Below are 54,752 nucleotides of genomic sequence, written 5' to 3'. Positions count from 1 at the left end.
CAGCCGCATGTGGAATCTATGGAACCGGGCCTCGGCCGACGAGCGGCGCGCCTTCGTCGCCGAGCTGGACGAGGACGAGCTGGCCGACGCCGTCGCCGCCCGCGGCTACCGTCTGGAGCGCATCTGATGGCGCGGCGCCGGGATGGTCAGACGCTGGACCTGTTCGAATGGGAGCCGCCCAAGCTGGTGGCGCGCTATGACGAGCAGCGCGTCCGCGCCGCCGACCTCAGGATCAGGATCGCGCGGGCCATTTCCGAGACGCTGAACGACTGCGAATTCGACCGCAGCGAGGTGGCCAAGGCCATGTCGGAGTGGCTCGGCGAGGCCGTCAGCAAGTCGACGCTCGACGCCTATGCCAGCCCGGCGAAGGAAGAACACACGATCAGCTTCCTGCGTCTGATGGCGCTGGTCCACGTCACCGGCGACCGGCGGCTGCTGCAGATCGCGGCGGAGCCGTTGGGCTGGTCGGTGATCGAGGACCGCTGGCTGCCCTGGGTCGAAGTGGGCCAGCTGGCCGACGCCAAGGAAGACCTGGACCGCCACTACGACATGGCGCGCCGCCTCGCCCGAAAGGGCATCCGCTGATGAAGGACTGGTGGACAGCGGCCGAGCTGGCGGAGGCAGGGCTGAGTGGTCTGCCGACCACTGTTCGCGCGATCCAGCTGATGGCCAGGCGGGAGTGCTGGGCCGACCGGCGGAGGGTCGCCGGCGACCCTTTGGCCCGGAAGCGCAGGGGCCGCGGCGGGGGCATGGAGTACCACCGCAGCGTTCTGCCCGAGCGGGCGCAGATGGCCATCGCGAAGGCCGCGCTGGCCGCGCCCGTCGACACGGCCGCGCCGACGGCGCCCGGATCGACGGCCGAGCGGGTCGACTGGAGCTGGTTCGAGAGCCTGCCTGACAGCCGGAAGCGCAAGGCGCGGGAACGGCTGAAGGTCCTGGAGGAGATCGAGGCGCTGAAACGCGGCGGCATGTCGAAGAACAACGCCGTCTGCGCCGTCGCCAACGCCCACAAGGTCGGCAAGTCGGCGGTCTATGACTGGTTCCGTCTCGTGGCAGGTCTCGATCGCGCCGACTGGCTGCCGGCGCTGGCGCCGAAGCACACCGGCCGGACGAAGACCGCCGGATGCGATCCGCGCGCCTGGGAGTTTCTGAAGGCCGACTATCTCCGACTGTCGCAGCCGAGTTTCGAGACCTGCTACCAGCGGCTGGAGCTCGCCGCCGGCGAACATGGCTGGACCATCCCGGCGAAGCGGACCCTGCAACGGCGCCTCGAGAACGAAATCCCGCGACCGGTGCAGGTGCTGCTGCGCGAGGGCTATGACGCCCTGCACCGGCTCTACCCGCCGCAGGAGCGCGACCGCTCCTTGTTCCACGCCCTGGAAGCGGTGAACGCGGACGGCCACAAGTGGGACGTCTTCGTGCGGTGGTACGACGGCAGAATCGTGCGGCCGATGATGGTCGCCATCCAGGACCTCTATTCCGGCGCCCTCCTGAGCTGGCGCTTCGATGTCAGCGAGAACGCCGACACGGTGCGGCTCGCCTTCGGCGACGTCTTCCGCAAGTACGGCATTCCCGATCGCGTCTGGCTGGACAATGGCCGGGGCTTCGCCTCGAAGTGGATCACCGGCGGCACGCCCAACCGCTACCGCTTCAAGGTGAAGCCCGAGGAGCCCGCCGGCGTGCTGACGGCGCTCGGCATGGAAATCCACTGGACCCGCCCCTACAGCGGCCAATCGAAGCCGATCGAGCGCGCCTTCAAAGACCTCTGCGATTCCATCGCGAAGCATCCCGCCTTCGAGGGCGCCTATACCGGCAATCGCCCCGACGCGAAGCCCGAGAACTACGGCTCGAAGGCGGTACCGGTGGAGACTTTCATCGAGACCGTCGAGCAGGGCATCCGTCTGCACAACACGCGGCCAGGCCGCAACACGCGGGTCTGCCGCCGGAAGCTCAGCTTCGAGGAGGCGTTCCGACAGAGCTACAGCCAGTCGCTGATACGGAAGGCGACGCCGGAGCAGCTGCGCATGTGCATGCTCGCCGCCGAGAAGGTCCGCGCCGACCGTGAGTCCGGCTCCATCCGGCTGCTGGGCAACCGCTACTGGTCCGAGGCTCTGGTCGAACACGCCGGCGAGGCCCTGACCGTCCGCTTCGACCCCGATCATCTCCACGACGGCATCACCGTCTATCGCCTGGACGGGCAGATGATCGCCGAGGCCGCGTGCCTGGAGGCCGCCGGCTTCGCCGACACGGGCCAGGCGCGCGACCACAACCGCAAACGCAGCGCCTTCAAGCGCGCGACCAGGGAAGCGGCGGAAATCGAGAAGTCGCTCTCGCTGGAGGAGTACGCGCGGCTGCTGCCCGACGTGGACGAGCCGGTAGCGCCCGAGGCCCCGGCAATCCGTCTGGTCGCGAATGGCAGCCAGGCGGCCGCGGCGGCGCCGGCGGAGGAACAGGATTTCGATTTCGACGAGGCGTTCGCCCGGACGATGGCGCAGGAGCGCCGTCACCTCCGGCTGATCGAGGAGTAGGGGCGGGCGGCCGCGCCACGGCCATCCCGCCCCTGAGCAACAACTGCACAAGCGAAAGGCTACAGCATGAACGCTCCCAAGGACCAGACCCTTACAGACGCCGAGATCGAGGCGATCCGCGCCGAGGCGAAGAAGCTGATCGCGGACGAGAACCTTTCTCACGCCTCAGCCGCCCGGGACGCCGGCATTGCTGCGCCGACCATGAGCGCCTGGCTGTCGGGCACCTATACCGGCCGGAACGACAATGTCGCCGGCAAGGTGCAGCTCTGGCTTGCTTCCCGCGAGGAACGCAAACGCGCCCGTTCGTCCCTGCCGCAGGCGCCGATGTTCGTGAAAACCCGGACCGCTTCGAGTGTCACCGACGTCCTGCAATGGGCGCAAATCGGGCCGGACATCGTCGTCGTCGCCGGCGGCGCCGGTATCGGCAAGACCACGGCCTGCGGGCATTACGCCGGGACGAACCCGAATGTCTGGATGGCGACCATGCAGCCGTCGACGGCAAACGTCTATCCGATGCTCCAGGTCATCGCCCAGGCCCTGCAGCTGACCGAGAAGAGCCCGACGAAGCTGCCCGAGGCCATCGGCGCCCGGGTGCGCGACACGGGCGGGCTGCTGATCGTCGACGAAGCCCAGCACCTGGTCTCCAAGGCGCTCGACCAGCTCCGCTCGCTCCACGACCTCTACGGCGTCGGTATCGCGCTGGTGGGCAACGAGAGTGTCTACGGCCGGCTGCAGGGCGAGGGCCGGCGGCCGGAGTTCGCGCAGCTGTTCAGCCGGATCGGCATGCGGTTCACGCGAGGCAAGCCCTGGCCGGAAGACGTCTGCGAACTGATCGGCGCCTGGAAGGTCACCGACCCGGACACGGTCCGGCTGCTGAAGGCGGTCGCCACCAAGCCGGGCGCGCTCCGCGGCATGACCAAGGTGCTGCGCATCGCGAGCGCCTTTGCCAACAGCAAGGGGGAGCCGCTCAACGTCACCCACGTCAGCGCCGCCTGGAAGCGGCTCTCCGAGGATGGAGGCGACAATGCTCAGCACTGACCTGCAACACCATGTCGACCAGCTCCGCGACCTGATGCGGAGCGGCGAGCTCACCGAGGAGCGGCTTCAGTATGCGCTGCTCGGCTTCGAGGAGACGATCGAACGGGTCGCCGAACTGGAGCTGATGCGGGTGGTCGCCGAGCCCGCACAGCACGCCCTTGGCGGCTCGACCGTCCGCGTCTGCCGGCCCGGCGAAGTCCCGCCGCCGGCCGGCTATCGCGAGGCCGCGCCGCAACAGATCGACGGCTTCGGCGAGGTGGCGAGCTTCGAGCCCGACCCGACGCAGCCGGTGGTGCGCCTGGAAGACTTCAGGGGGCGGCGATGAACGCCATTGCCGCCAACCAGTTCGAAAGCCGGATGCTGCAGGTCGCGGAACGGACCGCCGAGGCTTGCGGCGTGACGGTCGAGGCGATGATGAGCGAGGCCCGGAACAGGGAGACCTCGCAGGCCCGGCACATTGCCGCCTATCTCATCTACCGGCGCCTGGGCAAATCCTCATCTCAGATCGGCCGGTTCTTCGGGCGCGATCACACCAGCATCCTGCACGGCATTCGCAAGACCGAGCACGCGCTCAGGACGCAGCCGGACGTCGCCAAGGTCGTCCAGGGGATAAACGCGGATTTCGCTCTCGAGGATTTCGAAGTGTTGCGCGAGGCCGGCCGCGCCGACCGCGAGCGCCTGATCTGGCGGCTGGAGAAGCTGGCCGACGGGATCGAACGCACCCTCCAACAGCTGCGCGAGGAGCTCTGCGATGAGACGCCGTAGCCACCTCCGCCGCTTCATCCGCCAGCAGCTGCGCTGGCTTCACCTCATCTGGGCAAGGAGCTGATCTATGAATGTCGAAATACCCGATGGCTTCATCATGGACGCGAAGGGCCGGCTGGTGCCCGAGGACATGGTCAAGGACCACGAGCGCCTGGAGGACCAGACGGTCCGCAAGATCCTGGGCTATGCCGAAGAGCTGAATGCGCAGATCGCGCGGTTCCGCGGCCACACCTTCGACGATGTCGCGACCTTCATGGACCTGCTGTCCGAGAAGTACGGCGTCACGCGCGGCGGCAAGAAGGGCAACGTCACCCTGATCACCTTCGACGGCTGCATGAAGGTGTCCGTGCAGGTGCAGGACTCGCTCACCTTCGGGCCCGAGCTGCAGGTCGCCAAGGAGCTCTTCGACGCCTGCATCTCGGCATGGTCGGAGGGCGCGGACGCGAAGATCCGCACGCTGGTCGACCACGCCTTCCAGGTCGACAAGGAGGGCCGGATCAACCGCGAGGCGCTGTTCGGCCTCCGCCGGCTGGAGATCGACGACGACGGCTGGCGGCAGGCGATCGCTGCGCTGAACGACTCCATCCGCATCCAGGGCAGCCGCGAGTATGTCCGCTTCTACAAGCGCGACCATCCGCGCGAGCCGTGGACGCCGGTGACCATCGACCTCGCCAGCGCCAGGGCGCCGGCCGAGCTGGCGGGCGCGTCATGATCTCTACCCGCTTCCAGCCCGGCCCGGCCGACAAGCAGGCGTTGCCGCACCCGGTGATCGACACCCATTTCGGCGATGATGTCGTCGCCCGCTTCCGCAGCGAGTGCCTGGCGCGCGAGTTCTGCCGCCGGCTCAATGAGCCGTTCTACCGCCCCACGCCGCCGCATTTCCAGCTTGCGGGCGCGATGGCAGCCGGAGGTCAACCGTGACCGCGGCCGCCCGCCAGCGCCTGCCGGAGCGGCGGCCGTCCGTCTCAGAGACGATCGAGCGGAACGGCCTGTCGGCCGAAGTCAGCTGCGGCTTCGATCCGGCGACCGGCGAATTGCGCGAGATCTTCATCTTCGCCGGCAAGGAGGGCTCGGAGACCCGCCACGCCCTGGAGGACGCGGCCGTGATGGCGTCCGTCGCCCTGCAGCACGGCATTCCGCTGGAGGCGCTGCGCCGCTCGCTGGCCCGCGTCGCCACCGGCCCGATCGATCCGGAGAACCTGGACCGCCGGTCGGAGACCGCGCCGGCCTCCATGATCGGTCTGGCGCTCGACGCCGCCCAGCGGATCGCCGCGGATTTCGGGAGCTGACCATGCCGTCGCGCCCGACCACCACCGTCGAGGAGATGCGCCGCGTGATGATGAACCTTGCGCTGGCGGCCGCACCGGCCGGGCGCTCCTCGCGCAGCGCTGAACGCCGGCAGGTGATCACCCGTGCGGTGACAGAGGCCAACGAGGTGCTGAACGCCGAGCTGATCCTGCCGCAACCGGAAGCCTGCCAGCACTGCCTCCGCCGGCTGGCTGAGGCCGCGGACGCCGAGGCGCGCGAGCGGCCGGGCTTCCGCTGCGACATCGAGGGCTGAGGCGATGGCCGCGGGCATGACCTGGAGCAGGGAGACTCGCAAGCACGTCCGCCGCCTGGCGAAGGCCGGGCTCGAGCCGGCGGAGATCGCCGCGCGGACCATGAAGCCGTACCAGGCGATCCGCGACTTTATTGATCTCGAACTGAAAGACGCGAGGTCGACGCCAGAAGCCAGCATGCTTAACGATTCACATCCAGCGCCGACCCGGCCGAAAGCCATCTCCACCTCTGTGGACAGGTCTTGCAGACCCGAAAACAAGGCTGTGACCCCGGCCTGCAACGAACCTCGGCCTCTGGATAAATGCTGTCAACCCACTCCCGCGACATATCCCGCTACCTCCCTCCACGCGTCTCCGCCGGCGGCGAAGCCTCAGCCGGCGATCAAGCAGGCTTCAAAGCCCGTTGAGAAGGCAATCGAACCCGCCCGCGCGCCGTCCTTTCCGGCGCTGCCGGCGCGGCGGCCGCAGGAGATCGCGCGCACGAGCCTGCGCCGGTCGGCCGAGGAGCAGGCGGCGATCGACGCGTTCCTGGCGAAGGGCAAGGTCACGAAATTGCCGCCCGGCCACGCCGCCGGAATCAGCGCGATCGAGATGGAGCACCACGCCGCGCCGCTCTCGATCGAGCAGCTGAAAGGCGGCGCGGCCCGGCTGAAGCGGCAGCGCGAGGCCGGCCGCAACGGCCGCCGCATCCGCGACGCGAAACGAGGAGTCGGCAAATGAGCCAGAACCGCAGCAGCGCCGTGATGGCGCAGCGGCGCGAGCCGCACGATTCTCTGGACTTCTTCCCAACGCCGCCCTGGGCGACGCGGGCGCTGATCGAGCACGTGCTGGTCGGCCTTGGCAAGTACGGCTATCGCAGCTTTCTCGCGCACTCGGTTGTCTGGGAGCCGGCCTGCGGCGAGGACCACATGGTCAATGCGCTTGCCGAGTATTTCGGCGAGGTCATCGGCACCGACGTCGACGCCAGAATGCACGGGGGGCCACCCCACGACTTCCTGATGCCGTACCTGCCCTACATCGTAGAGCACCGGCCGGGCCCTCACTTTGTCATCACCAACCCGCCCTTCCGGCTGGCGGCCGAATTCGTCGCCCGAGGCCAGGAGGTCGCGGAGATCGCGGTCGCCATGCTGGTCCGCACCGTCTTCCTGGAGGGCGCGGCGCGGTACCGCGAGATCTTCGAGTCGAACCCGCCACTGATCTTCGCGCCGTTCTCGGAGCGCGTGCCGATGCTCAAGGGCCGGCTCGATCGAAAGGCGTCGAGCGCGACGAGCTACGCATGGTTCGTCTGGCCGGGCCGGGATTTCAAACGGACCAGCATAGACCCGAAGCTGATTTGGATCCCGCCCTGCCGCAAGGCGCTGGAGCGGCCCGGCGACTACGAGGAACCGGACCGATGACCGTCCCGGCTAACCGGAAGGCGCTGCTGGCCAAGTCCGCGATCGCGGTGAAGCAGCTGGGGATAGAGGAGGCGGACTTCCGCGACCTGCTGGAAGCCCGCTACGGCGCGCGGTCCCGGACGAAGCTCTCCGACGATCAGCTGGTCGACCTGGTCGAGCACTTCAGGAGCCAGGGCTTCCGGCCGGCGAAGAAGGCGCGCGCCCGCCGGCCCTCCGCCACCCCGGGCGCGCGCGCGTCCAGTGGCATGCTTTCAAAAATCCGCGCGCTGTGGATCTCCGGCTGGCACCTGGGCGTGGTCCGCGACCGCTCCGACGAGGCGCTCAGCGCCTGGGCCCGGAACGTCACCCGTGTCGAGCGCGCCGAGTGGCAGCACGGCGAGGACGCCATGAAGGTGGTCGAGGGACTGAAGGACTTCCTCAGCAGGGAGGCCGGCGTGGCCTGGAACGAATGGGGCTTCGCCGGCCGCCCGCCCGAAGGGCTCAGGCCTGCGATGCGCGATCGCCTGGCGGTGCTGGCCGCCCAGGGCCGCAAGCTGCACGAGCTGGGCCGCTTCGAGACCGGCGACGCCTTCTACGTCGCCGCCGCGATCGGGCGCACCGCGCGGCCGAAGGATCACTACCCGCCGCGCCTGGACGAGCTCTCGGCCGAGGAGCTGGACCGCGTCATCGCCGCCTTCGGCCGGCGCATCCGCCGCGCCGAGGGCATCCCCGAAGACAGGGCCGGCCATGGCTGAGGGCCAGCTCCCCGCCACGCTCAATCTTGTGGCCGACGCCGCCGGCGTCGAGGCGGCGCTGGAACTTGCGCTCTCGCGGGGCGGTACACGGCTGCGCGTGCCCCAGCGGGCCGAGGGCTCCGACCTCGCGGCCATCGTCGGCGTTGACGCCGCCCGGGCGATCGTGGACGCTCTGGCCGACGAGCGCCTCGAGATACCGCTGGCCAAGGCGGTGATCTACCGCTGGCTCCGCGCCAAGAACTGGAGCCAGGAGCGCGCCGGCGCCGCGGTGAAGATCTGCCGCCGCACCGCCCAGCACTGGGACCGCGACCCGAAGCCCGCCGCCCAGATCGACCTCTTCGACTGATCCTGCCGGGGCGTAACCGTTACGCCCTTATTCGCACGGGGCAGAAGCCCGACCATGGCCGCAAATCACCCCGGTCCTGGGAGCGCCCGTTGCGCCATATCGATACCATCATCATCCACGGCGCCCACACGCCGCCCGGCATGGACATCGGGGTCGCGGAAATGCGGCCGTGGCACACCGACCCGCCGCCGGAGGGGCGCGGCTGGGATGACATCGGCTACAACTACGTCATCCGCCGCAGCGGCAAGACGGAGCCAGGCCGCGATCTGGACCGGGACGGCGACGTCGACGAGGAAATCGGCGCCCACGCCTATGGCCACAACGCGCAATCGATCGGCATCTGCCTGGTCGGCGGCAGGGCCGAGGACGCCGACCGGCCCGACTTCAACTACACCGCGGCGCAGATGCTGGCGCTGACCGTGCTGGTCGAGCACCTGCGCCGGCGCTTCCCGACGATCAGGCGCGTGATCGGGCACCGCGACGTCAATCCGGGCAAGGCCTGCCCGTGCTTCGACGTCGGCGCGTTCTTCGCCGGCATGCCCGAGGCCGCGACCTTTCAGGGGGGCGGGGCATGAGCGCGCCGAGGAAGGCCCGCAGCCAGCGCGTGAAGAAGCGCGCCTTCCACCGCTGCCGCCATCACGGCGCGCCGGCCGAGGTGCCGCGGGCGCTCTCAGTCGAGGCCCTGAGCTTCCTGCGCAGCTACCCGTTCGACCATCTCTCGGCGAGGCGGGGCTGATGGTCCCCGCCATCATCGCCGCGGCACTGCCACTGGTCGCCGAGTTCCTGCCGTCGATCGGGCGGCTGATCAACGGCGAGAATGGCGAGCGCGTCGCGACCAGGGTGGTCGACGTGGCCCGGCGCGTCACCGGCGCCGAGACGCCCGAGCAGGCGCTGGAGCGTCTCCGGGCCGACCCCAGGCTGGTGGCCGAGCTGCAGCGCCAGGCGACCGCGATCGAGCTGGCCGAGATCGACTCGGAAGTCGCCCGCCACCGCCAGGTCAACGAGACCATGCGCGCCGAGATCGCCTCCGACGATCCGTATGTCCGGCGCTGGCGGCCGACGCTGGGCTACGCGGTCGCCTTCACCTGGGCGCTGTCCATGCTGGGCCTGATGTTCGTGATCGGCTGGGTCGCGATCAATGAGCCGCGCGAGGCGCCGGCCATCTTCATCGCCCTGGGCGACGCCATCGCGTCGATCGCGCCGATCTGGATGTTCGCGCTCTCGGTCCTGGGCGTCAGCGTCTGGAAGCGTTCTGAGGACAAGAAGACGGCGGCCGGCGTGAACCGCGGGCCGGGTGTGATCGGTTCCATCCTCGGCCGCCTGACCGGCCGCGACGGTTCGTAGGAGGGGCGGCGCAATGGAGGAGATCAACTGGATCCCGATGATCATCGTTCCGGTGATCACGGTCATCATCAACATGGTGGTCGGCTGGGTCGCCTGGTCGATCCGCACGTCGGCAAAGCAGGAGATGGCCAACGTCTCCGCGAACATGACCGAGCAGCTGGCGAGCGTCTCGTCGTCCATCCGCACAGAACTCGCCGAGGTCTCCTCGGAGATCAAGAAGTCGCTCGACGAACATGACAAGCGGCTGCAGGAGCTGGAACTTCGCCACCAGTACGCGCCCGGCCACGAAGACCTGCAGCGGCTGCACGACCGGGTCTCGAACGTGAAGGACGCGGTGACCGCCATGGCCTCCGAAGTGCAGGGCGCGCATGCCGACATCGGCGGGCTGAAGCGCCTGATGGAGATCCTGGTCCGCCATCACATTCCCGAGGCCGGCGCACTGCAGAGGGGTGAGAAACGATGAGCCTTGCCGCATCCATCCGCGCCATGGTCCGGCGCGAGATCCTGCGCCTGCTGGCGGCCGACGCCGGCTACAGCCAGAACCACGCGATCATCCGCCGGGCGCTGGAAGTCTCCACGGCGCAGTCGCTGACGGAATCCGACGTCAAGGCGCACCTGTCGTGGATGGAGGACCGGGATCTGGTCACGACCGAGATCGTCGGCCCCTACGTCCTGGCGAAGCTGACCGACCGGGGCCTGACGGTGGCGCGCGGCGAGGAGCATGTCGACGGCGTGGAGCGTCCCCGGCCCAGCGAGCTCGGCTGAGATGCCCCCGCGCCACCAGATCGATCGCCTGCCGTCCGACGTCCGTCAGACCATCAAGCGCTGGCTGGCGGACGAGAACCGCTCGGTCGACGACTTTACCACCTTCCTGGCCGAGCTGCTGGCGCCGCACGAGATCAGCGTCTCGCGCTCCTCGGCGCACCGCTTCATGGTCAATCACGAGCGCACCGCGTCGCGGCTGCGCCAGGCGCGGGAGATGACCGAGGCGCTGGCGAAGGAGCTGCCGGACGCGGCCATGCAGGGCAAGCAAGGCCGCCTCCTGGTGGAGATGGCCAGGACCTTCGTCTTCGACCTGCTGGCCCAGGTGGACCAGGAAGGCGGCGTCCTGGATCCGAAGTCGATCGCCAATATCGGCAAGGGGCTGGCCGAGCTGGCGCGCGCCGCGCGCCTGGACCAGGACTTCGAGACCAAGGTCGAGGAAGCCCGCCGCAAGGAGCGCGAGGCGAGCGCCGACAAGGCCGAGGCCGCCGCCCGCAATGCGGGCCTCTCGGCCGACACGGTCAAGGGCATCCGCCACGCCATCCTGGGCATCGCCGCATGAACCAGGGCCCGATCGAGCAGCTGATGCCGAAGACGGCCGAGCTGCCGGCCGCGATGAAGGCCATGCCCCGCGGCGACATCCTGCTGCCGTACCAGGCGCGGGCCGTCACCATGACATCGGTCTCGGCCCTGCTGGTGATCGACAAGTCACGCCGCATCGGCCTGACCTGGGGCATGGCCTCCCACGCGGCGCTGACGGCCGCCGCCGCCCGCGGCGAGGGCGGCATGGACGTCTGGTACATGGGCTACGACCTGGAGATGGCGCGCGAGTTCATCGACGTGGTCGGCATGTGGGCGCGCGCCTTCGGCATGGCCGTCGGCGAGATGGACGAGATCGTCCTGGCCGACGACGAAAAGGACATCAAGGCGTTCCGGGTGAAGTTCGCCTCCGGCTTCGAGGTGGTGGCGCTGCCCTCCGTCGCCCGTGCGCTGCGCGGCAAGCAGGGCCTGGTGATCCTGGACGAGGCGGCGTTCTACTCGGATCTCGCCGAAGTTCTGAAGGCGGCCATGGCGCTGCTGATGTGGGGCGGCTCGGTGATCGTGGTCTCCACGCACAATGGCGTCGACAATCCGTTCAACCAGCTGATCGACGAGATCCGCGCCGGCCGGCGCAAGGGCGCGACCATGACCATCACCTTCGACGATGCGATCGCCGAAGGGCTCTACGAGCGCATCTGCCTGGTCACAGGACGAGAGGCCACGCCGGAAGGCCGCGCGTCCTGGTGCGCCGAGATCCGCGCCTTCTACGGCGCCGACGCCGCCGAGGAGCTGGACTGCGTGCCCTCGACCGGCGCGGGCTCCTGGATCGGCCTGGACGACATCGTCGCCGCGCAGCACCCGGAAGCCGGCCGCCCCGAGCTCTACCAAAAGGGCCTCGTCTTCTCCGGCTGGGACGTGGCGCGCCGCCGCGACCTGTCCGTCGTCGCCCCCTTCGAGATGGTCGGTGACGTGCTCTGGCTGCGCGAAGAGACCTACATGCACAACCGCCGCTTCGCCGAGCAGTACGACGAGATCGGCCGGATGATGCGCGACTACCGCGTCGTCCGCCTGGCCATGGACCAGACCGGCATGGGCGAGGCGGTGGTCGAGGAAATCCAGGCGCGCCACGGCCAGGAGCGCTGCGAGGGCGTGATCCTTTCGGGCCCGCGCCGGCTCGACCTGGCCACGATCCTGAAGGCGCGCTTCGAGAACGGCACCATCCGCATCCCCGACAGCCCGGAGATCCGCGCCGACCTGCGCGCCATCAAGCGCGTCGCCGGCCCGACCGGCGCGCCGCGCCTGGTCAACGACGACACGGTCCACGCCGACATCTTCTGGGCCTATGCCTTGGCTGCGGCGGCCGCCGCCGAGGGCGCGTTCGAATACGGCTACGAAGCCGTCACCGGCACCGCCAGCGGCCGCGCCGGCGTGCTGGGCCGCCGCGCCGAGGATGATGACGGGCCGCCCTCGCTGGCCGGTTTCGCGCGATCGAAGGGAGCCTGGTGATGCCCGAGACGAGGATCCTGGACCAGTACGGCCGCCCGATCGAGCGGGGCAAGCTGACCGAGGAGCTGGCGGCGCCGTCGCTCCGTTCCGTCCGCCAGGTGATCTCCGACCACCCGGAGGCGGGGCTCACGCCCGCCCGGCTGGCGCGGCTGCTGCTCGACGCCGAGCAGGGCGAGCCCACGGCCTATCTGGAACTGGCCGAGGCGATGGAGGAGAAGTATCCCCACTACGCCGCCGTCGTCGGCGTCCGCAAGCGCGCCGTCGCCGGACTGGAGCTGCAGGTCGAGGCCGCCTCCGACGCGGCCGACGACGTGAAGGCGGCCGACCTGGTGCGCGAGGCCGTGGTGCGCGACGGCATCGAGGACGAGCTGATCGACCTGCTGGACGGCATCGCCAAGGGCTATGCCGTGGCCGAGATCATCTGGCGGCAGGAGGCCCGGGCCTGGTGGCCGGAGCGCCTGGAGTGGCGCGACCCGCGCTGGTTCCGGCCCTCGATCGAGGACGGCACGACGCTGCTGCTGCGCGACATCGCCGGCGATCTGCCGCTGGCGCCGTTCAAGTTCATCACCCATCACGCCCGCGCCAAGTCCGGCATCCCGATCCGCGCCGGCCTGGCCCGGGCGGCGGCCTGGCTCTACCTGTTCCAGAACTTCGGGCTGAAGGACTGGATCGTCTTCGCCGAGACCTTCGGCCACCCGATCCGCATCGGCCGCTACGATGCCGGCGCGAGCGCGGAAGACCGGAAGGTTCTGCTCAACGCGGTCAGCGCCATCGGCACCGACATGGCCGGCATCGTGCCGCGCTCGATGGAGATCGAGCTGATCGAGGCCAAGCTCGCCGGCAATATCGACCTGTTCGAGCGGCTCTGCGCCTATCTCGACCAGCAGGCCTCCAAGCTGGTGCTGGGCCAGACCGCGACCACCGACGCCATCGCCGGCGGTCACGCCGTGGGCCGGGTCCACGACGACGTGCGCGAGGACATTCGCGACGCCGACGCCCGCCAGCTCTGCGCCACGCTGGCGCGCGACCTGGTCAAGCCGCTGGTCGATCTCAACCTCGGGCCGCGGCGCGCCTATCCCAGGATGCGCCTGGTGGCGCCCGACGACATTCCGCTGGACAAGCGGATCGACGGGCTCAAGACCTTCGTGCCGATGGGCCTGAAGGTGCAGATGTCGGAGATCCGCGACATGCTGGGCTTCGCCGATCCGGACGAAGGCGCAGAGCTGCTGGTGGCGCCGGCGCCGCAGGCAGTCCCGCCGCCGGGCGGGACGGACGATCCGGCGGCGGACCCGGCCGAGACCGCCGCCCGGCGCGACCGCCTCACGACCGCAGCTGCGACCGGCGCGGAAGCCGACATGCTCGACAACCTCGCGATCGCGGCGCTGGAATCGGAGGGCTACGACCCGCTCTCCGACCTTGTCGCCGACGCCCTGGGCGAGCTGGCCGAGGCCGACGACTTCGACGACTTCGAGCGGCGCCTGCGCCGGCTGGTCGGCGGCGAGCCGCCGGACGGCGCCGTGGAAAGGCTGGGCGACATCCTGTTCCAGGCGAAGCTTGCCGGCCGCATCGGGGTGGGCCTGGACGAGGACGCCTGAGCCGTGGCGATCGAGCTCGAACCGCTGCCGCCGGCCGAGGCCGTCGCCTTCTTCCGCTCCAAAGGCTACCTCACCGGCTTCAGCTGGCGCGACGTCTCGGCCGAGCAGCACGGCCAGGCCTTCACGGTGGCCAAGGCGATGCGCCTCGACGTCATGGAGGCGATCCGGGGCGAGCTCGATCGCGCCCTGGCCGGCGGGACGACGTTCCAGGATTTCCGCAAGACGCTCACGCCCCGGCTGAAGGAGCTGGGCTGGTGGGGCCGCAAGCCCATGTTCGACGAGCTCACCGGCGAGACGATCGAGGCGCAGCTCGGCTCCGACCGGCGGCTCCGCATCATCTACGACGCCAATCTCCGCGCCGCCCACGCCGCCGGCCACTGGACCCGTATCCAGGCGACGAAACAGGATCTGCCGTATCTCCGCTACGTCGCCGTCCTGGACGGGCGCACGCGGCCGCAGCACCGCGCCTGGCATGGCACGCTGCTGCCGGTCGACCACGTGTTCTGGCAGACGCATTACCCGCCCAACGGCTGGCGCTGCCGCTGCCAGGTCCAGCAGGTCTCCGAGGGCCAGATGCGCCGGCGCGGCTGGCAGGTGACCGAGCCGCCGCCCGAGAGCGGGCCCGGCCGGGCGCACGTCAACCGCCGGACCGGCGAGGTGATCGAGGCCCCGGCCGGCATCGATCCGGGCTGGGGCCACAATCCCGGTATGGCGGCCGAGGGGCGGTTTCCCGATCCGGCCCGCTACACGGATGCCGACTGGGGCCACGCCGCCGCCAGGGCCGCGGTGGAGAGCCCGCACTTCGAGGATATCGTCCGCGGCACCGCCGGGGGCGCCGCGCCGGTCGCCTGGCTGGACGAGGCGCTCGCGGCCGCGATCGGGACGGACGTGCAGCGCGTGGATCTCTCGGCCGACACCATGCGGAAACAGCGCGGCGAGCTGCCCGGCAATCCCGGCCACCCGGAGCTGACCCTCGTCGATTATCGACGTCTTCCAGACCTCATCGGCGGCGGATCGGTCTACAGCGACCGGGAGCGGAGCCTGCTGATCTTCTCGGAGCACGAGGGCCGCTTCTACCGCATCGCCCTGAAGGCGACAGCGGACGGGCAGGCGGCGTTCCTGACCTCGTTCACGAAAGTGCGCCGCGAGAACGCCCTGCGCCAGCAGCGGCGTCGCCGGAAGATCGACCGCGGAGATTGAAGACCGGCGGGGTGGGCGCCCGATCTGAACCCACATTGCGCTCGACGCCGAAGGCGCCTGCTACGGCTTCGGGACTTTCACCGTGTATCCCGCCGGCACCGTCAATATAGCGATCCGCCCGCCGCGATGAAAGCCAGAGGGCCGGCGGTTGTGGGACCGATTGGAGATGACCTCCCAAAAGTGCTCAGTGCAGATCGGTGGATGGCCTCGATGACGGATCCGAAGGCAGGGGCTATTGGAAGGACTCCAAGATCGACCGCGTCATTTCGCTGAATTTCCGGAGCATCTCGGCAACGGGCGGACGACCGATGTCGGGAACGTCGGCCAGCGATACGCTCAGCGTGATGTTCAACTGCAGGCCCTCGTCGGCGTCCCATCGTGCGACTGGGTCGCCATCGGTGTAGGGGCCATCCCAGAGCGCGATCAGCCTGATATGACCGTTGCCGCTGACGTGGGCGTCCCCGCGTTCTATGCCGCAGACAAGCAGCTTCCGGTGCTTATCCGTCAGGTCCAGATGGTGAAGAGCGTAGAGTAGCGCGTTGCCGCCGCGAAACGGTCGGAAGCCCAGAATTGCTGCCTGGTCCGCTTCGGAAAGACGCCGAAACTTCTTCCTGGTTCTCTTGTCGGCGAGTCCCTGCTCCGATTTGGCGAAAGGAAAGTAAGTATCGGAGGGCTCCCGATGGCCGTTGCGCTCGGCGAGAGCGCAGGCGAGAAGGTCGAGCGCGCTTCGCTGCGCGTGGATGATGGCGCCAGTCTGAACGCCGATTGACCGGGGCACGGGAGCCGCAGTCTTGAAGAAATAGATCAGGCCGCGCCCCTCGGGATCCGGCACCGGTCTCAGCCGATAGGGCTTCTGATCCAGAAATCCCCTAAGCTTCTGATCGAGAGCATCGATCTGAGTATCGGCCCAATCGATCTTCGCAAACGCGTCTGCCAGATCATCTGGGTCCATGCCAATTGCTCCGTTCGAACAGGTTGTCGTCCCCGTCGCTACAAACGCCAGCCCAGCGTCGTGAGCCATGTCCAGATCGTCTGGCCGACCTCCAACAGGGCGGGCGCGATACCCAGAATCTCCGAGCCGGCCTTCGTGCCGGCCACGATCACAGTAGCATCTACGAACCGGTCAGCCTTCTTCAGGATCCAGCCGGCAATCCGCCGGCCGAGAGATTCGGTTCGATCCTGGATGGCCTTCACTTCGGTCAGTTGGTCGCGATCCGGCTGCGCGGGCAGCGATTTCAGATGCGCCACGTCGTGGGACAGCTGTTCGAATTCCGCTCGGGTGATCGGCAGCTCATCGGGGATGGGTTCCGGCGGCTGGTTGTGACCCATGCCGGCGGGGCCCTGACCGATCTTCTCCAGTGCCGCTTCCAGTTGCTCGATGCGCTGGAGCATGTCCTGATGGGCTTTGGCCGCGGAGAAGCGCTCATCGTTCCAGGGACGGGTCTCCTCCTCCCATTTCGTCTGCCGATTCTGCCACGTATCATCGTCGGACGGACGGATTCGCGCTCCGTGCGGCGCCCACTCGAAGGAGTACCGGTCAAGCTCTAGGGCGGCGCGCTCCATTTGCTCCCAGGTAGCGACGTCATCGAAATATTGCTCAATCACGTCGATGGTCTCGTAGGGGCCACCCCAGATGTAATTGTACTCGCCGTCATTTCTTGGCGTCCCCATCTCCGGCGGTTCGTAGTTCCGAAGGAACCACTCCTCGATCTTCGTGGCGCCCTCTTCCACGCTCAGGGCGCGAAGATCCTCTCGGGGCAGGTCCGGTGCCCGGAGCTGCGGTTCCTCGAGTCGCGGCTTGGCCGCTTTCTCCTCATTTAGCTCTTCGGCTGATCTCCACCTTGCCTGCCCAAGTCTGGCCCGCCCAAAGCTGGATTTCCCGTATGTGGCCTGACCATATCTCGCCGGTTCCCGATCCTGCTGACCGAGTTGGCCCTTGAGGAGAAGCGCCAACCTTTCGGCGCTGCCTCGAAATCCGTTGGCCTCTTCGGCCGCCATGTCGTCGACACGAAGCAACCATCGCGACACCAGATCTGCCGCAAGTTTGGGGTGGGCCGACGTTCGGGGGAATTCGATGTCACGCGTCGGCAGAAAGCGCACCGGCAGAATCAGGTCCTTGCGGCCGAGTTGTCTCTCGAAAGACTGGAAGAGTTGCGCCTCCAGGCGGCACAGGGGGTCCGAGAACCAGGCCGGGGTTATGAAGGCCAGAAGAACGGCGCTGCCATCGTTTTCACCGGCGCACGCCCGCTCCCAGGCCTCGGCGGCGGGGTCTTCGCTCCGATCCACCCAGATATGGACGTTCTTCAGGCCGACCCCGTAGACCTCACGCTGCAGGCGAAACGCTAGGTCGGAAATGGAATCCGCCTCCGCGCTGTTCCGCGCAAAGCTCAGGAACAGGTCGTACTCGGTCTCCGCCATGATGCCGGCCACGCCCCCTCTTGTGCTCGTCCGGCAACATTCTGGTGCATGCGCGATGAAGCCGGCAACCCGGGTCGCTCTCAGGGGGCCGTCAGGGGGCTTCTCGGGTTCGGCGGGAGCCGATGGGCCCGGAACCGGCTCTCGCCGCTCCTGCCCCCTTTTAGTGGCTATTATTCGTCTATTAGAAACTCGGGTCCGGGTGTCTCGGCCAGCGCCAGGCTGCAGCCGCTCCACCGATCGCCGCGGCGCGGGCAGCGGCCGGCGTCGCGAAGGGCCGTGAGCATGTCCGGCACCGCCATCCCGGGGCCGAAGCGGCGCAGCAGGGTGCGCAGGCGGTAGCGCCCGTTCTTGCCGCAGCGGGTGCAGCGGATCGCGATCATGCGATCCTCGACCAGATCCAGAACGGTGCGCGACGCGGCCATGGGGCGATGATCGGCGATCGCATTGCGCCGCGCCACAGTTGCAATCTGCCTGCACGCGGCGCCGGTGGCGTCAGTGCATTTTGAAGCGGTTGCGCAGCGTGAGCAGCAGGAACAACAGCGTAATGACGCCGCCGACGGTCTGGACGCTGCTGATGACGTGCAGGCTGTCGATGGTCACCCGGATGGTCACTACTCCTCTGTCATGTCCGCCTCATCGAGCGCCAATTGCTCTACGAATAAGGGCTCTTCGTCCGAGGCTTCATCCCACAATTCGCGAAAGTGGCGTAGCGTGCTCTTTTCCTCGTCTGTCGTCCCGGGACCCGCAAGAAGTTCATCGACACAGGAAATCAGTCGTTTCGGATCGCACAGCCCGGCGACCAACTTCTTGTGAACTAAATATCGTGTTCTAGTGACGTTGCTGCGGCCAGAAGACGACTGGTTCGTGGAAACAAAGGAACCCGCAAGCGCCACGACGAGCTGAGGATCTTCCAGATTCTGCTGAACCCAGTCCCGGACAGTCTCCTCTCCCATCATCTCCTCCAGTTGCATCCACACATAGAGCGAAGAAACCAGTTCGGGTACTTGAAGCAAGGACATATCGGATGCGGCCCGCGTGACCGCCTCCAATGCGAGATCACGCAGTTCGATTGCCGCCTCGCTTGACACGATGGATCGCTCGGCCCCTCGTCGACCCTCAATCAGGCCGTTGTTTCGTAATGCGCGATCCGCAAGGCTCAGAAGGAACTGCAGAGACGCGAGCTTCGCAGCCCGGACGACTGCACGATCGAATTGCTCTTTGGAAACTCGGTCTCTGAAACGGTTGAGCAACCAGTGCGCGCGGAGTTCGTTGTCCTCGAAATCCCCCAACCGCCTGGACCCGTCTATCGGCAAATTGATCTCGTCAACCACACTGAACACAGCCCCGAGGAAGCTTTCGATATTCTGCTCGGGCACGTCCTCGGCGCGAACCACCAACTCATCGAGCAGAGAGGCAGCTTTAGTCCCGCCTTGGCGCCTGGGTCGGGCGCTTGCTTTCCGCAGCGCGCTCGCAACTGTCTTCCCGTCCCCCGACTGACTGATGATCTGATCCAACTGTGAGGCTGGTAACGTGCTGTCGTCGATGGCATAGCGGAAATACGAGTCGAAAAAGGTCTCGCTACAGATCTGCCGGTTCTTGCGCCATTCGGCTTCCCAATCGGAATCGTAGCCACTACCACCCCAGTAGATCTCCAACCTCGGGAATAGGCGCGATAGCGCTTGCTGAAGGACTCTGACCGATGGCTGATCAAGGCCGTCGAACAACGTCTTCGTCATCGAAGCCCTGTCGTCCTCTGAAAGACCGCGAGCTGCCGGACGTCGGAGCACGGCATTCTTGTTGTCAAAAATGCGCCGATGCAGGAGAGGAAGAAAGACCCGCAAAGCCTCGATGCCCACGAAATCCGCCCTGTCGAGTTCACCTTCGACGGATGGCCAAAGGATTTTGAGGACGTTGTCGAACCGCGCCAGGTCTCGCGCCGTATTGAGGAAGGGCCAGACCACGTCAACAAGGACGTCCAGAATGCGTGCCTCGTCATCCTGGTTCTGCGCATCCACTGCGCGAAGGACCTGTTCCCGCAGTTTGTAGCGGAGGTCAGTCTTGTCTGGAGGAGGCACCTCGAAGGAAGCCTGGATGATCTTGTCGAGATACTGCTGGTCTGCCCCTGAGAATCTTTCCTTAAGGTGACGCTCGACCAGAGCTCGATCGAAAACGAGCATGTATGTGATGTTGGGCAATCGACCTGAGGATTTCACGAGTTGGAACACCATCATCGCTTCTTCGATATCGAGCCGGTCCAGATCGTCGATGACCACGAGATAACGCTTGCCTGCTTCCCGAAGTGCGTCCGAAATCCGCCGGTGCTCGTGTGGGACAGTGGCCTTGGGGTCTTCAAGAAAGTCCTGCAACACGCCGCCGGTCGCCCTGAGAGCCTTCTCCATGGCGGATCCGCCGATCAGCCCAACGATCGGCGCGATACTGGCCGAGTGTTTTCCCAAGCGGTGACCGATGGCGCGTAGACGCGCTCTCTCCCTATCAGGCAGGGACATCGCTGCCGCCAGTTCCGCAAAGAAATCCGCATGAAGGGACTCCTTGTCGGTGAACCACCAGGGATTGAACTCGATGATCTCCAGATTCTCCCTGTCCTCACCAAACTCGGCATCTAGGCAGTGCCGGACGAGGGCGACCGTGCTGCTCTTGCCGATGCCCCAAGGGCCGTGGACACCGAGGACGAAGCTGTCCTCGCTGCGATTCTTTGCGATCACTCGGGCAATCGTTCTGGCAAAGGACGTCAGCTCGAATTGATCCTCGTCGGGCTCGGCGATCGGGCGATCGCTATTCATCGTCCATTCCTGGATTTCGGCTTGTTCCCCTGACGGCTCGGTCATCAACCCGGTCCCCCTCGTCTTTTCCCGCCTGACGGCGACAGAATAGACAATTTTCTTCCCTGGCGTCATGGTGGCGGACCGCCGTGTTGCGAGGCTGGCTGGCCCAGTCCGGCAAGACCGGCCAGGCACAGTCGCCCCGCCCGCCGACCCTCCGCCATCCCGGGCGGGGCGGGCCGTGGGGCGTAACCGTTACGCCCTTATCCGGCCGGGCCGGGAGCCGCACAGTCGGCCCCATGGATCGGCAATTCGCATACGGACAGCCCCAGCCCGTCACCGCCGCCGCCGAGGCGGCCGATGGTGGGGATTGGATCACGCTCTGGCCCGCCGGCGGGGCCGAGGTCGTTCCCGTCGACGGCCGCGGTTCCTGGCGGGTGACCGACGCGGCCAAGGTCGTCGAGACCTCGCTCGCCACGGCCGCCGGTCACGTCCTGCCCATCGACTTCGATCACGACATCCACAAGCCCCGGCCCGGCCGCACCGGCCGCGCGGTCGGCTGGATCGACCGCCTGGAGGCGGCGGAAGACGGCGCCATCCGCGGCCGCGTCGAGTGGACCGCCGAGGGCCGCGAGGCGCTGGCGTCCAGGGCCTACCGCTTCATCTCTCCGGCCTTCGGCACCGACAAGGCGGGCAACGTCACCCGCATCGTCGGCGCCGGTCTGGTCAATGTTCCCGCGATCCAGGAGCTGCCTGCGGTCGCACACGCCCAGGAGGACGACCCCACCATGACCAAGGAACAGCTGGCCGCGCTCCGGAAGGCGTTCGGCCTGACGGACGACGCCGACGCCGCCGCCATCGTCACGGCGGCCGATCAGCTCTCGACCTCGCACACCGCCCTGGAGACGGCCGCGGCCAAGGTCGCGAATGCCGCCGGCCAGGACGAGCTGACCGAGGCGGTCGCCACCGGCGTCGCGGCGAAGCTGCAGACCGCTTCCGCCGAGCCGGACCCGAAGAAGTACGTGCCGAAGCCCGCCTATGACGAGCTGGCGGCCCGCGTCGAGAAGCTGGAGACGGCGAGCGCCGCCTCCGGCGCGCAGGCCGCCGTCGAGGCGGCGACCAAGGCCGGCAAGGTCTCGCCCGCGCTCAACGAGTGGGCGATGAACTACGCCACCGCCGACCCGGAGGGCTTCGCCGCCTGGGCCGAGAAGGCCCCGGTGATCGTCGCCGCCGGCCGCGACCCGGCCATCGCCACCGCCGCCGCGCACACCGACAAGTCCGGTCTATCGGCCGAGGAGCTGCAGGTCGCGCGGTCGATGGGCCTCACGGCCGAGGCCTTCAAGGCCGCCCGTGACGAGAACGAGGAGACCAGCCAGTGACCGCGCTTTCCGCCGACCGCAACACGCCGCTGATGGAGGGCGTCTTCCACGACCTCCCCGTCAAGGCCGCGACCCTGATCCACGCCGGCGCCCTGGTGGCGCTCAGCGGCGCCTTCGTCCAGCAGGGCGCCACCGCCACTGGCCTGGTGGCCGTGGGCCGCGCCGAGGAGAGGGCCGACAACTCCGCCGGCGCCAATGGTGACATCACCGTCCGGATCCGCGAGGGCGTCTTCCGCTGGGCCAATTCGGAGGGCGGCGAGGCGATCGCGGTCTCCGAGATCGGCAAGGCCTGCTGGATCGTCGACGACCAGACGGTCGCCAAGACGAGCAATGGCGGCGCGCGCAGCCCCGCAGGCATCGTCACCGACGTGGACGCCCAGGGCGTCTGGGTCCGCACCGGGCCGCAGGTCCTGGTCAGCCCGGACGGCGCGCTGCTCGCCGCCAACGACCTGGGCGACGTCGATGACGCGGCCGCCGCGCGCGGCAATCTCGGCGCCGACAAGATCTTCCTCAACGCCAAGGCCGCGGATCTGAGCGGCACCGACGTCTACCGCCTGGTGGCGCCGCTCGCCGGCGACATCACGAAGTTCCGCTCGGTGCTCGACGGCGCCCTGGCGGACGGCGACGCGACGCTGACGCTCTCGATCAACGGCACGCCCGTGACCAACGGCGTGATCACGATCGCCGAGGCCGGCTCGGCCGCCGGCGACGTCGACGAGGCGACGCCCACGGCCGCCAACACCGTGGCCGCCGGCGACGTCATCGCCATCACCGTGGGCGGCGCCAACAGCGCGGCCCGGGTGGCCGACACCGTCCTCGAAATCACCTACTGAGCGGAGCTTCCAGCACCATGATCATCAACCGGGGCAATCTCGCCACGCTCTTTACGGGGTTCAAGGCGAGCTTCCAGAACGGCATTGGCCAGCACGAGCCGCAGTGGCCGCGGGTCGCCACCCGCGTGCCGTCGACCACTTCCGAGGAGGAGTATGGCTGGCTCGGCCAGGTGCCGAACCTGCGCGAATGGTTCGGCGACCGGGTCGTGCAGAACCTTCAGCAGCACGACTACTCGATCAAGAACCGGAAGTTCGAGCTGACCCTCGGCGTGCCGGTGGACCACATTGAGGACGACAAGTACGGCGTCTACGCGCCGATGTTCGAGGAGATGGGCCGCTCGGCCGCCGCGCACCCGGACCAGCTGATCTGGCCCCTGCTCAACGCCGGCTTCTCGACCGTCTGCTATGACGGGCAGTTCTTCTTCGACACCGACCACCCGGTGCTGGACGAGAACGGCGAGGTCCAGTCGGTCGCCAACACCGACGGCGGCGCGGGCACGCCCTGGTTCCTGATGGACGTCAGCCGGCCGCTGAAGCCGCTGATCCACCAGGTCCGCCAGGAGGGCCCGCTGGTCCGCCAGGACGCGCCCACCGACGAGCCGGTCTTCAACAGCGACGAATACAAGTACGGCATCAAGCACCGTCGCAATGTCGGGTTCGGCTTCTGGCAGTTCGCCTGGGGCTCCAAGCAGACCCTCAACAAGGCGAACTACAAGATCGCCCGCGAGAGCCTGATGGGGATGAAGGGCGACCATGGCCGGCCGATCGGCGTCATGCCGCGGCTGCTGGTCGTGCCGCCTTCGCTGGAAGGCGAGGCGCTGGAGATCCTCAACGCCGAGCGCGACGCCGCCGGCGCCACCAACGTCTACAAGGGCACGGCCGAGCTGCTGGTCGTGCCGTGGCTGGGCTGACGGAGATGACCATGCACGCCTACGAGAACAGGATCCTGGTGGTGACCGCGAAGCGGCCCGGCTTCCGCCGCGCCGGCCGCGCCTGGCCGGCCGAGCGGACCGAGGCGCCCGCCACCAACTTCCGGCCCGACCAGGTGGAGGCCATCCTGGCCGACCCGATGCTGGTCGTCCACCTGGAGGACGCGCCGGCGCCCGCGGACCCGCCCATGACCGAGACGGAGATCCACGAGAAGCTGCTCGACGTCTTCCCCGGCCTGGACCAGGCGAAGGACTTCACCCGGGACGGCACGCCGAAGGCGAAGTCCGTCGAGCGCATCGCCGGCTTCGCCATCCCGGCGGCAACGATCGCCACGTCCTGGGCCGCCTTCCGGGCGATGAAGGAAGGCGACGGCCAGGGTGGCAGCGACGGCGGCAACGCGGGCGGCGGCGGGAGCTGACGCCCGAGGAGATCCCGAGCGAAAGCTCGTGCTGAAGCGCGCCGGCCGGGCTGGCGCGTGGAGCGGGTGAGTAGGCCCGCCGGCGGGCGGACGCCGGCTGCGACGTCTGAGGCATGGGCGTGACAGGCCGGAGAGACGGCCACCTTTTTCTCACCGGGGCCGAGCCATGAGCTACACCACCAAGGCCGACATGACCGCCCGCTTCGGGGCCCGGGAACTGGAGCAGCTGACCGACCGCGACGGCCAGGCCGGCGCCATCGTCGACAGCGTCCTGGACAGCGCCATCGCCACGGCCGAGGCGGAGATCAACGGCTACCTGGTCAAGCGCTACACGCTGCCGCTGGCCGACCCGCCGGCGCAGCTGACCGCCTGGGCGGCCGACATGGCCCGCTACTACCTGCACGTCCACAGCGTCCCCGAGACCGTGCGCACCCGGCACGAGGCCGCGGTGAAGGGTCTGCAGCAGGTGGCCCGCGGGCTTCTCAGCCTGGGCGACGACGACGCCGGCGACAGCGCCGCGGCCTCCGAGGGCGCGCCCGAGTTCACCAGCCCGGGCCGGACCTTCTCGCGGCAGAGCCTGAAGGGCCTCTGATGGCGCTGCAGCTCACCATCGATGTCGACGGCTTCGAGCGCGCCCGGGGCGGGCTCCGGCGGCTCCGCCAGGCCGGCGAGGATCTCACGCCGATCATGCGTTCGATCGCGGGGCAGATGGAGAGCCACACCGTTGGGCACTTCGACACGGAGACCGCGCCGGACGGACGGCCCTGGAAGCCGTCGCTCCGCGCCCGCGCCGAAGGCGGCCGGACCCTGACCGACGCCGGCCGGCTGCGGCGCTCGATCACGAGTTCGGCGACCGCCGATACGGCCTCGGTCGGCACCAACCTGGTCTACGCCGCGATCCACCAGACCGGCGGCCAGATCCGCGCGAAGACGAAGAAAGGCCTCGTCTTCCGCATCGGCGGCGCCTGGGTGCGCAAGCGCGAGGTGACGATCCCCGCCAGGCCCTTCATCGGCCTTTCAACGGCGCTTCAGGAGGACATCGAAGGCATCGTCGTCCGCCGCCTCGACGCCGCCGCGGGCGGCGGGCCCAGCTCGGGAGCGGGGGCATGAAGATCCAGCCCGTCATCGATCACCTGAAGGCCGTCGGCCTCGGCTATCTCGACATCGGCGGCGCCGCGGAGCTGGGCGAGGTGCTGGAGAACGCGCCCCGCCTGCCGGCGCTGTTCATCGTGCCCACCGGCGAGACCCGGACCGGCGGCCGCGAGACCGGCCCGAAGCTGCGCCAGCGAATCACCTACGCGTTCTCGGCCGTCTCGGTGGTGCGCAACGTCGCCGGCGGCACCGGCGCGGCCGGGAATGACGAGCTGGCCGATCTCCGCGACGGGCTGATCGGCGCCCTGGTCGCCTTCCGCCACCCGGCCGGGCGCAACAATCCGATCCCCGTCTCCGGCCGCCTGGCCGAGCTGACCGACCGCATCCTGATCTTCGAGGACGCCTTCCGCTTCGACGGCGTCGAGACCCGCGAGGTGACGTCATGACCGAGACCACCCGCCGCCGCGGCGGCATCTACCGCCGCGAGGCCGACGACAAGCCGGCGCGCCTGGTGAAGGGCAGCCGCACCGCGCCGCCCGCCGATCCCGCCCACCGGATCATGGCCGAACCCGCGCCCCGGCCGATGACCGAACCCGCGCCCCGGCCGAAGCCGGCCGCGGCGCCCAAGGAGGACTGAGCCGTGCCCTATGATTACGACGAGTACCTGATCCTGGCGAAGACCGAGGTGACCGAGGGCACGGACCCGACGCCGGCGATCGGCGACGCCGTGCTCTGCGTCGGCAGCCCACAGTGGAACCCGCTGGCGGCGAGTTACGGCGACCGGGAGCTGGTCGACGGCCGTGCCGGCGCCAAGAAGCAGTTCGTCGGCGCGCCGCACGCCACCCTCGGCCTTTCCGTCGAGCTCGCCGCCGGCGGCGACGACGCCGCGCTCGATACCGTGCCCCACTGGGCGGCGCTGCTGCTGGCCTGCGGCTTCGCCCAGACGGTAACCGCCGACACCAAGGTCGACTTCCAGCCGGTCTCGGCTGACTACGGCTCGGTCACGATCCATCCCAACATCGACGGCGTCGACGGCCGCCTGCTCGGCGCGCGCGGCAACGCGGTGATCGAGGGCCGCGCCGGCCAGGTGCCGCGGATCAACTTCCAGATGCTGGGCCTGCGCCAGGCAATCGCCGCGGCGGCGCAGATCTCCGGCTCGCTGCCCGCCTTCGCAGAGGGCCTGCCGGTGGGCGCGGTCGAGACCACGATCACCATCGGCGGCGAGGCCATGCGCGTCTCCGAGTTCTCGATCGACTGCGGCCGCCGGCCCAGCTTCGACGACATGGCGGGCCATCGCGGCGTGCGCATCAACCGCCGGCGGATGTCCGGGCGGATCAGCCTCGACCTGCCGACGATCGGGACCAAGAACCTGGTCGAGGAGGCCGCGGCCGCCGGGACGCAGGCGATCGTCATCACCCACGGCGCCAGCGGCGGCGACATCGTCGAGATCACCATGCCGGCGGTGCAGATCAAGACGGGCCAGTTCACCGACCGCGACGGCGTACTGGCAATGCCGCTGGACCTGCAGATCACGCCCTCGTCGGGCGACGACGAGATCACCATCACCACGAAGTAGGAGGCTCCGCTGTTCACCCTTTCCGAGCGCGAGACGTTCTCGTGGCCCGTCGCCGTGCCCGCCCCCCAGGCGGACGGCACCATGGCCTTCCAGGAGTTCACCGCCGTCTTCGAGCGGCTGCCGGTCGACGAGGCCGAGCCGCTGGCGAAGGAATCCAACGCCGCCTTTCTCGGCCGGGTGCTGGTCGGCTGGACCGAGGTCCGCGACGCGGACGGCGCCGATATCGAGTTCTCGGACACGGCCAAGGCGCAGTTCCTGCGCCACATCCCCGCCGTCCAGGCGGCGGTACTGGCCTACTGGCAGGCGCTGTCGGGCCGGGAGTACGCCAGAAAAAACTCCGCGAGCTCGGCCGGCGCTTCGCCGGCGGCCGGGCGCGGCGCAGCTCCTCGGCGATCCGCCAGGCCGAGCGATGGGGCCTGAGCGAGGACCAGCTGGAGCGCCTGCGGCGGCGGCGCCCCGAGATGGCGGCGGGACTGCTGGTCCTGCCGGCCTCGGCCGGCCCGGCGATCGAGCTCTTCGCCCTGGTCCAGGGCCAGTGGCGGCAGCTCATGCAGCTCATTCCCGCCGGCGCCGGCTTCGTGCCGCTCTCCCGTCCCGCCGCCCTGGACTACGCGGCGGTCGAGGCGGCGGCGCGCATGGCCGGCATCGAGATGACGGCGGCGCGGTTCGGCGATCTCCGCGCGCTGGAGGCGGGCGCGGTTTCCGTCTTCGCCGAAGCGGCGGGAGGTAGCGGATGACCGAGTACCGCGTCGGCCTGACGCTCACCGCCCGGGATGCCGGTTTCACCGGCGCCACCCGCGAGGCCGAGGCCGGGCTGGAGCGGCTGGACCGCTCCACCGACCGCGCCGCCGAGGCCCAACGCGGCTTCGAGCGCGCCACCCGCTCGGCTGCGGCCGAGCAGCAACGCATGGCCCGCTCCGGCGTCGAGCTGGAGCGCGCGGTCCGCGGCGTGGTCGCCGCCCTGGCCGCCTTCGGCGCGCTGCGCGTTGCCCGCTCGATCGCCGAGACCGGCGTCGCCGTCGAATCCATGACGAACGCACTGGCGGTCGCCACCGGCTCGGCGGAGGCCGGCGCCGACGCCATGGCCTTCGTGCGCGCCGAGGCCGACCGCCTCGGCCTCTCGCTCCGGCCGGCGATCGAGAGTTTCACGGCGCTGGCGGCCGCGACCCGGGGCACGGCGATCGACGCCGGCCAGACCCGCGAGATCTTCACCGCCGTCTCCGAGGCCATGGCCGTGCTGGGCCGGTCGTCGAACGAGACCGAGCGCGCCCTGCTGGCGATCCAGCAGGTGATCTCCAAGGGCAAGGTCTCAGCCGAGGAGCTGCGCGGCCAGCTGGGCGAAGTCCTGCCGGGCGCCTTCCAGGTCGCCGCCAGGGCCATGGGCGTCTCGACACAGGCGCTTTCGGATATGCTGGAGCAGGGCGAACTCTTTTCCGACGACTTCATCCCGCGCTTCGCCCGCCAGCTGCGGGCCGAATTCGCCGATGGCGTGACCGGAGCCGCCGAATCGGCGCGCGCGGCCTTCAACCGCTTCGGCACGACGATCTTCGACCTGGAGGTGGCGCTGGCCGAGGGCGGCTTCCTCGACGCGGTCACCGAATCGGCGCAGGAACTCGCCGTCGTCCTGCGGGATCCGGCCGTGGTCGACGGGCTCTCCACCGTCGCCTCCGCGATCGGCGACATCACCGTTTTCGCGGCGCGCAACCTGGAGACGATCGCGGCGCTCGCCGCCGGCTACGCCACCGCGCGGATCGCCACGGCCGGCTTCGCCGCCGCGACCGGCGGCGCGGCGATCGCCATGCGCGGCCTCAACGTCGCCATGCGGTCGAACCCAATCGGCCTGGTCGCCGGCGTGGCCGCAACAGCCGCCGCGTCGATGATTGACCTCGGCGGCGACACGGACACCGCGACCGAGGCCATCGAGCGACAGGCCCGCGCCCTCGGCCGGCTGACCGACAACAGCCGCGCGGCGGCGCTGGAGACGGCGGAACTCCGCCTGCAGGGACAGCGTCTTCGGGAGCAGGCGCTCACGGCGGAGCTCGACAGCCTGGCCGCCGACCTGCAGGCCCGGGAAGAAGAACGGCAGCTGCTGCAGCGGAGCCAGCCCAACAACCTGGCGCTTGGCCTCGTCCAAAGTCACCAGCGCCAGGGTGATAGTGAGGACATCGACCACGCCCGCGCCGAGCTGGAACAGCTCCAGAGCAGCATCGCCGCCACCCGCGCCGAGATTGAGCGGCTGAAGTCGGCGGAGACGAAGGCCGGCAGCGGTGACGACGACCCGCCGGGGCGCGCGCCGAAGAAGAACCCCTTCGCCGACGCGATCGCGGACGCCGAGGCCGAGCTGGCGGCGATCGAGCGTCTGCGCCGCGCCCGCCAGGTCTCGCCGGACTTCGAGCGGCTGACCGCGATCGACATCGAGGCCGAGCAGCAGACAGCCCGCATCGTCGAGCAGGCGGCCGACGCGAAGATCGAGGTCACGCGCCGCCAGGCCCTGGAGCTGGAGGCGCTGGTCTCGGAGCTGCTGCTGGCGCAGCAGGCCGAGCGCGATCATGCCAAGGCGACCCGCGAGGCCGCCCGCGCGGCCGAGGAGACCGCCCGGCTGCACGAGCAGACCACCGACGACATCTCCCAGCGGCTCGACCAGCTGGCGCCGAGCTTTGAGCGCGCCGCGGCCGCCGCCGACCGGTGGCGGGACGAGGCCCTGGCCGGGCTGGACGAGACCGCGGCCGGCTATGCCGAGTTCGCCGCCGACGTCGAGCGCATCCATGAGGGGATGCTGGCCGAGGCCTATCGCGAGGATCTCGACCGGCGCACCGACTGGGCCGCCGGCATCGAGCGCGCCATGGCCGAGGCGGAGGCCGTCCAGGGCGACTGGGCCGCGGTCTCCGAGGACCTGTTCGACCGCGCCACCCGCTCCGCCGAGGACTTCTTCGTGCGCCTGGTGCAGGGCAAGGCCTCGCTCTCCGACTTCGTCGATTTCGCCGTCGCCGAGCTGGCGCGGCTGGCCTTCCAGATGTCGATCAGCCCGATCCTGCAACAGGGGCTGGGCGAGCTGGGGCAGATCTTCGGCAGCCTGTTCGCGCCGTCCTTCGGGCCCGGCGCGGGTGGGTCGCTGGGCTCGGTCACCGGGGTGACGCCGCTGCACGAGGGCGGCGTCGCCGGCCGCGACGGCCAGGCGCCGCGGACGCTGCCGGCGGCGCTGTTCCGCACCGCGCCGCGCTATCACGAGGGCACGGCCGCCGCGGGCCTCGGCCCGCGCGAGGTGCCGGCAGTGCTGCTGGAAGGTGAGCGGGTGCTGACCGAGGCGCAGCAGGCGGCGACGGCGCGGACCATCTCCGGCCTGGCCGAGAGCCTGCGCGCCATGGCGGCGGTCTCGTCCGGCCGGGCCGAGGTCGCCGGCGGCGGCATGAACGTCGAGATCCACAATCACCTGGGGGGCGAGGCCGAGGCGAAGGCCAGCCGCACGCCTGACGGCGGGCTGCGCATCGACTTCCTGCGGCGCCTGAAGGACGACGTCTCCGGCGACATCGCTGCCGACCTCCGCTCCGGCCAGGGCCCGGTCTTCGCCGCCATGCGCGACGGCGGCCTGCCCATGAGCCTGCCCCGGCCGAGGGCCAACCCGTGAGCGCCCCGGTGACATGGCCGGCCGGCGTGCCCTACACGCCGTTCCGCGAACCGCTGCAGCTGCAGCCCATGACCTCGTTCAACGCGGTCGAGATGGACCAGGGCTGGACCGACCGGGAATCGCTCTTCACGGTCTCGCCGGCCCGCTACCAGGTCGAGATCGAGACCACGCTGCGCCAGTTCGAGATCCTGAAGGGCTGGTGGCGGCTCAATCTCGGCCGCGGCGCCCGGACCTTCCTGATGCCGGTCTGGACGGGCGAGGCCTATGTCGAGACCGAGTGCCGCATGGCCGTCGAGCCCTGGCGCGCCGGCCAGCCGGACGGCGACCGCTGGATCGCCGCCGTCCAGATCGAGATCCTCGACCTGCCGACGCCCGAGGCCGACGTGCTGGCGGCGATGCAGATCGCCGAGGTCATGGGCGCGGCCGGCATCCAGGCGCTGGCCGATCTGGCCGAGCTGGTGCACAGCGATTACCCGGCGGCGGTGGCCTGATGCCGGCCTTCCTGACAGACGCCGAGCGCGCCAGCCTGGCGATCCGCGAGCACGAGGCCTCGCTGCCGGCCGGCGAGGTGGAGCTGGTCACCCTGGAGTTCCGCCACCCGGCGCTGAGCGAGCCGGTACGCGTGGTCAACGACCGCGTCGGCCACCAGCTGACCCTGGAGGCGACGGCGCCCGCGAACCCGGGCGAGACCGTGACCTTCCAGCGCTCGGGCTTCCAGCTGACCTGGCCGGCGACCAAGCGCGACCGCAGCCCCGAGATCGAGCTGGAGGCGATGAACGCCAACGCCGCGCTGGAGCGGGTGCTCGACCTGACGCTCGCCTCCGACGCCGCCGTCGAGCTCACCGTCCGCTCGTATCTCTCGACCGACCTCACCGGCCCGGCCGCCATCGTCGAGGGCCTGGAGATCCGCGAGAGCCTCGCCACCGACCGCGCCGTCCGGGCGCGCGCCGGCATGTTCAACTGGGAGCGGGCCGCGGGGTTGATCTACACCCGCTCCAGCCACCCGCTGATCGGGGGCTGAGGGGATGCTGAACCGTTCGGACTCCATTCGCTTCGTCCGGCCGCTGATCGGGCTGCCCTGGGAACGCGGCGCAGCCGGGCCCGACGCCTTCGACTGCGGCAGCTTCACCGCCTTCGTCCAGCGCGGGATGATGGGCCGCGAACTGCCCGTCAGCCTTGCCGACTATGGCGACCTCGTCTCGGCCGCCGCGCTCCGCCAGGCCATCGCCGACGCCGAGCTGGACGCCGCCTGGCCGGTGGTGACCCGCGCCGAGGGCGAGGAAGCGGCGCGGCTCGCCACCACCGCCGGCTGGCGCCATGGCGACGTCGTCGTCTTCCGCCGGGGCGCGTTCTGTCATGTCGGCACCTGGACGGCGCTGGGCCAGGGCGCGACGGGGCTGCTGCACTGCGCCCGCTTCGACGGCGTGGTGCTGGAGCCCTGGTCGACGGCACGCGCGCGCAGCTGGACCTCGATCGAGGCCTGCCGCCCGGCTGCGGAGGCGAAGCCGTGAACCCGCTTCTGACAGGCCCCCTGCCGGCGAACGGCGTCCGCGTGGTGATCGCGAAGGATCCGCTCCGGCCGCTGCTGGGCGCGGAGGTGCGCCAGCTGCCGACCGGGATCACGGCGGCGACAGCGCTGATGCTGCTGGACGACGCAGCCCCGGCCCGGCCGCTCTGCTGGAAGGGCGCTTCGGCGCTGCTGCGTTCTCACCCGCTGACGGGCGAGAACGAGTGGGAGACCGTCCGCTTCCTCGCCGGCGACGTGCTCTACGTCACGCCGCCGCCGCCGGCCGATAGCGAGGGCGGCTCCAATCCCATCGCCATGGTGGCCATGATCGCCCTGATGGTGGTGGCGCCCTATGCCGGCGCCGCCATGTTCGGCGCGGGCACCTTGGGAGCGGCGGTCGCGACCGCCGTGATCTCCGTCGCCGGCGGCTTCCTGATCAACGCCCTGTTCCCGCCGTCTGCGCCCGCCGCGCCGCCGCCGCTGCCGGGGCCGGGCGAGGCCTTCCGCGCCACGCTGTCGGGTCAGATCGTCCGCGCCGGCGAGCGCATCCCCGAGCTGCACGGCACGGTCCGCTTCGCGCCGAAGTGGATCGCGCCGCCCTATGGCGAGTTCGCCGACAACGAGCACCTGGTCTTCGCCCTCTACAGCCTCGGCAGGGACAAGGTCCGCCTCGACCGCCTGGAGTTCGAGGACACGGTGATCTGGACCGAGGCCGATGGCGTGACCACCGCTGGTGGCGCGCTGGAGATCGAGATCGTCGAGCCCGGCGACCCGGTGACGCTGTTCCCCGCGGCCGTCACCAGCTCCTCCGAGCCGGCCGGCACCAAGCTCCGCGCCGAGAACGAGCTGGAGGGCGGCGAGACCACCGACGACCTCTTCCTCGGGCCCTTCGCCGCCTGCCCGGCCGGCCAGGTCGCCGACCGCATCGGCGTCGACATCGAATGGCCCGGCGCGCTGTTCAAGACGGTCTCTAACCGCATCCGCCAGACCACGGTGACCTGGCGCGTCGAGGCGCGCGAGATCGACGACAACGGCGACCCGGTCGAAGGCGCGTCGTTCGAGCTGCTGGGCGCGGAGAGCTTCACCGCCGGCACCACGACGCCGCAGCGGCTCTCGAAGCTCTACGCGGTCGACCGCGGCCGCTACGAGGTCCGCGTCCGCCGCACCAACAACACGGTCGGCACCTCGGCCGCCTCCGACCGCACGGTCTGGTCGGGGCTGAAGGGCTTCGTTCCCTCCGACCAGGTCTTCGACGACGAGACGGTGCTGGCGATCCGCTTCAAGGGCACGGCGGCGACGGCGCAGAGCCGGACGCTGTTCGCCACCGCGACTGGCATCCATGAATACTGGGACGCGGGCGCCGAGGAATGGGTCGAGGGCCCGACCGCGGCGATCGAGGCGGCGGCGCGCCACATCGCCCAGGACGACCGGCAGGCCGGCCTCGCCGACCACCGCGTGGATCTGGCCACGCTGCAGGCGCTGGCCGAGACCTGGGCGGCGCGCGGCGACACGTTCAACCATCTCTTCACCGGCGATGCGACGCCCTGGGAGGAGCTCACCGCCGTGCTCCGGGCCGGCCGGGCCCAGCCGATCCGCATCGGCGCGGACCTCACCTTCTGGCGCGACGAGCCGCAGCCGATTCCGGTCGCCGCCTTCGCGCCCCACGACATCGTCCGCGGCTCGCTGCAGATCCGCCGCCTGCACGTGACCAGCGAGGACGCCAACGCCGCGCGGGTGCTGTTCACCGACGCCGCCGGCGTCGAGCGCGACGTCATCGCCGCCCTGGACGGCATCGCGCCCGACCGGGTCGCCGACGTCCGCTTCACCGGCATCGACAACTTCCCCCAGGCCTGGCGGGAGGGCGTGACCGAAGCGGCGGCGCACCGCTTCCGGCGGCTGTTCGTCACCTTCTCCGCCCTGAAACGCGGGCGCTTCCTGCGCCGCGGCCAGAAGATCGCACTGGCGCACTACCGGCCCGCCTGGGGGCAGAGCGCCATGGCGACCGGCCTCTCGCCGGATGGGCGGACGCTGACGCTCGACGAGCCGTTCGCCCTCGACGCGGAAGGCGGCGACCATGTCATCGGCCTGGTGGCGCCGGATGGCGAGCTCTGGGGCCCTGTGAAGGCGACGGTCGGCGCGCACGAGCGCACGCTGGTGATCGACGCCGCCGACCTGGCCGCCTATCTCGCCGAGCCGGCCCAGGGCCGCGACTATCACGCCAATCCGAAGGACTGGATCGCGCTCAAGCGCGACGGCCGGAAGCCGACCCGGGCCATGTTCGGCAAGGCGGACCAGGTCTGGCGGGAGCTGCTGATCCTGGACACCGAGCCCCGGCCGGACGGCACGGTCGCCATCGCCGCGGTCGTCGACGATGCCCGCGTCCACACGGCCGAGACCGACACCGCCCAGCCCGAGGAGGTCGCCGCCGCCGGCCTCGGTGCGAACTCGTCGTCGCCGGTCTGGCTGGACGTGAAGATCGCGCTCCGCGATCTCGGCGACGCCCGGGAGATGACGCTGGTCGGCCCGTCGGCGCCGGGCGCGGTGCTCTACCGCGCGCGCTTCCGGGCGGACGGCGGCGACTATGCGGAGCTCACGCCCTCGGCCGCGCCGGAGCTGAAGGGCATCGTGCCCGACGTCGACGACACGCTGGTGGTCGAGTACTGGGCCGAAGGGCCGGGCGGCGAAGGCACACGGATCGTGCGCAACATCTCCGACCAGGTCACCCCGCCGGATGCGGTCGATGCCGCGAGCTTCGCCCTCACCGAGCTGTCGAACGGCGATCTCGACTGGACCTGGGACACGGTGGCCGGCGCGGCCTCCTACGACGTCGAGTTCCTGGGCGGCGCCGCGGCCGACAGCCTGAGCCTGAAGCGCACCGAGATTGCCGCCGCCGGCGCCGCATCCTGGACGGCCGACGAACAGGCCGCGGACGGTGGGCCGTTTCGCACAGCGCGCATCCGGGTGCGCAGCGTCGGCTCCGGCGGCGTCGCCAACCCGGCCGCCGACACATACGCCAACCCGGCGCCCTCGGCGCCCACCGGCTTGTCGGCAGCCGCGATCGACAAGAACACCGGGTCCGTCTCCTGCGACCCGGTGGGCGACGCCGACGTCCAGGGCTATGTCGTCGCCTTTGCCACCTCGCCCTTCGGCCCCGGCGGCGGCTCAAAGAAGACCGGGGCTGGTCCCTCGATCACGCTCACCGGCCTCTACGGCGGCAATACCTACTACGTCCGCATGGCCGCCCATGACGGCACACTCACCGGGCTCAACTGGACCGGTCAGACGAGCTTCTTGACGCCTGCCCTCAACCCGGGCGAAGGCCCCTGATCGGAGGAAACCATGGCCACCGACTACAGCCAGTTCATCCCGCTGCTCGCCCAGGCGATGCTCGATCTGCAGAAGCTGAACGACATCGTCCACGGCGACGCCTCGGCCACCGTCGAGACCGACGCCGGCACGGTCGACAGCCTGGCCAAGGCGATCGCCGCCATCACCGCCCTGGCCGGACCGGTGCACGACGACTTCACCGGCGACGGGGTGGAGACCGACTGGACGCTGTCGACGACGCCCAAATCGGCCGATGCGCTCATGGTCTTCGTCAACGGCGTGCCGACGCGGGCGTTCACACTGGACGGGGCGACGCTGACCATCGACCCGGCGGTGACCGACACCCACAAGATCGAGACCATCGACTTCAGCTCGACCGCCGCGATCGACGCCGCTGACCTGAAGGCCGTGGCGGACACGATCGCCGACATCTCCGCCGTGGCCGCGGATCTGGCCGGCGACGACACCATCGGCCAGGCGCTGACCAAGGCCGCCGAGGCCGCGGCCAGCGCCAGCGCCGCGGCAACCTCGGAGACCAACGCGGCGACTTCCGAGACGAACGCGGCAGCCAGCGCCAGCGCCGCGGCGACCTCCGAGACCAATGCGGAGGTCTCGGCGATCACCGCGTTGACCGCGAAGATCGATGCACAGGCCGCCCAGACGGCGGCGGAAGCCGCCCAGGCTGCCGCTGAGGCAGCCGTGGGCTGGGACACCTCCGTCACTCTCGAGGCGTACGCCGCCGCCGGAGACGGCGTGACCGACGACAGCGCGGCGTGGAACAGCGCGGTCGCGGACGCCCATACCAACGGGAAGACCCTGATCCTCGACGGGCGCTCGTACTACATTCCGAACGCGACGACGCAGGATCTCACGACCGAAGTGACGGTCGTCGGCATCGGGAACTCGAAGCTCCTCGGTGGCAGCGGCGGCCCGGTCCTGTTCAGGCCCCTCTCGGCGGGATTGCGCTTCTGGAACATCTACACCGAGAACATGGCGCTCATCGACAATTTCAATGAGCTGACCGGGAACATCGATCTCATCGACATCCGGGGCTGGCGCTACAGCAACGGCGCGCAGTTCTCGGCGAGGCTCAGGGAGGACTACAGCTCCGGGTACTATCTCACGACGCTCCGCCTCCTCGACATCAGCGGCACCGGCGGCCTCGGCGGTCTGTCCTTCTCGCTCGCGGTCAAGTACGCGGACGTGGACGACTACGATGTCCGGGACATCTCCGTCCCCAACAGCGACGACCACTTCGACGGCGACGACATGATCAACTCGGGCTACGGGGACGGTCTGTTGATCGGCGACGACGACCCAGACGCGCAGGATCTGTGTGTCCGCTGGTCCATCGGTCGGGTCGCAGTGGCCGGCATTAATGACGCCCGGGTGCAGAAGAACAGTGGGCAGGTCGCGTCCTGTGACGGCGTCCGGCTGCTCGGCCAGAACATGCTCATCGGCCAGCTCCTGATCGAGGGCGTCACCAGCTACTATCGGTCCGACACGACCGCCGTATACTTCAAGGGGCAGAACTCCAGCGTCGGCCAGATTCTCACGATCAACGCCGGGCATCACGAGGCAAGCGTCGTGTTCAAGGGCGCACGCCGCGTCGCCGGATCACAGGCCAAGGGCTTCAACATCGACGTCGACAAGATCAAGCTCTTCGCCGACGACGGTGAGGACCGGGCCGCGGTGTACTTCGGGACCGACGACATCCGTGTCGGCTACCTGTCGGTCGAGGGCTACGGCGGTGACATCGAGGACCCGGACGACCCCGGCGTCCGTTTGCAGGGCTCCGGCGCGCTGGTGTACTGCGAGGCGTCGGAGTCCGAGCGGCTCCAGATCGACGGCTACTCGTTCTACAACTGCTCGGTCGGCGGCACTGCGGCTGCGGTCCGCCTGTTCACGTTGCAGGGCTACAAGGAGATCAGGATCGGGGTCGGCTACATCGACGGGGTCTCGAACGACAACCTGTTCTCGACGCAGACACCGTCCGACGATCCGACGCCGTATCCGATCCTGCACGTCTTCCACTGGGTGGAGACGACCGTGGCCGCGCGCCTGATCTCCATCGGGCCGGTCAACGCGCGGAACTTCTCGGGCAACGGTTCGGACGTCCGCCTGATCACGATGGGCGGGTCGGTCGACCTGGACCGCCTCGTCGTCCATTCGCCGATCTGCGACGCCACGGTGAACGACGGGATCACGCTCAGCTCGGGCGCGGACCCCGTCAGCGCGATTGACCACTTCGAGCTGATCGGGGGCGACCTGTCCGCTTGCCCGGACAACCAGCTCGTCGAGGGCATCACGCCCGGGACCAGGCGCATCTTTGGCTGCAAGGGCGTCTACGTCGATCCGACTGTGGTGGCGGACATCGCCGGCGGCTCGCAGACGATCAACCACTCCGGGGTCGAGCGCCTCGAGTACCTGAACGGCGATGTCGGCGGCTGGAGTGACACGGACCACGACTTCACCGCCGCCGAGGCCGGCGTGTACCTGATCGACATCTACACGTCGGTCCGTCCCGACACGGCGGAGGACGTGCTCTGGACGCTCGAGGCGGTCAAGTCGAACGGGGCCGAACCGACCCCGACCGAGAACGTGATCGCCAGGATGAAGACACTCGTCGCCCAGCGCGCCTCGACGGCGGACCACGAGAGCCTGCACGTCTCCCGGGTCTTCGAACTGGCCGTGGGCGAGAAGCTCTTCGGCCAGCTCAGCCATGACAGCGGCACGAACAAGGTGCTGCCCGGCGGCACGGCAGCCGAGAACTTCATCCAGATCACGAAGCTCTCGTAGGAGGCCGGATCATGCAGACCTGTTACCTCCGTTTCGGCGCCGGCGCCGACCTGCGGACAGCCTTCGACGCCGCCACGGCGCTGAACGCTCCGCGCACGCCCTGCACGCCCCAGACCCTCGACCACTGGGCCTGCGTCGCCCGGCCGACAGAGTGGCGGCGGTGGGGGAACAGCGATGGGTGAGAACACCGCGATCGCGGAGCCATGTGATCTCCCGTCGTGGCCGACGGGGGCCCGCATGAAGCTACCGGCGCGAGCCAGGGCGTGGGGGCGCCCCAAGGCTGCAAGTGGCCAGTTGCAGCTGACCCGTCACCCCGCTGGGGGCAGGCGCATTCTGTCGCTCAGCGATGATCAAGTCCATCCACGTCGCCGGAAAGGCCGGCGGGGGCCGCGGTGTTGACGCACCGCGAACCGGGCGAGCTGACACGCCCACGACCGCAACCGGCCGCTCTGCGGCCGTCCCGCCACCCCTGCAGGGGCGGGGCGATAGTGAAACCCGAGGATCATGGAGTCGAATCCAAACGCTCTCTCGCCCGTCGACCCGGTGCGGCCCGTCGCGCCCTATGTCGGCGGCAAGCGCAACCTGGCCAAGCGCCTGGTCGCGCGCATCAACGAGACGCCGCACGACGGCTACGCCGAGGTCTTCGTCGGCATGGGCGGCGTCTTCCTTCGCCGCACGGCCCGGCCGAAGGTCGAGGTGATCAACGACCGGAGCCGCGACGTCGCCAACTTCTTCCGCATCCTCCAGCGCCACTACACGGCCTTCATGGAGATGATGCGCTTCCAGGTCACAACCCGGGCTGAGTTCGAGCGGCTGTCGGCCACCGATCCGGCGACGCTGACCGACCTGGAGCGCGCCGCGCGCTTCCTCTATCTCCAGCGCACGGCCTTCGGCGGCAAGGTCGCGGGCCGGAACTTCGGCGTGAGCTCCGGCCATGGCGGCCGCTTCAACGTCACCACGCTGGCGCCGATGCTGGAGGACGTGCACAGCCGCCTCGCCGGCGTGGTGGTCGAATGCCTGCCATGGCGGGCCTTCATCGAGCGCTACGACCGGCCGGGCATGCTGTTCTACCTCGACCCGCCCTACTGGGGCAGCGAGGGCGACTACGGCACGGATCTGTTCGGCCGCGAGCAGTTCGCGGAGATGGCCGAGGCACTCGGCCGACTGAAGGGTTGCTTCCTGATGTCCATCAACGACACGCCGGAGATCCGGGAGCTCTTCGCCGGCTTCGCCATCGAGGAGGTCACGACGACGTACACGCTCACCAAGGGCCGTTCCCGACCGGCAGCGGAGCTGATCATCTCCGGCGGTGCTCCACCCTGATTCGGGAGAGGTCTATCAACGGTCTCTGAGGCGGCTATTATCGCCCGCTGAGAGGCGGCTAAATGTGCTCCAGATTCAAGCGGCGAGGACTCCGGAAACATGTGGCGCGCTACAAGGATCCAACCCCTCCCCGTCCCTCCCCCTGGCAGGGGGAGGGTGGCCCGCGTCAGCGGGTCGGGTGGGGGGTCGATCCTCCGAAAGGCTCAGTGCTGCGCGATGCGGCGGCGGATGCGGCGCAACACCCAGCCGAGGACGGGCAGGCGTTCGTAGAATTGCCCGGCGGCGTCCCAGTAGTCGAGATGTTCGCGGACGCGCCCCTCGGCGTCGAAGCGGATCACGCTGACGCCGTGGACGATCCAGGGCTCGCGCCCCAGCGCCCTGACGGAGCCCGACATGGTCCAGCGCACCATGCCGGTGTCGGCGGCGGTCATGCCCTTCTCGTCGACGCTCAGCGCATAGTCGCGCATGCCGTCGAACATGGCGGCGAAAACCCGGCGCAGGTCGTCCAGGCCGCGGAAATCGCTGAAGGGATCGGCGAAATGCACGTCCTCGGCGTAGATCTCGCCGAGCCGGCCGACATCCGCCGCGGTCATGCGCTCGAAGAAGGCGGCGAAGCGATCAAGCCTGGCGGCGTCCGCGGGTGGCCCGGCGGATGAGGGGGAGAGCGAGTCCATAGGGCAGGCACCTCAGCGCTTTCATGATCAGGACGAAGGGGAGCGGGAACGCGACCTCGAACCGGCCGTCCAGCACGCCGTCGGCGAGGGCGCGCGCCGCCTTGTCGACGGGCATCAGGAAGGGCATGGGAAAGTCGTTCTTCGCCGACAGCGGCGTCTCGACGAAGCCCGGCACGATGATGCCGAAATGCACGCCCTTCGGCTTCAGCTCCGTGTGCAGCGCCTCGGCCATGTTGATCAGCCCGGCCTTGCTCATCCCGTATGCGGAGGCCATGGGCAGGCCGATATAGCCCGACAGCGAAGCGGTGGGATAGATCCTGCCCGCGCCGCGCGCGGTCATCCGCGCCAGCAGCGGGCGCAGCGGCCGCGCGACGCCCATCACGTTGACCTCGAAGGTCTGCGCCAGCGCCTCCGGGTCGAAATCATCGACCGTCATGGGCCGGTAGATGCCGGCGTTGAGGATGGCGATGCCGATGGGGCCGAGGTCCCGCTCGACCGCCTCGATCACCGCCGTCATCCGCGCCTCGTCGGTGACGTCACCGGGCCAGGCCGTGATGTCGCCCAGCAGGCCATCGGCCTCCGCGGCCAGTTCCTGCAGCCTGTCCTCGCTGCGCGCGGTGGCGGCGACGCGGTAGCCGCGGCGGGCGAATTCCAGCGCCGCCTGCCGCCCCAGCCCCGAACTGGCGCCCGTAATCCAGACGATGGCGCTCATTCGCGGGCCATCCGGGGGCCGTTGACGCACTGCACGCAGCGATAGTCGATGACGCTGCCATTCTCCCTGAAACGCAGTTTCACCCAGCGGCCGTCCCCGTCGTACCAGACGTCGATGTCGCGCAGATCGCCGTCGAAGCGGTAGCGGGTGGCCTCGACCGGTCCGGCGTTGGTGGCGACCCGCTCCTGGCCGACGCGGCTGACGCGCACCTCGGCGACGTCGCCGGTCAGCGTGTTGATCAGCCGCGAGCCGGTCACCGCGCCGGGATGCCAGTGATTGCTGGGAAAGACGCCCTGATCGGTGGTCTCGGCGCCGTCCGGGCCGCTGACCACCAGCCGACCGTTCCGGCGGTCGACCCGCACCGTGCGGCGGTCGCCGTCGTCATTGGTGCTGGCCGTAAGGTCGAGCAGCGCACCGTCGCGCCAGGACGCGTCCGAGCGGTAGTCGAAGCGGAACACGGTGAAGCCGATCATCTTGACCGCCGCGTTGAACTGCGCCCTGACCCCCAGGTTCCCGCCGTCGCGCGTGAAGCGGACGACATGCTGGCCGATCCGGTCCTCGCCGCGATAGACGTCGAAGACGATGCGCTCGCCATAGGCCTTCAGCGGGTCGAAATCGGCCGGCGCCGCAGCCGCCGCGGGCCCCGCCGGCGCAAGCGCGAGCACCAGGGCGGCGGCCAAGCTCTTCATTCCGGACGGCACGATGGATACTCCTGCGGCGCGCGGGGATCTGATCCCGCATATGCGAAGCCTACGCGCCGGCGCAAGGCGTGGATCACGGGCCCTGTCGGCCTTGCCGCCGCGGGCGGCGCGTGGTCTGCTGGCCGGAGAGCTTTCCCCGCCCGCCGGACCGCCGAATGAAGCCGCTCCTCTACGTCCTGCTCGCCATCGTTCTGCTGCTGGCCCTTGCCTTCCTGCTGGGCGCGCGGGAGCGGGTGCGCACCGCCATCGGCTTCCGGCCTGCGGACCTGGGCGCCGATCCGGCGGCGGCGCTCGCGGCGTCCGAGGCGCGCTTCCGCGACATCCGTGCGGGCCAGGCCAGGGAGATCGTCTGGCGCGACCCGGCGGCGCCGGCGCGCACCGAATGGGCGGTGGTCTACGTCCATGGCTTCTCGGCCAGCAAGGCGGAGATCCGTCCCGTCCCCGACCGCATCGCCGCGGCGCTGGGGGCGAACCTGTTCTATACCCGGCTGGCCGGCCATGGCCGCACCGGCGCGGCCATGGCGGAGGCGGAGGCCGGCGACTGGCTGGATGACGTCGCCGAGGCCCTGGAGGTCGGCCGGCGCATCGGCGAGAAGGTCATCGTCATCGCCACCTCCACCGGCGCCACCGCGGTGACCCATCATGCCGTGACGGGCGATCACATGGCTGGCGTCCGGGCGCTGATCTTCGTCTCGCCCAATTTCGGCGTCCGCTCGAAGGCCGCCGCCGCGCTCACCCTGCCGTGGGCGCGCCGGCTCCTGCCGCTCGCCTTCGGGCGGGAGCGCGACACGGGCGCCGAGAATGACGAGGTGGAGCGGCACTGGCAGACGCGCTACCCGACCGTGGCGCTGCTGCCCATGGCGGCGCTGGTGAAGCACGTCGCCGCGGAGGACCACGGCCGGGCCGGGACGCCGCTGCTCGTGTTCCACTCCCCCGACGACAAGGTGGTCGATCCGGCGGCGACGCGGCGGGTCTTCGACCGCTGGGGCGGGCCGAAGCGCTGGATCGACGTGCCCGGCGCCGCCGGTCCCAGCCATCATGTCATCGCCGGCGATATCATGAGCCCCGCGACAACGGAAGAGGTCGTCGACGCCGCACTGGACTGGCTGGACGCCACAGCGGGTGCGCGCTGAGCGCGGCCGGGCTTGACCGCGGCGGGAAAAGGCTGAAAAGAAGCGCTCCACCGAACCTATCGTGAGCACGGAGGCCGCCATGGCGGGCCATTCACAGTTCAAGAACATCATGTACCGCAAGGGCGCGCAGGACGCGAAGCGCGCCAGGGTGTTCACCAAGCTGGCGCGGGAGATCACCGTGTCGGTGAAGGAATCCGGCGACGACCCGACCGCCAATCCGCGCCTGCGCGCGGCCATCGCCGCCGCCCGCAAGGAAAACATGCCCAACGACAACATCGACCGCGCCATCAAGCGCGCGACGGGCGACGGCGCCGCCGATACCTTCGAGAACATCCGCTATGAGGGCTACGGACCGGGCGGCGTGGCGCTGATCGTCGAGGCGCTGACCGACAACCGCAACCGCACCGCCTCCGAGGTCCGCTCCGCCTTCTCCAAGCACGGCGGCAGCCTGGGCGAGACCAACTCGGTCTCCTTCATGTTCGACCATGTGGGCGTGATCGAGTACCCGGCCGCCGCCGCCCGGATGGAGGCCCTGTTCGAAACGGCGGTCGAGGCCGGCGCCGACGACGTGGTCGCCGGCGAGGATGGCTTCGAGGTGATCACCGCCGTGGAAGCCTTCAACGACGTCCGCGAGGCGCTGGAGGCGGAATTCGGCGAGGCCGGGCGGGCCGGCCTGGAATGGCGGCCGCAGAACACCGTCGAGGTCGACGAGGAGAAGGCCGGCACCCTGCTGAAGCTGGTCGACGCCCTGGACGACAATGACGACGTCCAGAAGGTGCACGCCAATTTCGAGGTTTCCGACGAGGTCATGGCCCGGCTGGAAGGATGATATGACCCGGCTGCGGCTGATCGGCCTGGATCCCGGCCTGCGTCACACCGGCTGGGGCGTGGTCGATGTGGAGGGCAACCGGCTGATCTGGGTCGCCGACGGCTCGGTCGCCTCCGACCCGAAGGGCAGCCTCGCCGAGCGGCTGGTGCAGCTCCACGACGGCCTGCAGGCGGTGATCGCCGAATGGCGGCCCGACGCGGCGGCGGTCGAGGAGACCTTCGTCAACAAGAACCCGACCTCGACTCTGAAGCTGGGTCAGGCGCGCGGCGTCTCGCTGCTGGTCGCCTCCCTGAACGGCCTGCCGGTGACCGAATACGCCCCCAATGCGGTCAAGAAGGCCGTGGTCGGCACCGGCCATGCGCACAAGGACCAGATCCACCTGATGGTGAAGACGCTGCTGCCCGGCGCGCGGCTGACCAACGAACACGCCACCGACGCGCTGGCCTGCGCCATCTGCCACGCCCATCACGGTACGGGACCGACGCCATCTGCGCTGCCGCGCTGAATCTGCTACAACGGCCCGATACCGAATCATCCCCGGACCGCCGCCCGCCATGATCGCCAGCCTCAAGGGAATTCTCGACCGGATCGGCGCCGATCACGCGGTGATCGACGTCGGCGGCGTGGGCTATCTGGTGTTCTGCTCGGCCCGCACCCTGGCGGCGCTGGGGACGGAGGGCGATGCGGTCGCCATCCAGGTCGAGACCCATGTCCGCGAGGATCACATTCACCTCTACGGCTTCGCCGACCGCGCCGAGAAGGAGCTGTTCGGCCTGCTGCAGACCGTCCAGGGCGTGGGCGCGAAGGTGACGCTGCAGATCCTCTCGGCGCTGGCCGCCGACGACATCCGCATGGCCATCGCGTCCGGTGACGTCGCCACGATCACCCGCGCGCCGGGCGTCGGCAAGCGCCTGGCGCAGCGCATCGCCAGCGAACTGAAGGACAAGGTCGGCGCCCTGCCCGCCCGGCCGGCGCAGGCCGGTGCGGCTCCGGGCGCGGCCCCGGTCGGCGGCGCGGCGGGCGACGCGGCCTCGGCGCTGGTCAATCTGGGCTACCGCCGGGCCGAGGCCGAGGCGGCGGTGCTGCGCGGCGCGGCCATCGCCGGCGAGGACGCCACCGTCGAGGCCCTGATCACCGCCGGGCTGAAGGAGCTGGCGCGGTGAGCGGCGCCGAGGGCGAGCGGCTGGTGACGGGCGAGCAGCGCCCGGAGGACGGCGGCGAGATCGGCCTCAGGCCGCTGGAACTCACCGATTTCATCGGCCAGCAGAAGGTGCGCGAGAACCTGCGCGTCTTCATCGACGCCGCCCGCGCCCGGGGCGAAGCCATGGACCACACCCTGTTCTTCGGTCCGCCCGGCCTCGGCAAGACGACGCTGGCGCAGATCGTCGCCCGCGAACTCGGCGTGAACTTCCGCGCCACCTCCGGTCCGGTGATCGCCCGCGCCGGCGACCTCGCGGCCATCCTGACCAACCTGGAGGCGCGCGACGTCCTGTTCATCGACGAGGTGCACCGCCTTAATCCTGCCGTAGAAGAGATTCTATATCCCGCCATGGAGGATTTTCAGCTCGATCTGGTGATCGGCGAGGGGCCGGCCGCGCGCTCGGTGAAGATCGATCTGCCGCCGTTCACGCTGGTGGCGGCGACGACGCGCTCGGGCCTGCTGACCACGCCGCTGCGCGACCGCTTCGGCATTCCCTGCCGGCTGGAGTTCTACGCGCCTGCCGAGCTGGAGCAGATCGTCCGCCGCGGCGCCCGGGTGCTGGGGCTGAAGCTCACCGCCGACGGCGCCGCCGAGATCGCCCGACGGGCCCGCGGCACGCCGCGCGTCGCCGGACGGCTGCTCCGGCGGGTGCGGGACTTCGCCGCTGTCGCCGGCGCGGACGAAGTGGACGCGCCGAAGGCTGACGCGGCGCTGAAGCGCCTTGAGGTCGACGAGGCTGGCCTCGACGCCATGGACCGGCGCTATCTGCGCTGCATGGCGGAGAACTATGGCGGCGGGCCGGTCGGCGTCGACAACCTCGCCGCCGCCCTGTCGGAGCCGCGCGACGCCATCGAGGACATCATCGAGCCCTATCTGATCCAGCAGGCGCTGGTGGTGCGCACCCCGCGCGGGCGGATGATGACCGCCGCCGCCTGGACGCATCTGGGACTCGCGGCGCCGCAATCGGCCATGCCGGGGCAGATGGACATGCTGGACGGCGGCGATGGCTGAGCCGGCAGCGGCAGCGCTGGGCCGGGTCGAGGCCGACGCCCACCTGTTTCCCGTCCGCGTCTACTGGGAGGACACGGACGCCGGCGGCATCGTCTACTACGCCAACTATCTGAAATTCGCCGAGCGCGCGCGCTCCGACATGCTGCGCCTGATCGGCGTCGACCAGGCCGCGATCTGGCGCGACGGCGCGATGTTCGCCGTCCGCGACGTGAAGGTCGAATATCTGCGTCCGGCGCGGCTGGACGATGACCTTTTGGTGACCACGCGCCTCGATGCGCTGAAGGGCGCGACGATCGCGCTGCGGCAGGATATCTCCCGGCTTGGGGCCCCCCTTGTCCGGGCCCATGTACGTGCGGCATTTATCGGTCTCGACGGAAGGCCCCGGCGCATTCCGCCCGCGATTTGCGCCGCGATGGAACGCCTGACAGGAAACGGCAGGGAAGAATCAACATGAACGAAGACGTCATCGCCCGGCAATTCGCGGGGGCCGCCGAGGTGGATCTGTCGATGTGGTCGCTGTTCCTGCGCGCCGACATCGTCGTGCAGATCGTGATGCTGGCGCTGCTGGTCGCCTCGATCTGGTGCTGGGCCATCATCTTCGAGAAGTGGGTCCGCTACCGCCGGGTGCAGAAGCAGGCCGACGAGTTCGAGCGCCTGTTCTGGTCGGGGGGCAGCCTGGAAAAGCTCTACGACGAGATCGGCGCCAATGCCTCCCACCCGATGGCGGTGCTGTTCGCCGGGGCGATGCGGGAGTGGCGGCGCACCGCCGAACGCGGCCTGGCCCGGACCGACAAGCTCCGCGCTGGCCTGCAGGACCGCATCAGCCAGGTCATGCGCATCTCCATCGACCGGGAGGTCGACCGCCTGGAGCGCTATCTGGGCGTGCTGGCGACCGTCGGCTCGACCGCTCCGTTCCTCGGCCTGTTCGGCACCGTCTGGGGCATCATGGACAGTTTCCAGTCCATCGCGGCGACCAACAACACCTCTCTGGCGGTGGTCGCGCCGGGCATCGCCGAGGCCCTGTTCGCCACGGCGCTGGGTCTCGTCGCCGCCATCCCCGCGACCGTCGCCTACAACAAGTTCGCCAATGACATCGCCCGCTACGCCACCCGGCTGGAGGGCTTCGCAGGCGAGTTCTCGGCGATCATGTCGCGCCAGCTCGACGAAGGGGAGAGCCGCTGATGGCGATCCAGGTCCATGGCGGCCGGTTCCGGCGCAAGCGCTTCACGCCCATGTCGGAGATCAACGTCACGCCCTTCGTCGACGTCATGCTGGTGCTGCTGGTGGTCTTCATGATCGCCGCGCCGCTGCTGTCGGTCGGCGTGCCGGTGGAACTGCCCCGGGCGGTCGCGCCCAACCTGCAGGGTCTGGACGAGCCGCTGGCGGTGACCATAGACGAGGAAGGGAAGATCTATCTGCAGGAGAAGGAAATCGAACTGGGCGATCTGGTGCCGGCGCTGATCGCCATCACCAACGGCAACCAGGAGCGGCGCATCTTCGTGCGCGGCGACCGCACGATCGCCTATGGCCGGGTGATCGAGGCCATGGGCGCCATCAACGCCGCCGGATTCACGCGGGTCGCGCTGGTCGCGCAGGCGCCGGCGCGGGTCGGGGAATGATGCGGGAGGCGTGATGGTCCGGGGCGCCGCATTCTCGTTCGGCCTGCACGTCCTCGTGGTCGTGATGCTGGTGCTCGACTATGCCTTTCTGGACTCGCCGGCCGAGGTGCTGAGCGACCCCATCATCCCCGTCGAACTGACCACCATCGGCCCGGAAACCAATCAGGCCACCGCGGGCGAGAAGACCGACGCCCCGCCGCCGCCGCAGGCCACCGCGCCGGACAGCCCGCCGCCGCCTCCGCCCCCGCCGCCTGCCGCGGCGCCGGAGCCGCCGCCCCTGCCCGACACCAACGCCCTGGTGCGCGAGGCGCCGGAGCCGCCCGCCCCTGAGCCGGAGCCGGAGCCGGAACCCGATGTCGCCGTGGCGCCGCCCGCGCCGCGCCCGGCGGTCGAGGAGCGCGCCGACAAGGCGGTCGCGCCCAAGGAGAAGGTGGTCGAGGAGGCCGAGAAGCTGGCGGCGCGCGAGCCTCTGCCGGAGCCGAAGGCGCCCGAGCCCGGGCCGGAGCCGGAGAAGAAGGCGGAACCGAAGCCCGACCCGAAGCCGGAGCCCGAGAAGAAGACCGCTGCGACGCCGCCGGAACCGGCGCCAAAGCCCGCACCCGAGAAGACCGAGAAGAAGGGCCTCGATCTCGACCGGCTGGCCGCCAAGATCGACCGCATGGCCGATGAACGCCAGCCGCCGCGGCCGCGCGAGCAGGACCGGCGGCAGCTGGCCGACATCCGCATCGGCGAGGGCGGCGTGTCACAGAATCGGCTCAATCAGAAACTATCGGTTTCGGAAGTGGACCTCCTGCGACACCGGCTGCGGGAGAACTGGAGCCCGAACCACGGGGCGCCCGGCGTCGAGAGCATGCAGGTCGTGATAAGCATAGTCCTCAAACCCGACGGCACGCTGGCGGCGCCGCCCCGCGTCATCGACGGGTTCGACGCGGGTCAGTCGCGGGACGTGTTCGGCGCCTTCTCCGACAGCGCCGTCCGGGCCGTCTACAAGTCGCAGCCGCTGCCCCTGCCGCAGGAGAAGTTCCAGGACTGGCAGGAGATCGAGATCAACTTCAACCTCAGGGACATGTACGGCTGATGATCATTGCAGGAATTCGACGCCTTCCGGCCTTCGCGGCGCTGGCGCTTGTCGCCCTGGCGCTGCTGGCTGCGGCGCCGGCCCGCGCGCAGCTTCAGGTCGACGTCACCAGCGCCAATGTCGACCCGCTGCCGATCGCGGTCACCGACATCCACGGCGAGACCCGCACGACGCGCGAACTGGGCCAGGAGATCGCCTCCGTGATCCGGGGCAACCTGACCCGCTCGGGCCTGTTCCGGGTCATCGACCCGCGCGCCTATCTGGAGGAGCCGGCCGCCATCCAGGTCAGGCCCAACTTCGGCAACTGGCGCACCATCCAGGCCCAGGCCCTCGTTGCGGGCAATGTCAGCATCGAGAGCGACGGGCGGCTGCGGACGGAGTTCCGGCTGTGGGACGTCTTCGCAGGAGCCCAGCTCACCGGCCTCGTCTACTTCACCTCGCCGGAGAACGCCCGCCGCATCGGCCACATCATTTCCGACGCCATCTACAAGCGGCTCACCGGCGAGGAGGGCTATTTCGACACCCGCATCGTCTATGTCGCCGAATCGGGCCCGCCCGACCGCCGGGTCAAGCGGCTGGCAATCATGGACCAGGATTCGGCCAATCACCGCTTCCTCACCGACGGCTCCAACCTGGTGCTGACGCCGCGCTTCTCGCCGACGCAGCAGGTCGTGACCTACATGTCGTATTTCCAGAACCAGCCGCGCGTCTACCTGTTCAACATCGACACCGGCCAGCAGGAGATCCTGGGCGACTTCCCGGGCATGACCTATGCGCCGCGCTTCTCCCCGGACGGTGAACGGGTGCTGTTCTCCATGGCCGAAGGCGGCAATTCCGACGTCTTCATCATGGACCTGCGCACGCGGGTGACGCGGCGGCTGACGCGCAATCTGGCGATCGACACTTCGCCCAGCATGTCGCCGGACGGCCAGCAGGTGACCTTCAACTCCGACCGTTCCGGCGGCCAGCAGATCTACACCATGAACGCCGACGGCTCGAACGTGCAGCGCATCAGCTTTGGCGATGGCCGCTACGCGACGCCGGTCTGGTCGCCGCGCGGCGACCTGATCGCCTTCACCAAGCTGAAGGGCGGGCGTTTCTTCATCGGGGTGATGCGGCCCGACGGCACCGGCGAACGGATCCTGACCGAAAGCTTCCTGGACGAGGGGCCGACATGGTCGCCGAACGGCCGCGTCCTGATCTTCTTCCGGCAGGTGCCCGGCAGCAATGACGGCCGCGGCGGCAGCGTCAAGCTCTGGTCGGTCGACCTTACCGGGCGCAACCTCAGGGAGGTGCCGACGCCGCTGGACGCCTCGGACCCCGCCTGGTCGCCGCTGTCGGCGTTGTCGCCCTGATTTGGGGCCGAATGACACGTATTTGCCACACCGTAGGGCCGGTTCGGCCCAACTCCGCCGTTTTGCTTTGCGAACTTGGGTGTTAAATGTTGCAGCCACTGTCCGCGTCCGCGTGACTTAATCAAGCGCCGGACAGCATCTGCAACCTGACGTCACGTGGGCGTCAAGCATGAGGGAGCAACAATAAAGATGCGCCAGCGATTTCTGATCAAGATGGGCAGCCTCGCCGCTGCCCTGTTCCTCGTCGCCGCCTGCGGCGAGGAGGAGCCGGTGACCACCACCAGCGACACCGGCGGCGGACAGGCGCAGGCGGCGCCGGCGCCGGCGCCGCAGGCCGAGCCGAGCCAGCCGGCCGGCCCCCAGCCGGGCACGCAGGAACACTTCGTGCTGAACGTGGGCGACCGCGTGTTCTTCGACTTCGACCGCTACGACCTCGACGCCGAAGACATCGAAACCCTGCGCCGCCAGGCAGCCTATCTGCAGCAGTTCCCGTCGAAGAACGTGGTTATCGAGGGTCATGCCGACGAGCGCGGCACCCGCGAGTACAACCTCGGCCTCGGCGACCGCCGCGCCACCTCGGTGAAGGACTACCTGGTCAGCCTCGGCGTTGCGCCCGGCCGCATCACCACGATCTCCTACGGCAAGGAGCGTCCGGTGGCGCTGGGTCACAACGAGGAAGCCTGGGCCCAGAACCGCCGCGCGGTGACCGTCATCGCCAACTGACCAACGGGCAGGCGAGCTGAACGCATTCGCGGCGGGGGCCGGGAGGGACCCCGCCCGCGGATGCGGGTCCGCGGGGGGCGATCGAAGAAGGAGACGCGATGATATCCGCTGTTCGACCTTTTGCGCTCGCCGCCGCGGCGGCGATGCTGGCCCTGCCGGCGGTCCCGGCGTCGGCGCAGGACCTCGCGCCGCTGCAGGACCGGGTGCAGCGCCTGGAGCGCAGCATCAACGACCTCAAGGCCCATGTGCTGGGCGGCAGGCCCCTGCCGTCGGACAGCGCCGGGGCCGCGGCGACAGCGCCGCCATCCGGCGATGACAGGGCGGCTGCCGGGCTGAAGGTGCAGGCGCTGGAAACCGAGATCCGGGAACTCACCAACCGGCTCGAGGAGATCGACTTCACGGTGCGGCGGCTGAACGACCGCATGGACAAGCTGGTCGCCGACATCGATTTCCGACTGACCGCCATCGAACGCAATCTTGCCGCCGGCGGGGGCGCGCCGCCGGCCGCGGGCCAGGGTCCGGCCGGCGACGGTTCCAACAGCAGCGCCGGCGGCGTCGCGCCGGGTCCGCGCAATCTCGGGACGGTCTCGCCGGAGGCGCTGGAGCGCGTGCCGGCGCCGGCGGAGAACGGCGCCGCTGGCGGGTCGGAGAGCGCGGCGCTGGCCGCGCCGGCGCGGCCCGTCGAGACGCCGGCCGCCGCCGGGGGCACCCCGCAGGAGGCCTACAACGCTGCCTTCGACATGCTGCGCTCGAAGCGCTTCGGCGAGGCCGAGTCCGCCTTCAGCGGCTTCCTTGCCAGCTATCCGGAACACGAGCTGGCCGGCAACGCCCAGTACTGGCTGGGCGAGACCTATTATGTCCAGCAGGACTACGAGAGCGCCGCGGGGGCCTTTCTGGAGGGCTACAAGAAATACCGCGGCAGCTCGAAAGCGCCCGACAACCTGCTGAAGCTCGGCATGACGCTGACCAAGCTGGGCCAGAACAAGGACGCCTGCGCGGTCTTCGACGAGCTGCGGGACCGCTACCCCGACGCCGCGCAGACCCTGTTGCGGCGCGCCGACAGTGAGCGCCGCCGGGCGGGCTGCTGACGGCGGTCCGGCGGCGGCCTTCCGGGCCGCGCTCGCGGCCCTGCCGCCGGCGGGTCCGCACGTCGCCGTGGCGTTCTCCGGCGGCCCCGACAGCACCGCGCTGCTGCGCCTGACCCGGGACTGGGCCGCGGAAAGCGGACGGCGGGTCAGCGCCCTGGTCGTGGATCACGGATTGCGGTCCGAATCGGCGGCGGAGGCCGAGCTGGCGGCGCGCAGGGCGCGGGCGCTGGGCGTCGACGCGGCGGTGCTCGCCCGGCAGGGCGCCCGCCCCGGCTCCGGGCTGCAGGAAGCCGCGCGGGAGGCGCGTTACGCGCTGCTCCTCGACTGGTGCCGCGCGTACGGCGCTGGCGAATTGTTCATCGGCCACCACCGGGACGACCAGGCCGCGACGGTGCTGATGCGTCTCAGGCGCGGCAGCGGGCTGGACGGGCTGGCGGCGATGCGGCCCGAGAGCCGCCGCGGAGGCCTGCGCCTGATCCGGCCCCTGCTGGGCGTGGCGCGGGCCGATCTGCTGGCGCTGCTGCGCGACGCCGGCGACGACTGGATCGAGGATCCCGGCAATGACAGCCCCGAGTTCGAGCGCAACCGGCTGGACGGCTGGCTGGCGGAACTGGACGAGGACGGCCGTCTCCGCCGCCGGCTGGGCCGGCTGGCGCGGCGCGCGGCGCGGGCCGCCGACGCGCTGGAGACCGCCGCCGGCGACGCCTTCGCGGCGCTCTGCGCCGACCCGTCGGCGCGGCCGCTGGTGCTGGACCCCGCCGGCTGGCGGGCCCTGCCCGAGGAGATGGCGCTGCGCGTGCTCGACCGCGCGATCCGGGAAGTGGCGGGCGCGCGCGCGCCGCTCGGCCGGCTGGAGGACGCCATGGCGCGGCTGGAGACCCAGCGCCGGGTCACGGTGGGCGGCACGGTGCTGGCGCTGGACCGGACGGCGTTGAGCGTGGCGGCGGAGGCGCGGTCCACACGCGGCGATCAACTCTGATCCACGGAGGCGCGCGGCGAAAGATCGGCCCTTGCGCCTGCTTGCCCGAAACGCTTTAACGCTTATCTAGCAAAGGTGCGCCGAGACTGGCGGTCTCTCCGCCGGAGCGGCCGGCGCCCTGATGACATGATCGAAACGGGAAACACGTGGCACCCTTCGGAAGAAACCTTGCTCTCTGGATCATCATCGCGCTGCTCGCGCTGGCGCTGTTCAACCTGTTCCAGAGCCCCTCGAACAACACCACCGGGCAGCAGCTCACCTATTCGCAGTTCCTGACCAAGGTCGAGGAAGGCGGCGTCCGCGACGTCACCATCGAAGGCAACAACATCTCCGGCCATCTGCAGGGCGGCCAGCCCTTCCAGACCTATGCGCCCTCGGACCCGACGCTGATCGACACGCTGCGCGACCGCGGCGTGGACATCGACGCCAAGCCGCGGGAGGAGGGCAGCGCGCTGTTCTCCATCTTCGTGTCCTGGTTCCCGATGTTGCTGCTGATCGCGGTCTGGATCTTCTTCATGCGCCAGATGCAGGGCGGCGGCGGCAAGGCCATGGGCTTCGGCAAGTCCAAGGCCCGGCTGATGACCGAACGCCAGGGCCGCGTCACCTTCGAGGACGTCGCCGGCGTCGACGAGGCCAAGGAGGAGCTCGAGGAGATCGTCGAGTTCCTCAAGGACCCGCAGAAGTTCCAGCGGCTCGGCGGCCGCATCCCCAAGGGCTGCCTGCTGGTCGGACCGCCCGGCACCGGCAAGACGCTGATCGCGCGCGCCGTGGCCGGCGAGGCCAACGTGCCCTTCTTCACAATCTCGGGCTCCGACTTCGTCGAGATGTTCGTCGGCGTCGGCGCCAGCCGCGTGCGCGACATGTTCGAACAGGGCAAGAAGAACGCGCCCTGCATCATCTTCATCGACGAGATCGACGCCGTCGGCCGGCACCGCGGCGCGGGCCTCGGCGGCGGCAATGACGAGCGCGAGCAGACCCTGAACCAGCTGCTGGTCGAGATGGACGGCTTCGAGGCCAACGAGGGCGTGATCCTGATCGCCGCCACCAACCGCCCCGACGTGCTGGACCCGGCGCTGCTGCGCCCCGGCCGCTTCGACCGCCAGGTGGTGGTGCCGCTGCCCGACATCCTGGGCCGCGAGAAGATCCTGAAGGTGCACATGCGCAAGGTGCCGCTGGCGCCGAACGTGGACGCGCGCATCATCGCCCGCGGCACGCCCGGCTTCTCCGGCGCCGACCTGCAGAACCTGGTCAACGAGGCCGCGCTGCTGGCCGCGCGCAAGAACAAGCGTCTGGTCACCATGACCGAGTTCGAGGACGCCAAGGACAAGGTCATGATGGGCGCGGAGCGGCGCTCCATGGTCATGGACGAGGACGAGAAGAAGCTGACCGCCTATCACGAGGCGGGCCACGCCATCGTCGGCATCTTCATGCCGGGCTCGGACCCCATCCACAAGGCGACCATCATCCCGCGCGGCCGCGCGCTGGGCATGGTCATGCGCCTGCCGGAGAAGGACCAGCTCTCCATGCGCTACGACCAGCTCATCGCCCACCTGGCGGTGGCCATGGGCGGACGCGTGGCGGAGGAGATCATCTTCGGCAAGGACAAGATCACCACCGGCGCCGCCAGCGACATCCAGCAGGCGACCGGCCTGTCGCGGCGGATGATCACCGAATGGGGCTATTCCGACAAGGTCGGCATGGTGCGTTACTCCTCCAACGAGGAGGAGGTCTTCCTCGGCCACTCGGTGACCCAGCAGAAGAACATCTCCGAGCACACCGCCGAGCAGATCGACGAGGAAATCCGCCGCCTGATCGACGAGGCGCTGGAGACCGCGCGGGGCATTCTCACCGAGAACCTGGACCTGCTGCACCGCGTGGCCCAGGCGCTGCTGGAGTACGAGACCCTCTCGGGCGACGAGATCCAGGCGCTGAAGCGCGGCGAGAACATCGACCGTCCCGAGGACAGGACCGACAACAAGCCCAAGGCCGGCCCGGCCTCGGCCGTGCCCGAAACGGATGGCCATGAGGGCGAGCCCGACGACGGCGGCATGGAGCCGGAGCCGCAGCCCGGCAACTGACCGCTCCGCCACCGGCGCGAACGAATGAACCCCGCGGGCCGCAACCCGCGGGGTTTTTCTGTTCGGCGCCGGCGGGCCGGTCCACCCTCCCCCTTGGTCAGGGGGAGGGCAGGGTGGGGGATCGCACCGACGCTGACCCGCGCCCTCAGAGCAAACCTTGAGGAGATTGAATAGCCACTGGGGCTTTGGTGTCATGCCCGCCTTGTGCGGGCATCCGGCCAAGATCATCGACTTGCGGCGAAGCCGCTCC

The 54,752-nt window shown here is 69.7% G+C and carries 63 protein-coding genes (1 of these 63 running past the window's edge); 56 read left to right on the top strand and 7 right to left on the bottom strand.

The features are described 5' to 3' along the window. The 23 genes from CWC60_RS03445 to CWC60_RS03340 all read left to right on the top strand — a co-directional run. On the top strand, positions 1-127 hold the 3' portion of the coding sequence (locus CWC60_RS03445) for a ParB/RepB/Spo0J family partition protein (RefSeq protein WP_109792154.1). The gene continues 710 nt to the left of window position 1, outside the view; only the last 127 of its 837 coding nucleotides appear in the window; its start codon lies beyond the left edge, outside the window; its stop codon occupies positions 125-127. Next, positions 127-585, top strand: a complete 459-nt coding sequence (locus CWC60_RS03440; RefSeq protein ID WP_109792153.1) for a DNA transposition protein — start codon at positions 127-129, stop codon at positions 583-585. The genes CWC60_RS03445 and CWC60_RS03440 overlap by 1 nt, the downstream gene beginning before the upstream one ends. After that, positions 585-2,528: a transposase domain-containing protein gene (locus CWC60_RS03435; protein WP_109792152.1), complete on the top strand. Its 1,944-nt coding sequence runs from the start codon at positions 585-587 to the stop codon at positions 2,526-2,528. The genes CWC60_RS03440 and CWC60_RS03435 overlap by 1 nt, the downstream gene beginning before the upstream one ends. Before the next feature lie 66 nt (positions 2,529-2,594). Next, positions 2,595-3,566, top strand: coding sequence for an AAA family ATPase (locus CWC60_RS03430; protein WP_109792151.1), 972 nt, complete (start codon positions 2,595-2,597; stop codon positions 3,564-3,566). Next, on the top strand, positions 3,553-3,891 hold the full coding sequence (locus CWC60_RS03425) for a hypothetical protein (protein WP_109792150.1): 339 nt from the start codon (positions 3,553-3,555) through the stop codon (positions 3,889-3,891). Before CWC60_RS03430 ends, CWC60_RS03425 begins: the two co-directional genes overlap by 14 nt. After that, a complete protein-coding gene (locus CWC60_RS03420) occupies positions 3,888-4,331 on the top strand; it encodes a helix-turn-helix domain-containing protein (RefSeq protein ID WP_109792149.1) in 444 nt (147 codons plus the stop codon). The genes CWC60_RS03425 and CWC60_RS03420 overlap by 4 nt, the downstream gene beginning before the upstream one ends. 67 nt (positions 4,332-4,398) lie before the next feature. Beyond that, on the top strand, positions 4,399-5,043 hold the full coding sequence (locus CWC60_RS03415) for a DUF3164 family protein (RefSeq protein ID WP_109792148.1): 645 nt from the start codon (positions 4,399-4,401) through the stop codon (positions 5,041-5,043). Beyond that, complete coding sequence (locus CWC60_RS03410) at positions 5,040-5,252, top strand: hypothetical protein (RefSeq protein WP_109792147.1); 213 nt, start codon at positions 5,040-5,042, stop codon at positions 5,250-5,252. Before CWC60_RS03415 ends, CWC60_RS03410 begins: the two co-directional genes overlap by 4 nt. Beyond that, the gene (locus CWC60_RS03405; RefSeq protein WP_109792146.1) at positions 5,249-5,620 is read left to right on the top strand and encodes a TSCPD domain-containing protein; all 372 of its coding nucleotides are present in this window, start codon (positions 5,249-5,251) and stop codon (positions 5,618-5,620) included. The genes CWC60_RS03410 and CWC60_RS03405 overlap by 4 nt, the downstream gene beginning before the upstream one ends. A 2-nt stretch (positions 5,621-5,622) precedes the next feature. Further along, complete coding sequence (locus tag CWC60_RS03400) at positions 5,623-5,892, top strand: hypothetical protein (RefSeq protein ID WP_109792145.1); 270 nt, start codon at positions 5,623-5,625, stop codon at positions 5,890-5,892. Between the two features lie 4 nt (positions 5,893-5,896). Further along, positions 5,897-6,610, top strand: a complete 714-nt coding sequence (locus tag CWC60_RS03395) for a hypothetical protein (protein WP_109792144.1) — start codon at positions 5,897-5,899, stop codon at positions 6,608-6,610. Beyond that, positions 6,607-7,287 (top strand): methyltransferase, encoded by a 681-nt coding sequence (locus CWC60_RS03390; RefSeq protein WP_109792143.1) that lies wholly within the window; start codon positions 6,607-6,609, stop codon positions 7,285-7,287. The genes CWC60_RS03395 and CWC60_RS03390 overlap by 4 nt, the downstream gene beginning before the upstream one ends. Continuing rightward, positions 7,284-8,021: a regulatory protein GemA gene (locus CWC60_RS03385; RefSeq protein ID WP_164516295.1), complete on the top strand. Its 738-nt coding sequence runs from the start codon at positions 7,284-7,286 to the stop codon at positions 8,019-8,021. The genes CWC60_RS03390 and CWC60_RS03385 overlap by 4 nt, the downstream gene beginning before the upstream one ends. After that, positions 8,014-8,367 (top strand): hypothetical protein, encoded by a 354-nt coding sequence (locus CWC60_RS03380; RefSeq protein WP_109792141.1) that lies wholly within the window; start codon positions 8,014-8,016, stop codon positions 8,365-8,367. Before CWC60_RS03385 ends, CWC60_RS03380 begins: the two co-directional genes overlap by 8 nt. Positions 8,368-8,456: 89 nt before the next feature. Then, positions 8,457-8,942, top strand: a complete 486-nt coding sequence (locus CWC60_RS03375) for an N-acetylmuramoyl-L-alanine amidase (protein WP_109792140.1) — start codon at positions 8,457-8,459, stop codon at positions 8,940-8,942. Then, positions 8,939-9,103 (top strand): hypothetical protein, encoded by a 165-nt coding sequence (locus CWC60_RS23470; RefSeq protein ID WP_164516294.1) that lies wholly within the window; start codon positions 8,939-8,941, stop codon positions 9,101-9,103. Before CWC60_RS03375 ends, CWC60_RS23470 begins: the two co-directional genes overlap by 4 nt. Beyond that, complete coding sequence (locus CWC60_RS03370) at positions 9,103-9,711, top strand: 3TM-type holin (RefSeq protein WP_109792139.1); 609 nt, start codon at positions 9,103-9,105, stop codon at positions 9,709-9,711. Before CWC60_RS23470 ends, CWC60_RS03370 begins: the two co-directional genes overlap by 1 nt. Before the next feature lie 13 nt (positions 9,712-9,724). After that, positions 9,725-10,174: a hypothetical protein gene (locus tag CWC60_RS03365; protein WP_109792138.1), complete on the top strand. Its 450-nt coding sequence runs from the start codon at positions 9,725-9,727 to the stop codon at positions 10,172-10,174. Next, positions 10,171-10,476: a VpaChn25_0724 family phage protein gene (locus tag CWC60_RS03360; protein WP_109792137.1), complete on the top strand. Its 306-nt coding sequence runs from the start codon at positions 10,171-10,173 to the stop codon at positions 10,474-10,476. The genes CWC60_RS03365 and CWC60_RS03360 overlap by 4 nt, the downstream gene beginning before the upstream one ends. Position 10,477: 1 nt before the next feature. After that, positions 10,478-11,035 carry a phage protein Gp27 family protein gene (locus CWC60_RS03355; protein WP_164516293.1) on the top strand — a complete coding sequence of 186 codons (558 nt, stop codon included), beginning with the start codon at positions 10,478-10,480 and terminating at the stop codon, positions 11,033-11,035. After that, positions 11,032-12,519 carry a phage terminase large subunit family protein gene (locus CWC60_RS03350; protein ID WP_109792135.1) on the top strand — a complete coding sequence of 496 codons (1,488 nt, stop codon included), beginning with the start codon at positions 11,032-11,034 and terminating at the stop codon, positions 12,517-12,519. Before CWC60_RS03355 ends, CWC60_RS03350 begins: the two co-directional genes overlap by 4 nt. Next, positions 12,519-14,114, top strand: coding sequence for a DUF935 domain-containing protein (locus CWC60_RS03345; protein WP_109792134.1), 1,596 nt, complete (start codon positions 12,519-12,521; stop codon positions 14,112-14,114). Before CWC60_RS03350 ends, CWC60_RS03345 begins: the two co-directional genes overlap by 1 nt. A gap of 3 nt (positions 14,115-14,117) precedes the next feature. Next, complete coding sequence (locus CWC60_RS03340; RefSeq protein WP_109792133.1) at positions 14,118-15,314, top strand: phage head morphogenesis protein; 1,197 nt, start codon at positions 14,118-14,120, stop codon at positions 15,312-15,314. Between the two features lie 232 nt (positions 15,315-15,546). Here CWC60_RS03340 and CWC60_RS03335 read toward each other — a convergent pair whose 3' ends face one another. From CWC60_RS03335 to CWC60_RS03320, 4 genes are all read right to left on the bottom strand, one after another. Beyond that, complete coding sequence (locus tag CWC60_RS03335) at positions 15,547-16,266, bottom strand: hypothetical protein (RefSeq protein WP_109792132.1); 720 nt, start codon at positions 16,264-16,266, stop codon at positions 15,547-15,549. Between the two features lie 38 nt (positions 16,267-16,304). Next, on the bottom strand, positions 16,305-17,732 hold the full coding sequence (locus tag CWC60_RS03330) for a TIR domain-containing protein (RefSeq protein WP_125226062.1): 1,428 nt from the start codon (positions 17,730-17,732) through the stop codon (positions 16,305-16,307). 170 nt (positions 17,733-17,902) lie between these two features. Beyond that, entirely contained in the window at positions 17,903-18,190 is a 288-nt protein-coding gene (locus CWC60_RS03325) for a hypothetical protein (protein ID WP_109796330.1), read from the bottom strand. Positions 18,191-18,343: 153 nt separating this feature from the next. After that, positions 18,344-20,578 (bottom strand): KAP family P-loop NTPase fold protein, encoded by a 2,235-nt coding sequence (locus CWC60_RS03320; RefSeq protein WP_164516292.1) that lies wholly within the window; start codon positions 20,576-20,578, stop codon positions 18,344-18,346. 233 nt (positions 20,579-20,811) lie between these two features. Here CWC60_RS03320 and CWC60_RS03315 point away from each other — a divergent pair, with 233 nt between their 5' ends. The 19 genes from CWC60_RS03315 to CWC60_RS03235 all read left to right on the top strand — a co-directional run bounded on the left by CWC60_RS03315 (position 20,812) and on the right by CWC60_RS03235 (position 39,321). Further along, the gene (locus tag CWC60_RS03315; protein WP_109792128.1) at positions 20,812-21,891 is read left to right on the top strand and encodes a phage protease; all 1,080 of its coding nucleotides are present in this window, start codon (positions 20,812-20,814) and stop codon (positions 21,889-21,891) included. Next, positions 21,888-22,724, top strand: a complete 837-nt coding sequence (locus CWC60_RS23825; protein ID WP_206419693.1) for a hypothetical protein — start codon at positions 21,888-21,890, stop codon at positions 22,722-22,724. The genes CWC60_RS03315 and CWC60_RS23825 overlap by 4 nt, the downstream gene beginning before the upstream one ends. A 17-nt stretch (positions 22,725-22,741) precedes the next feature. Continuing rightward, complete coding sequence (locus tag CWC60_RS03305; RefSeq protein WP_109792127.1) at positions 22,742-23,635, top strand: Mu-like prophage major head subunit gpT family protein; 894 nt, start codon at positions 22,742-22,744, stop codon at positions 23,633-23,635. Between the two features lie 11 nt (positions 23,636-23,646). After that, entirely contained in the window at positions 23,647-24,072 is a 426-nt protein-coding gene (locus CWC60_RS03300; RefSeq protein ID WP_109792126.1) for an HI1506-related protein, read from the top strand. A gap of 166 nt (positions 24,073-24,238) precedes the next feature. Further along, a complete protein-coding gene (locus CWC60_RS03295) occupies positions 24,239-24,664 on the top strand; it encodes a gp436 family protein (protein ID WP_109792125.1) in 426 nt (141 codons plus the stop codon). Further along, entirely contained in the window at positions 24,664-25,182 is a 519-nt protein-coding gene (locus CWC60_RS03290) for a phage virion morphogenesis protein (protein WP_109792124.1), read from the top strand. The genes CWC60_RS03295 and CWC60_RS03290 overlap by 1 nt, the downstream gene beginning before the upstream one ends. Beyond that, positions 25,179-25,610 carry a phage tail terminator protein gene (locus CWC60_RS03285; RefSeq protein WP_109792123.1) on the top strand — a complete coding sequence of 144 codons (432 nt, stop codon included), beginning with the start codon at positions 25,179-25,181 and terminating at the stop codon, positions 25,608-25,610. The genes CWC60_RS03290 and CWC60_RS03285 overlap by 4 nt, the downstream gene beginning before the upstream one ends. Continuing rightward, complete coding sequence (locus tag CWC60_RS03280) at positions 25,607-25,801, top strand: hypothetical protein (protein WP_109792122.1); 195 nt, start codon at positions 25,607-25,609, stop codon at positions 25,799-25,801. Before CWC60_RS03285 ends, CWC60_RS03280 begins: the two co-directional genes overlap by 4 nt. Before the next feature lie 3 nt (positions 25,802-25,804). Continuing rightward, positions 25,805-26,740 (top strand): phage tail tube protein, encoded by a 936-nt coding sequence (locus CWC60_RS03275; RefSeq protein ID WP_109792121.1) that lies wholly within the window; start codon positions 25,805-25,807, stop codon positions 26,738-26,740. An 81-nt stretch (positions 26,741-26,821) separates the two neighbouring features. Further along, positions 26,822-27,160 (top strand): hypothetical protein, encoded by a 339-nt coding sequence (locus CWC60_RS03270; protein ID WP_109796329.1) that lies wholly within the window; start codon positions 26,822-26,824, stop codon positions 27,158-27,160. A gap of 41 nt (positions 27,161-27,201) precedes the next feature. Further along, on the top strand, positions 27,202-27,477 hold the full coding sequence (locus tag CWC60_RS03265; RefSeq protein WP_109792119.1) for a DUF1799 domain-containing protein: 276 nt from the start codon (positions 27,202-27,204) through the stop codon (positions 27,475-27,477). Further along, on the top strand, positions 27,474-30,365 hold the full coding sequence (locus tag CWC60_RS03260; RefSeq protein ID WP_109792118.1) for a tape measure protein: 2,892 nt from the start codon (positions 27,474-27,476) through the stop codon (positions 30,363-30,365). Before CWC60_RS03265 ends, CWC60_RS03260 begins: the two co-directional genes overlap by 4 nt. A gap of 8 nt (positions 30,366-30,373) precedes the next feature. Then, positions 30,374-30,856, top strand: a complete 483-nt coding sequence (locus CWC60_RS23465; protein ID WP_164516291.1) for a hypothetical protein — start codon at positions 30,374-30,376, stop codon at positions 30,854-30,856. Next, positions 30,856-31,386, top strand: coding sequence for a DUF1833 family protein (locus tag CWC60_RS23460; RefSeq protein WP_164516290.1), 531 nt, complete (start codon positions 30,856-30,858; stop codon positions 31,384-31,386). Before CWC60_RS23465 ends, CWC60_RS23460 begins: the two co-directional genes overlap by 1 nt. 4 nt (positions 31,387-31,390) lie before the next feature. Beyond that, positions 31,391-31,876, top strand: a complete 486-nt coding sequence (locus CWC60_RS03250) for a hypothetical protein (RefSeq protein ID WP_109792117.1) — start codon at positions 31,391-31,393, stop codon at positions 31,874-31,876. Continuing rightward, on the top strand, positions 31,873-35,199 hold the full coding sequence (locus CWC60_RS03245) for a fibronectin type III domain-containing protein (protein ID WP_109792116.1): 3,327 nt from the start codon (positions 31,873-31,875) through the stop codon (positions 35,197-35,199). The genes CWC60_RS03250 and CWC60_RS03245 overlap by 4 nt, the downstream gene beginning before the upstream one ends. A gap of 12 nt (positions 35,200-35,211) precedes the next feature. Beyond that, positions 35,212-37,998: a hypothetical protein gene (locus tag CWC60_RS03240; protein ID WP_109792115.1), complete on the top strand. Its 2,787-nt coding sequence runs from the start codon at positions 35,212-35,214 to the stop codon at positions 37,996-37,998. 11 nt (positions 37,999-38,009) lie between these two features. After that, entirely contained in the window at positions 38,010-38,180 is a 171-nt protein-coding gene (locus tag CWC60_RS23455) for a hypothetical protein (RefSeq protein ID WP_164516289.1), read from the top strand. A 322-nt stretch (positions 38,181-38,502) separates the two neighbouring features. Then, entirely contained in the window at positions 38,503-39,321 is an 819-nt protein-coding gene (locus CWC60_RS03235) for a DNA adenine methylase (protein WP_109792114.1), read from the top strand. A 203-nt stretch (positions 39,322-39,524) separates the two neighbouring features. Here CWC60_RS03235 and CWC60_RS03230 read toward each other — a convergent pair whose 3' ends face one another. The 3 genes from CWC60_RS03230 to CWC60_RS03220 are packed head-to-tail and all read right to left on the bottom strand — an operon-like array spanning position 39,525 to position 41,408. After that, on the bottom strand, positions 39,525-39,995 hold the full coding sequence (locus CWC60_RS03230; protein ID WP_109792113.1) for a nuclear transport factor 2 family protein: 471 nt from the start codon (positions 39,993-39,995) through the stop codon (positions 39,525-39,527). After that, on the bottom strand, positions 39,940-40,707 hold the full coding sequence (locus CWC60_RS03225) for an SDR family NAD(P)-dependent oxidoreductase (protein ID WP_109792112.1): 768 nt from the start codon (positions 40,705-40,707) through the stop codon (positions 39,940-39,942). Before CWC60_RS03225 ends, CWC60_RS03230 begins: the two co-directional genes overlap by 56 nt. Further along, the gene (locus CWC60_RS03220) at positions 40,704-41,408 is read right to left on the bottom strand and encodes a DUF6134 family protein (protein WP_125182698.1); all 705 of its coding nucleotides are present in this window, start codon (positions 41,406-41,408) and stop codon (positions 40,704-40,706) included. Before CWC60_RS03220 ends, CWC60_RS03225 begins: the two co-directional genes overlap by 4 nt. A 155-nt stretch (positions 41,409-41,563) precedes the next feature. Between CWC60_RS03220 and CWC60_RS03215 the strand changes: the two genes are divergently transcribed. The 14 genes from CWC60_RS03215 (at position 41,564) to ftsH (ending at position 54,502) form a co-directional block, all read left to right on the top strand. Next, positions 41,564-42,541, top strand: a complete 978-nt coding sequence (locus CWC60_RS03215) for an alpha/beta hydrolase (protein WP_109792110.1) — start codon at positions 41,564-41,566, stop codon at positions 42,539-42,541. 79 nt (positions 42,542-42,620) lie between these two features. Next, positions 42,621-43,370: a YebC/PmpR family DNA-binding transcriptional regulator gene (locus CWC60_RS03210; protein WP_109792109.1), complete on the top strand. Its 750-nt coding sequence runs from the start codon at positions 42,621-42,623 to the stop codon at positions 43,368-43,370. Between the two features lies 1 nt (position 43,371). Beyond that, entirely contained in the window at positions 43,372-43,875 is a 504-nt protein-coding gene (gene ruvC, locus CWC60_RS03205; RefSeq protein WP_109792108.1) for a crossover junction endodeoxyribonuclease RuvC, read from the top strand. 49 nt (positions 43,876-43,924) lie between these two features. Next, the gene (gene ruvA, locus CWC60_RS03200) at positions 43,925-44,533 is read left to right on the top strand and encodes a Holliday junction branch migration protein RuvA (protein WP_109792107.1); all 609 of its coding nucleotides are present in this window, start codon (positions 43,925-43,927) and stop codon (positions 44,531-44,533) included. Next, positions 44,530-45,582 (top strand): Holliday junction branch migration DNA helicase RuvB, encoded by a 1,053-nt coding sequence (gene ruvB, locus CWC60_RS03195; protein WP_109792106.1) that lies wholly within the window; start codon positions 44,530-44,532, stop codon positions 45,580-45,582. The genes ruvA and ruvB overlap by 4 nt, the downstream gene beginning before the upstream one ends. After that, entirely contained in the window at positions 45,575-46,036 is a 462-nt protein-coding gene (ybgC, locus tag CWC60_RS03190; protein ID WP_109792105.1) for a tol-pal system-associated acyl-CoA thioesterase, read from the top strand. Before ruvB ends, ybgC begins: the two co-directional genes overlap by 8 nt. Next, on the top strand, positions 46,033-46,764 hold the full coding sequence (gene tolQ / locus CWC60_RS03185; RefSeq protein WP_206419692.1) for a protein TolQ: 732 nt from the start codon (positions 46,033-46,035) through the stop codon (positions 46,762-46,764). The genes ybgC and tolQ overlap by 4 nt, the downstream gene beginning before the upstream one ends. Then, positions 46,764-47,201 (top strand): biopolymer transporter ExbD, encoded by a 438-nt coding sequence (locus CWC60_RS03180; RefSeq protein ID WP_109792104.1) that lies wholly within the window; start codon positions 46,764-46,766, stop codon positions 47,199-47,201. Before tolQ ends, CWC60_RS03180 begins: the two co-directional genes overlap by 1 nt. A gap of 13 nt (positions 47,202-47,214) precedes the next feature. Continuing rightward, complete coding sequence (locus tag CWC60_RS03175; RefSeq protein WP_109792103.1) at positions 47,215-48,279, top strand: energy transducer TonB; 1,065 nt, start codon at positions 47,215-47,217, stop codon at positions 48,277-48,279. After that, on the top strand, positions 48,279-49,634 hold the full coding sequence (gene tolB / locus CWC60_RS03170) for a Tol-Pal system beta propeller repeat protein TolB (protein WP_109792102.1): 1,356 nt from the start codon (positions 48,279-48,281) through the stop codon (positions 49,632-49,634). Before CWC60_RS03175 ends, tolB begins: the two co-directional genes overlap by 1 nt. Before the next feature lie 189 nt (positions 49,635-49,823). Continuing rightward, positions 49,824-50,357, top strand: a complete 534-nt coding sequence (pal, locus tag CWC60_RS03165; protein ID WP_109792101.1) for a peptidoglycan-associated lipoprotein Pal — start codon at positions 49,824-49,826, stop codon at positions 50,355-50,357. A 98-nt stretch (positions 50,358-50,455) separates the two neighbouring features. Continuing rightward, positions 50,456-51,445 carry a tol-pal system protein YbgF gene (gene ybgF, locus CWC60_RS03160; RefSeq protein WP_109796328.1) on the top strand — a complete coding sequence of 330 codons (990 nt, stop codon included), beginning with the start codon at positions 50,456-50,458 and terminating at the stop codon, positions 51,443-51,445. Next, the gene (tilS, locus tag CWC60_RS03155; protein WP_109792099.1) at positions 51,420-52,424 is read left to right on the top strand and encodes a tRNA lysidine(34) synthetase TilS; all 1,005 of its coding nucleotides are present in this window, start codon (positions 51,420-51,422) and stop codon (positions 52,422-52,424) included. Before ybgF ends, tilS begins: the two co-directional genes overlap by 26 nt. A 146-nt stretch (positions 52,425-52,570) precedes the next feature. Beyond that, entirely contained in the window at positions 52,571-54,502 is a 1,932-nt protein-coding gene (ftsH, locus tag CWC60_RS03150; RefSeq protein WP_109792098.1) for an ATP-dependent zinc metalloprotease FtsH, read from the top strand. Positions 54,503-54,752 lie beyond the last annotated feature (250 nt).

The sequence above is a fragment of the Minwuia thermotolerans genome (genome assembly GCF_002924445.1).
In the GTDB taxonomy this organism is placed as follows: Bacteria; Pseudomonadota; Alphaproteobacteria; order Minwuiales; family Minwuiaceae; genus Minwuia; species Minwuia thermotolerans.
Note: the sequence above shows the minus strand (reverse complement) of the source record. Positions and strands in the feature narration are given on the sequence as shown.

Bases quoted from the DNA above. Each gene is read 5' to 3' on its own strand.
- CWC60_RS03365 (WP_109792138.1), top strand. From the start codon at position 9,725: ATGGAGGAGATCAACTGGATCCCGATGATCATCGTTCCGGTGATCACG.
- CWC60_RS03285 (WP_109792123.1), top strand. From the start codon at position 25,179: ATGAAGATCCAGCCCGTCATCGATCACCTGAAGGCCGTCGGCCTCGGC.
- ruvA (WP_109792107.1), top strand. From the start codon at position 43,925: ATGATCGCCAGCCTCAAGGGAATTCTCGACCGGATCGGCGCCGATCAC.
- CWC60_RS03440 (WP_109792153.1), top strand. From the start codon at position 127: ATGGCGCGGCGCCGGGATGGTCAGACGCTGGACCTGTTCGAATGGGAG.
- CWC60_RS03360 (WP_109792137.1), top strand. From the start codon at position 10,171: ATGAGCCTTGCCGCATCCATCCGCGCCATGGTCCGGCGCGAGATCCTG.
- CWC60_RS03385 (WP_164516295.1), top strand. From the start codon at position 7,284: ATGACCGTCCCGGCTAACCGGAAGGCGCTGCTGGCCAAGTCCGCGATC.
- CWC60_RS03300 (WP_109792126.1), top strand. From the start codon at position 23,647: ATGCACGCCTACGAGAACAGGATCCTGGTGGTGACCGCGAAGCGGCCC.
- CWC60_RS03250 (WP_109792117.1), top strand. From the start codon at position 31,391: ATGCTGAACCGTTCGGACTCCATTCGCTTCGTCCGGCCGCTGATCGGG.
- CWC60_RS03395 (WP_109792144.1), top strand. From the start codon at position 5,897: ATGGCCGCGGGCATGACCTGGAGCAGGGAGACTCGCAAGCACGTCCGC.
- CWC60_RS03265 (WP_109792119.1), top strand. From the start codon at position 27,202: ATGGCGGCGGGACTGCTGGTCCTGCCGGCCTCGGCCGGCCCGGCGATC.
- CWC60_RS03280 (WP_109792122.1), top strand. From the start codon at position 25,607: ATGACCGAGACCACCCGCCGCCGCGGCGGCATCTACCGCCGCGAGGCC.
- CWC60_RS03240 (WP_109792115.1), top strand. From the start codon at position 35,212: ATGGCCACCGACTACAGCCAGTTCATCCCGCTGCTCGCCCAGGCGATG.
- ybgF (WP_109796328.1), top strand. From the start codon at position 50,456: ATGATATCCGCTGTTCGACCTTTTGCGCTCGCCGCCGCGGCGGCGATG.
- CWC60_RS03295 (WP_109792125.1), top strand. From the start codon at position 24,239: ATGAGCTACACCACCAAGGCCGACATGACCGCCCGCTTCGGGGCCCGG.
- CWC60_RS03175 (WP_109792103.1), top strand. From the start codon at position 47,215: ATGGTCCGGGGCGCCGCATTCTCGTTCGGCCTGCACGTCCTCGTGGTC.
- CWC60_RS03335 (WP_109792132.1), bottom strand. From the start codon at position 16,266: ATGGACCCAGATGATCTGGCAGACGCGTTTGCGAAGATCGATTGGGCC.
- CWC60_RS03330 (WP_125226062.1), bottom strand. From the start codon at position 17,732: ATGGCGGAGACCGAGTACGACCTGTTCCTGAGCTTTGCGCGGAACAGC.
- CWC60_RS03355 (WP_164516293.1), top strand. From the start codon at position 10,478: ATGCCCCCGCGCCACCAGATCGATCGCCTGCCGTCCGACGTCCGTCAG.
- CWC60_RS03215 (WP_109792110.1), top strand. From the start codon at position 41,564: ATGAAGCCGCTCCTCTACGTCCTGCTCGCCATCGTTCTGCTGCTGGCC.
- CWC60_RS23460 (WP_164516290.1), top strand. From the start codon at position 30,856: ATGCCGGCCTTCCTGACAGACGCCGAGCGCGCCAGCCTGGCGATCCGC.
- ybgC (WP_109792105.1), top strand. From the start codon at position 45,575: ATGGCTGAGCCGGCAGCGGCAGCGCTGGGCCGGGTCGAGGCCGACGCC.
- CWC60_RS03350 (WP_109792135.1), top strand. From the start codon at position 11,032: ATGAACCAGGGCCCGATCGAGCAGCTGATGCCGAAGACGGCCGAGCTG.
- CWC60_RS03380 (WP_109792141.1), top strand. From the start codon at position 8,014: ATGGCTGAGGGCCAGCTCCCCGCCACGCTCAATCTTGTGGCCGACGCC.
- CWC60_RS03305 (WP_109792127.1), top strand. From the start codon at position 22,742: ATGATCATCAACCGGGGCAATCTCGCCACGCTCTTTACGGGGTTCAAG.
- CWC60_RS03230 (WP_109792113.1), bottom strand. From the start codon at position 39,995: ATGGACTCGCTCTCCCCCTCATCCGCCGGGCCACCCGCGGACGCCGCC.
- CWC60_RS03410 (WP_109792147.1), top strand. From the start codon at position 5,040: ATGATCTCTACCCGCTTCCAGCCCGGCCCGGCCGACAAGCAGGCGTTG.
- CWC60_RS03320 (WP_164516292.1), bottom strand. From the start codon at position 20,578: ATGACCGAGCCGTCAGGGGAACAAGCCGAAATCCAGGAATGGACGATG.
- CWC60_RS23455 (WP_164516289.1), top strand. From the start codon at position 38,010: ATGCAGACCTGTTACCTCCGTTTCGGCGCCGGCGCCGACCTGCGGACA.
- CWC60_RS03390 (WP_109792143.1), top strand. From the start codon at position 6,607: ATGAGCCAGAACCGCAGCAGCGCCGTGATGGCGCAGCGGCGCGAGCCG.
- CWC60_RS03180 (WP_109792104.1), top strand. From the start codon at position 46,764: ATGGCGATCCAGGTCCATGGCGGCCGGTTCCGGCGCAAGCGCTTCACG.
- CWC60_RS03290 (WP_109792124.1), top strand. From the start codon at position 24,664: ATGGCGCTGCAGCTCACCATCGATGTCGACGGCTTCGAGCGCGCCCGG.
- ruvC (WP_109792108.1), top strand. From the start codon at position 43,372: ATGACCCGGCTGCGGCTGATCGGCCTGGATCCCGGCCTGCGTCACACC.
- CWC60_RS03260 (WP_109792118.1), top strand. From the start codon at position 27,474: ATGACCGAGTACCGCGTCGGCCTGACGCTCACCGCCCGGGATGCCGGT.
- CWC60_RS03315 (WP_109792128.1), top strand. From the start codon at position 20,812: ATGGATCGGCAATTCGCATACGGACAGCCCCAGCCCGTCACCGCCGCC.
- pal (WP_109792101.1), top strand. From the start codon at position 49,824: ATGCGCCAGCGATTTCTGATCAAGATGGGCAGCCTCGCCGCTGCCCTG.
- CWC60_RS03435 (WP_109792152.1), top strand. From the start codon at position 585: ATGAAGGACTGGTGGACAGCGGCCGAGCTGGCGGAGGCAGGGCTGAGT.
- CWC60_RS03415 (WP_109792148.1), top strand. From the start codon at position 4,399: ATGAATGTCGAAATACCCGATGGCTTCATCATGGACGCGAAGGGCCGG.
- tolB (WP_109792102.1), top strand. From the start codon at position 48,279: ATGATCATTGCAGGAATTCGACGCCTTCCGGCCTTCGCGGCGCTGGCG.
- CWC60_RS03270 (WP_109796329.1), top strand. From the start codon at position 26,822: ATGGCCTTCCAGGAGTTCACCGCCGTCTTCGAGCGGCTGCCGGTCGAC.
- CWC60_RS03400 (WP_109792145.1), top strand. From the start codon at position 5,623: ATGCCGTCGCGCCCGACCACCACCGTCGAGGAGATGCGCCGCGTGATG.
- CWC60_RS03235 (WP_109792114.1), top strand. From the start codon at position 38,503: ATGGAGTCGAATCCAAACGCTCTCTCGCCCGTCGACCCGGTGCGGCCC.
- CWC60_RS03225 (WP_109792112.1), bottom strand. From the start codon at position 40,707: ATGAGCGCCATCGTCTGGATTACGGGCGCCAGTTCGGGGCTGGGGCGG.
- CWC60_RS03425 (WP_109792150.1), top strand. From the start codon at position 3,553: ATGCTCAGCACTGACCTGCAACACCATGTCGACCAGCTCCGCGACCTG.
- CWC60_RS03420 (WP_109792149.1), top strand. From the start codon at position 3,888: ATGAACGCCATTGCCGCCAACCAGTTCGAAAGCCGGATGCTGCAGGTC.
- tolQ (WP_206419692.1), top strand. From the start codon at position 46,033: ATGAACGAAGACGTCATCGCCCGGCAATTCGCGGGGGCCGCCGAGGTG.
- CWC60_RS03345 (WP_109792134.1), top strand. From the start codon at position 12,519: ATGCCCGAGACGAGGATCCTGGACCAGTACGGCCGCCCGATCGAGCGG.
- CWC60_RS03370 (WP_109792139.1), top strand. From the start codon at position 9,103: ATGGTCCCCGCCATCATCGCCGCGGCACTGCCACTGGTCGCCGAGTTC.
- CWC60_RS03430 (WP_109792151.1), top strand. From the start codon at position 2,595: ATGAACGCTCCCAAGGACCAGACCCTTACAGACGCCGAGATCGAGGCG.
- CWC60_RS23470 (WP_164516294.1), top strand. From the start codon at position 8,939: ATGAGCGCGCCGAGGAAGGCCCGCAGCCAGCGCGTGAAGAAGCGCGCC.
- CWC60_RS03210 (WP_109792109.1), top strand. From the start codon at position 42,621: ATGGCGGGCCATTCACAGTTCAAGAACATCATGTACCGCAAGGGCGCG.